The organism is Halobellus ruber (assembly GCF_014212355.1).
Classification (GTDB): Archaea; Halobacteriota; Halobacteria; order Halobacteriales; family Haloferacaceae; genus Haloquadratum; species Haloquadratum rubrum.
This window is the reverse complement of sequence record NZ_JACKXD010000001.1, coordinates 57672-111168: the sequence shown is the minus strand read 5'-3', so window position 1 is coordinate 111168 and position 53497 is coordinate 57672. Positions and strand designations below refer to the sequence as shown.

Sequence of the window (53497 nt, the reverse complement as noted above, 5' to 3'; positions counted from 1 at the left end):
TGATCGTCTCGGTCAGCGTACCGCTCCCGTCGCTGTCGGTACCGGTGATGTCGATATTCGCGTCGGTGTTACTATCGACCGATGGCGTGGTTATGTCCACGGTACCGCTGAGGTACACGGTCGAGGTCGACGGACTGGCAGTGACTTCGATCGAGTCCCCGTTGACCGACGCCTGGGCGACCTCCGCACCCGAGGCGTTTTCCATAATTGCGTCGGTCCCTTCAACAGTGAAATCCGAGGGCGTCGAGAGCGAGAGGGTCGTGTCGCCGGAAGTATTGACGTTTGTGAACGAGTAGTTGAACGAGAACGTTACTGTGCTCTCCTCGCTGGGGTCGGTCGGACTGATCGACGACTCCGCCGACACGTCGCTGTCGGTGATCCCGGCAGTCGACCCGGAGAACGCGACGCCTCCGACGACGACCGAGAGGACGATCAGCGCTGCGAGCGATACTGCGCGAAGCCGTGACGTGGAGCGTGTCATAGTTGAGGGCGGGGGTCAGTCGAGCGGGGAGTGTGTCGGTCACGGCGTAGGGCGCCCGGAGAGGGGGCGCCCGGAAGGATGGTGGCTCGCGCCACCGGGGTGTTCGCAGCCGCGAACCGACGGTCCAGTTGCCTCACACACGACACGGGGTCATATGTTTTGTGTGATCAGTATGGATCAGTGGTAGACTACCCTCAACCCGGCCGAGCACGGACGACTCCGGGCCTATCGTTCCGACGACGATATCAGTTTTGATACTTTACGCAGTAGCTTTAATTAGTGGTAGATGGATCTTACAAGTACACATCACGCGGATGGGTGGGGAGAAGGGGCGTCCTAACGGTGGCCGCCTTCCGTTCGTCCGTGTGACACTCCCAACGATGAATATCAAACAACTGTTCACAGACGATTCGGCAGTATCGCCGGTCATCGGGGTCATCCTGATGGTCGCGATTACGGTGATCCTCGCGGCCGTCATCGGCTCGTTCGTGCTCAACCTCGGCGGGTCGCTCCAGCAGAGCGCGCCGCAGGCGAGTTTCGGCTTCGACTACACGACTACCGCTGGAGACGATTACGTCGCGGTCACTCACGAATCAGGAGACACGATCGATGCCAACCGGCTGAACGTCACGTCGTCAGTTGCACTGACAGCAGGGTCGTCGTGGTCTGGCACGGTTGGAGCGGGCGATACAGCGAATTACACGTATAGTAGCAGTGACTGGAACGGCGAGACAGTCCGTGTCGTCTGGGAGTCCGAGACCGGCGAGAACTCCGCAACGCTGAGCACTTCGACGGCACCCTCATAAGCCAATGAACCTCAAACAACTGTTCACGGACGATTCGGCAGTATCGCCGGTCATCGGGGTCATCCTGATGGTCGCGATTACGGTGATCCTAGCGGCCGTTATCGGCTCGTTCGTGCTCAACCTCGGCGGGTCGCTCCAGCAGAACGCACCGCAGGCTAGCTTCGGGTTTGATTACAATACGTCCTCGAACAATACGACGATCACTCACCAAACGGGAGACTCAATTGAACCCGAACGGCTCACCACGACGGGGCTCAACAGCGGGTCGACTAATTGGACTGATGTGGGCGTAAGTAGTACTGTTTCGGCAGGAACAAGCGCTGAATTCAGTAATGGGGCGAACTGGAGCGGCGAGACCGTCCGCGTCGTTTGGGAATCCGAGACCGGTCAAGAGTCCGCGACGTTGAGTTCGTCGACGGCACCCACGGAGTAGTACTCCGCTGGGTCGGGGTCGACCGACGTTCGGTTCGCGCTATTTTTGAAACCAACGTAACAATAGTGTGAACGAGACGCAATAAGAGCTGATCGACGGCACACGCGACATCCGCCCGATCGTATCCGTCCGCCGGACCGCCTTACGTCCCGACGAGCCACGTGCCGACCGTCAACAGGACCGTTGCGCGAACGATCGGCGCCGGTTCGGTGTCCCGACCGCCTCAGGCGGGTCGGGCGTCGGTTCGCATCCCGGTGGCCGACTCCGGGACGTAGATGTTGGTCGAGATGGTCCCGGTCGCCCCCGGGCTCACGGATTTCAGCGACCCGGTCCAGGTCGATAGCGACTCCTCGCCGTCGTAGAACTCGACGATCACCTCGACGTCGGTCGCCTCACCCTCGTTGTGCACCGAGAGGTCGAAGACCGCGACGTCCCCGGCCAGGGCGTCGATCTCCCGTGGCTCGCCGGCCGCGTCGCGGCTGGTGACCTCCGTGACGGAGAGGTGGTCGGCGCTGTCCCCGATGTACCGGAACAGTCCGTCGCTGATCCGCTGGTAGGGTTCGTATTCGGGTTCGTCCTCGTCGAGGATCACGCTGATGGGGTTCAGGTCCGCCCGCAGGTCGCTCGCGATCGACATCCGGTTTTTGGGGTTCGTCTTCAGCCGCCGGTAGTCCTCGAGGAACGGCGTAAACTGGTCGGGAAGCTCCCCGTCGAAGTGCGCTTGGAGTTCCCCGAGTTCCTCGTCGAAGTTGATCATCGGCGGCAACGGCGCCGAAACCCGCGTTTCGGGAACCCAGGGCTTGCTCTTCCGGTCGGGGCCCGGAGCCGCCTGGGACGTCGAGTCGCTCGACTGGTCGAAGTAGTCCAGCGAGTCGAGCAGCGCAGCGAACCCGGCACTGACGACCGTGATAACGATCACGCCGGCGGTGAGCAGGTGCGACACCGGAGACGGCATCGTGAACTGGAACAGCGCGATGAACACGCACGTCACGCTCCCGATCGTGAGCAGGAACGACCCGAGGTTGGGATCCGGCCCGGTGATGAACTCGATCCCCTTGAGGAACGTCGGTCCGTCGGACGATCCGTCCGACTGCGACTGTGATTCGGGTTGCGTCACTGTGTCTCGGCGGCGGTCTGGATGTCCGACTGCTGTGCATCGATCGCCCGCCTGAGCACCTGTATCAGGTGCGAAACCCACAGCCCCGCGGTGAAGCCGAACAGGGTTCCGACAGTCGTGATCCGTATCAGGTCCGGAAACGGCGCGAACGCCGCGAGGATACAGAGCCCTCCGAAGATCACCATCATCACGTACTGGACCCGCGTGCCCCTGTTTGCGCGGCGTAGTTCATCAAGCATATACCGAACGGAGGTGTCCGCAAGTAATAAACCTGAATATACTCAGACCGGCGACGACTCGCCGGAGGTTCCAACCAGCCACGTCCCGGCAGTGAGAAGCAGCGCCGCCAAGACGAGCGCGTAGGTCGAAAACGTCGGGGCGTTCGGCAGCATAGCCGGCACCAGAAGCACCGTCCCAACGAGGATGAGTGCGAGGCCGGCGAGCACGCGGGTGTCGTCGAGTAAGCTCATATCTCCGGATTCACGCCGACGATTATGGACTTTCCGCTTCCAGTCGCATACGCCGCCGGGGACGGGGCTTAAACCGTCGCCGGCCGAGGAACGGATATGAACGCCGCCATCGTCACCGTCGGCAACGAGCTACTCGCGGGCGACATCGAGAACACGAACGCGACGTGGCTGGCCGAAGCGCTGACCGACCGCGGCGTCGACGTCGCGCGGATCGTCGTCGTCCCGGACGACGAGCAGGTGGTCGCGGCGCGGGTCGGCGCGTGGGCAGGGGAGTTCGACGCCGTCCTCGTGACGGGCGGACTCGGCGGGACCCCCGACGACGTGACGATGCCGGCCGTGGCCGCGGGAGTGGACCGGGAACTGGTGGTCAACCCCATCGCGGAACGCGACGTCCAGGAGAAGATCGACCGGATCTACGCGGAAAACCCCGACCTCGACTTCGAACTCCGCGCGGAGTGGTACGCGTCGATGCCCGCGGACGCGACGCCGATCCCCAACCCCGAGGGGCTCGCCCCGGGATGTGTGGCCGGGAACGTGTACGTCCTGCCGGGCATCCCCGAGGAGATGAAGGCCGTCTTCGACAACGTCGCCGCCGACTTCGGGGGTAGCGTGGTCACCCGGACGCTGTACTCGCCGGAGCCCGAGGGGGCCCTGGCGTCGCCGCTGGGGGAACTCACAGACCGGTACGCGGTCCGCGTCGGCAGCTACCCGAACCGCAGCGCCGACCGGACGCGGATCACGGTCACCGGCGACAGCGACGCCGTCGTCTCGGAGGCGGTGAGGTGGCTCCGGGAGCGGACGGACGTGGGGCTCGAGTCCGCGCCGGGGTCCGGACGACCAGACGGTGAGGGGACGGTCGGCGAGTCGGCCGAGTCCGGCTGAGGGGTGCCCTACCTGGGGTTCGGCAGGTCCGAGGAGTCGCCGAGCGACAGCGACGGGAGCGTACCCCGGGACTGGATGATGTTGAACGCCGTCACGAGGTCCGACCGGGAGATCAGCCCGACGATCTCGCCGCCGTCGTCGACGACCGGGAGCCGGCCGACCTTCTCCTCCTGCATCTGCTGGAGCGCAGTCATCGCGTCGGCGTCGGGCGAGATCGTCGAAAGCTCCGCGGACATCACGTCCTCGACGCGGTAGGCGTCGCGTTCGACCTCCTTGACCGATCGGGCGTCGTCGAGCGTCACCAGCCCGACCAGCCGGCCGTTCTGCATCACCGGGTAGCCGGTGTGGCGGTCGACGAACATCCGGTCCAGCAGTTCCGCGACGCTGGTGTCGGTGCGGACGGTGTCGAGCTTTTCCCGGGGAGTCATCACGTCGCGGACAGTCACGCCCTCGAAGGCCGCTTTCATCACCGTCTGCTGAGCCTCCGAGGACGCCCCGATGTAGATGAAAAAGGCCAGCGCGATGAGAAAGAGGTTGGTGAACAGCCCGAAGATCCCGAGCAGGAACGCGAATACCTTCCCGACCTCCGCGGCGATCTGCGTCGCCTGGGCGTGTGGGCGGGTGCGGGCCAGGAGCGCGCGGAGGACCCGCCCGCCGTCCATCGGGAACCCCGGCAGCATATTGAACGCCGCGAGCACGACGTTCGTCAACGCGAGGTAGCCAACGACGAACTTGACTGGATCGAGCGCCGTCGGAAGAACGAGAAAGCCGAGGTACGCGAGCGCCCCCAAAGCGAGGCTGACGATCGGCCCCGCGATCGCGATGGCGAGCTCCTGTTTCCAGTCTTCGGGCATCTCGGTGAACCGCGCCACGCCGCCGAACAGCCACAGCGTGATCGACTCGATCTCGTAGCCGTACCGCATCGCCACCAGCGAGTGGCCGAACTCGTGGAGCAGCACGCAGAAGAAGAGGCCGATGGCCGCGGCGGATCCCAGCACCCACTGCATCGATCCGCCCGTCAGCGGCCCCACGTCGATCGCGGAACCGAACAGGTCGTTGACGACCCCGGTCAACGACGCGACGTCGTTGCCGATGAGCCACGCGAAGAGGGGCAAAACGAGGAGAAAGGTGAGATCGAGCCTGATCGGGATCCCGAACGCGCTGCCGATGCGGATGCCACGCATACCGAGAGGTAGTCGACGGCGGGACTTAACTCCAATCACGCCCGACAGCGTCCGGATCTCCCGGCGTCGCCCACGACGGGTCGCGACGGGGTCCTCCGTTCCCGTACCCTTATATTGGATGCCGGGGCCACGCTCTCCGTGACGTGACAGTCACCCCGCGTCGGGCAGCGGTCGCTCGGCACGTCGGCGCGGGGGACGACGGCGTGCCGACTGTTCGCTATCGTGGCCCTGATACTGACTACGCTCGTCTCCGTCCGCCGAGCCCCGTCGATGGGGGGCGCTCGGCGGTGAAACGTGAGAGAACTCAGTATGAGACGAACGGCTGAAATACCTCCTCGACGTACTCGGAGTCGTGTCCAAACAGGTCGGCCGCGTCGACACGCTCTTTCTCCACGAGGCCGGCGACGACTTCCTCGTGGTCGTCCGCCGGGACGGCGAGCGCGTCCTCCGCGGGCGGCTGGAGCTGAAGGAGACCGGCGCCGGGCCACGCCCCGGGAAGTTCCGGATCACCCGCGGCTCGACCGAGGATCCCCGCGATCCGGACCAGTTCGTCGAGATCGCCCGGCGGGCCGCCCGCATTCGGATCTCAGAGCAGACCTCCAAGCGGCGGCGCGAGGAGCTACGCGAGATGCTCGACGGCTACCAGCTTGAGGCGCTCGTGGTCCGGACCTGCCGGTACTGCGCCGCCGACGGGCGGTACTCCCCGATCACCGAGGAGACAGCGATCGCGACCGACCGCGAGCACATCTGCCCCGACTGCGCGAAGCGGGAGTTAGAGCGGGAACTCGACCTCTCGGCGTCGGGGCGGCTGACCGGCGCGGCCCAGGACCGCCTGGAGGAACTCCTCCTCGAAACGCAGGACCTCGACCGCGTGACGAACCTGCTGGCCGGCGGGCTCGACCCCGAACTCACCAGGTTCGACACCGTCAGCGCCACCACCGACGAGGTCGACCCCGTTGAGACGTCGACGCTGGATCTCCATCCGGAGCTCCAGCGCCGGACCGAGGGGCGCTTCGAGACGCTGCTGCCGGTTCAGTCGCTCGCAGTCGACAACGGGCTGTTCGAGGAGCGCGACCAGCTCGTCGTGAGCGCGACCGCGACCGGCAAGACCCTCGTGGGTGAACTCGCCGGGGTCGACCGGGCGCTGAACGGCGACGGGAAGCTGCTGTTCCTGGTGCCCCTTGTCGCGCTCGCCAACCAGAAACACGAGGACTTCGAGGACCGCTACGGCGACGTGCTCGACGTGACCATCCGGGTCGGCGCCTCCCGCATCAACGACGACGGCAACCGGTTCGATCCCGGCGCCGACGTGGTGGTCGGGACCTACGAGGGGATCGATCACGCACTCCGGACCGGGAAGGAACTCGGCGACGTCGGGACGGTGGTCATCGACGAGATCCACACCCTGAAGGAGGAAGAGCGCGGCCACCGGCTCGACGGGCTCATCAGCCGGCTGAAGTACTACTGCGAGCAGCGGGCGGAGAGTCGGAGCAGCTACGACGGCGCACAGTACGTCTACCTCTCCGCGACCGTCGGCAACCCGGAGTCGCTGGCCGAGCGGCTTCGCGCGACGCTGATCGAGTTCGAGGAGCGGCCGGTCCCGATCGAGCGCCACGTCACCTTCGCCGACGGCCGGGAGAAGCCCGACATCATCAACAAGCTAGTCAGACGCGAGTTCGATTCCGAATCGTCGAAGGGGTACCGCGGCCAGACGATCGTCTTCACCAACTCCCGGCGGCGGTGCCACCAGATCGCCCGGAAGTTGGAGTACGACGCCGCCCCGTACCACGCCGGCCTCGATTACGGTCAGCGGAAGCGCGTCGAGCGTCAGTTCGGCGACCAGGACCTCGCGGCGGTCGTGACCACCGCCGCGCTTGCGGCCGGCGTCGACTTCCCCGCCTCGCAGGTGATCTTCGACTCGCTGGCGATGGGCATCGAGTGGCTGTCGGTCCAGGAGTTCGAGCAGATGCTCGGGCGGGCGGGCCGGCCGGACTACCACGACAAAGGGACCGTCTACCTGCTCGTCGAACCCGACTGCAGCTACCACAACTCGATGGAGATGACCGAAGACGAGGTGGCGTTCAAGCTCCTGAAAGGCGAGATGGAGGACGTGGTGACCCGGTACGACGAGACCGCCGCCGCCGAGGAGACGCTCGCGAACGTCGTCGTCGCCGGCAAGCGCGCAAAGCGGTTGAACGACCGGATGGTGGGTGAGGTACCGACGAAACACGCGATCGGGAAGCTGCTCCAGTGGGAGTTCATCGACGGCTTCGAACCCACGCCGCTGGGGGGCGCGGTCTGTCGGCACTTCCTCTCGCCGAGCGACGCGTTCCGGATCCTCGACTGCATCCGCTCGGGGACCGAGCCGTACGACCTGGTCGCCGAGATGGAACTGCAGGACGCCTTCTGAGGGCGCATCGATACGAGCGAAGCCCGACCGTCGCCGTCAAACCGTGTGCCAGCGCGTCGCCGTCGGCCGTTCGGGCGGCCACCGTCGACGGCGGGCCACGGCCGCCGGATCCCCCACCGTTTTGCATCGCCACGCCGACGCCCCGGTGTGGCACCGATACCGCCGGGGATCGCCGTCGTCTTCCTCGCAGTGCTGATCGCACTGGTGCTGTTCGTGACGGAGCCGGTCCCGGTCGACGTCACGGCCATCGGCGTGTTGGTTGCGCTACTCCTGGTCCAGCCGGCGTCGGTCGCGCTCGCGAACGCGGGCCTTGTCGCGGACCCGATCGTGCTCTTCGCGTCGTATCCGGCTGACGCGCTCTCGGGCTTTTCCAGCGAGGCGACGCTGACGGTACTCGCGGTGTTCATCCTCAGCGACGGAGTCCAGCGCACCGGCGTGATCCAGCGGGTCGGCGCGCGGATCGCGGAGTTCACCGGCGACAGCGGGACCCGGCAGCTGGGCGCGACGATCGGCGTCGTCGCCCCGATCCCGGGGTTCATCAACAACATCGCCGCGGTTGCGATCCTACTGCCGATGGTGACCGACCTGGCCCACCGCGGCGGGACGTCGCCGTCGAAGCTGCTGCTGCCGCTCTCCTACGCCTCGATGTTCGGTGGGATGCTCACCCTGATCGGGACCTCGACGAACGTCCTCGCCTCGGAGCTGTCGGGGCGGCTCATCGGCCGGACGTTCACGACGTTCGAGTTCACCCAGGTGGGGGTCGTCGTTTCCGTCGTCGGGACGGTCTACCTCCTCACGGTCGGTCAGTGACTGACGCCCGAGCGGATCGAACCGAGGGTCGACCTGACCGAGGAGTTCGGGATGGCGGAGTACCTGACCGAGGTCGTCGTCCGCGAGGACTCGTCGCTGGTCGGCCAGCAGGTCGGGCGGGCGCTCGTCGAGACCGACTTCGACGTCGACCTCGTGCAGTTGATCCGCAACGACCGGATCTTCCTCGAACCGCTGGGACCGAAGGAGATCCAGGCGGGCGACGTGTTCGCGATCCGGACCGACCGCGACACCCTCGTCGAACTCCTCGACGTCGAAGGGTTCGACATCGTGCCGACGGTCGTCGACGAGGCGGAACTCGAAACCGAGGGGGAACCCGACAGTCTGGTCGAACTGGTCGTGGCCCCGGCGTCGTCGCTGCTCGGGGAGTCGCTGGCCTCGTCGTCGTTCCGACAGCGGTACGACGCGACGGTGCTTGCGCTCCGGCGTGGCGACGAACTGATCCGCCGCCGGATGGACGACATCTCGCTCCGCGTCGGGGACACGCTGCTCGTCCAGACGACGGCCGAGAGCCTCGAACGGCTCGACGCCACGCGGGATCTGATCGTCGCCCGGGAGACCGACCGCCACGACTACCGGGGGGAGAAGACGCCCGTTGCGATCGGAATCGTCGTCGCGGTCGTGGGGTTGGCGGCGCTGGACAGCCTCCCGATCGTCGTGGCCGCGCTGGCCGGTGCGCTCGCGATGGTCGCGACGGGGTGTCTCCGCCCCACGGAACTCTACGAGTCGATACAGTGGGACGTGGTCTTCCTGCTCGCGGGGGTGATTCCGTTGGGGATCGCCCTGGAGTCGACCGGCGGCGCGTCGCTGCTGGCGTCGGTCGTGGTCGCGACGGGCGAGGTCCTGCCCCTGATCGGCGTGCTCGGGGCGTTCTACGCGCTCACCGCGGTCCTGACGAACGTGATCTCGAACAACGCCAGCGTGGTGCTGATGATCCCCGTCGCGGTCGAGGCCGCGGCGGCGCTCGGCGCGAACGCGTTCGCGTTCGTGCTTGCGGTGACGTTCGCGGCGTCGACGGCGTTTATCACACCCGTCGGGTACCAGACCAACCTGTTCGTCTACGGGCCGGGCGGGTATCGGTTCAGCGACTACCTCCGGGTCGGCGGGCCGCTGCAGTTGGTGTTCGCGGTCGTGACGACAGTCGGGATCGCCGCGATCCGGGGCGTGTAGCCGGCCGAGCGAAATCCTTTACTCGGTGTCCCCTCGATTAGCGGACGCGGGACCGTGGGTTAGCCTGGTATACTTCGGGCCTTGGGTGCCCGTGACCCCGGTTCGAATCCGGGCGGTCCCACTGCTTTGTGAGGAACGGACGTGACGAACCAGCAGTGACAACCCCCGGTTCGAACCAGGGAGCGACGCGAACGGAGTGAGCGGCGCGACCGTGGTTCGAATCCGGACGGTCCCATACCCGAGTGGCCGAGCGACGGCGAGGCCGGGGATTGTTTTCGCTCCGGCCGATAGCAACAGTATGACATCGCTCGACGAAACCGACATCGAGATCCTGCGGCTCCTCAGCCGCGACGCCCGGCGGACAAATGCCGACATCGCCGAACGAGTGGGACTGTCCGGGCCTGCGGTTGCCGACCGCATCAAACGGTTGCGGGAGGCGGGGATCATCAATCGCTTCACCGTGGACGTCGACCGGACGCAACTCGGGGCCGGCGTGCAGGTGTTCGTCCAGCTCGATCCGGGGGACTCGTTCGACCGGCTCCGGGACCGGCTTGACGACGCGGACACGGTCGAGCACGTGATGGTGACCGCCGAGGGAGAGCTCTGGTTCAACGCGCGGGTGGAACCGCACGGGGTGCACGGCTGGCTGCGTGACCTCGTCGGCCCGATCGACGCTGCGGAGTACACCGTCACCCTCGTGGACGAGATCGAGTGGCAGCCGTCGCTTGATGGCACCGAGTTCGCCCTCTCCTGTGCGGAGTGCGGAAACACCGTTGACGAGGAGGGGGAGTCCGAGCGCATCGACGACACGCTGTATCACTTCTGCTGTGCCACCTGCCGGGCGGCGTTCCGCGAGCGATTCGACCGGCTGTCGGACGGGGTCTAAACTGCTCCGGGCTCAGTCACGGACGCGGCGGGAGTTCGATCGAACTCCCGACGCCGACAGAGCGGAACGCGTCCGGGAGCCGCTCCGAAAGGATCCGCTCGGCCTCGAACCCAGTGCAGTGCGTCCCGGCGAACACGTCCAGCCGGCCGTCGAGCCAGTCCACCAGGTTGTGGACCTCCGCGGGCGTGCGGGCGACGAGGTGTGTTCCGCCGACGACGTACCGAACTGGCCGTCCGGTGACCGATTCGGCGTGTTCGATCGTGTTCCGCAGCCCCGCGTGACAGCAGCCGAGGACGAGCGCCGTCCCGTCGGCGGTCCGCACCGCGACTGACTGGTCGTCCGGCACCGAGTCCTCGACCAGCTCCCCGTCTGCTTCCCGGAGGTGGACAGGGTTGTCGGCGTGCGGTCGCGGGATCTCCCCGAGGGCGAACACGTCGTCGCACACCTCAACCGGATCGCGGTGTTCGACGACATCGGCACCGGTCTCGACTTCGGCCCGGGAGTACGGAACGCCGATGTGGATCGGATGTTCAAGTGTGCGGCCGTCCGCCGGCTCCTTGATGAATCGCGCGGTCCAGATACCGGGGTGACAGTAGACCGTCGGTGGATCGGACGGATTCAGGAACGCGTCGAGCCCTGCAGTGTGATCGTAGTGTGCGTGGCTCAACACGATGTTGTCGAAGTCGGAATCGAGACCGAGTGCTCGCGCGTTCCGGCGGGCAGCAGTCGACTGACCGGTGTCGAACAGCACCTCGCCGACGGCGGCGGCGAACCCCCACTCGCCGCGGAGGCCCTTTGGGATCCCGGTCGCGACGGTGTTGTCGGCCAGGACGGTGACTTTCATCGCCAGCCACCCCGCGACGTCGGGCGGGTTCCACGAGGACAGTACTGCGCCGGGGCGCCGTAACGGACGAAGGTGTTCGGAGGCGTGCGCATCGAATCACCCACCTCGAAGTACGGTAGCCCCGTTGATCGCGGTTTTCCCTAGAGATCCTAACCTGGATCGGCTCGAAGCTCGAAACCCGAACCGGAGCCGGCCGTCCGGAACGGTGAGCGGGGCCGAACACCCGACAGAATCGAACCTGTGTCGACTGCCGCGAGCGTCCCGACTGGCGGGAACGCCTCCCGGGAGCGGGGTTCCGGCCCGACGCACCATCGTCCGAGCGGGCTTCGGCCGCGGTTCGGAATCCGAACGGCCGCCGATATGAACCGGACGGCTCCCGCGAGGTCCGTTCGACGGCTGACCGGCAGGACGGTAGGCCGCCGCACGCCGACAGGTGTAAGTCGGCTCCGCCGGCCGGACTCAGTATGAGTGCCAAGGCCACGATCCGGGAGTACTACCGCACGCTCGAAGCCGGCGACCCGCTCGGCCCCTTTTTCGCCGCCGACGACGTCGTCAAGTTCGGGATCTCCGAGCGGCTCGTCGGGGGAAGCGAGGTCCGGCGCGGACTCGAAGAACAGACCGACCGGACCGCCGACTGGGCGGTCGACAGCCGCGCGCTCCGGGTGACGGACCGCGGGTGCCACGCGTGGTTCAGCGACAGCGTGGCGCTGTCGTGGCGGGACGTCGAAGCGGGCGTCGAGCACAGCTTCGAGACCCGGTGGAGCGGCACGCTCGAAGCCCGCGACGGCGAGTGGGTGTTCGTCGGGATGCACGTGAGCACCCCCCGGTCGTTCTGAGGGCGCTTCGGCCCGGTCGCCGGAGTTGATCCCGGGGACCACCACGGTTTTGCGACCTGCGACCCAGCCGTGGGTATGGCACGCACTGCCGTCATCGCGGGCGTCGGCCCCGGCCTCGGGGCGTCGCTCGCCCGGACGTTCGCCGCCGAAGGGTGTCAGGTCGCGCTGTTCGCGCGGTCGACCGAGTACATCGAGGACCTCGCGGCCGACCTTCCGGATCCGGGGGAGGGGCTCGCGGTCACGGTCGACCTCGCCGACGTCGACGCGATCCGGGCGGGTTTCGAGACGGTCCGCGAGGAGTTCGGCCCGGTCGACGTCCTCGTGAACCACGCCAGCGCCGCGTCGTGGACGGGTCTACTCGATTCGAGCGTCGAGGAGTTCGAGTCGGCGTGGGCGGTCAACGGCCGCGGGGCGTTCGTCTGCTCCCAGGAGGCCGTCGGGGATATGCTGGAGACCGGCGGCGGGACCGTTGTCTTCACCGGCGCGACCTCCGCGATCCGGAGCCTCGGGGGGACGATCGGGTTCGCGGCCGCGAAGTTCGCCGCACGGGGGATGGCGATGGATATAGCTCAGGAGTTCGGTCCGGAGGGGATCCACGTCGCCCACGTCGTGATCGACGGCCGGATCGACAGTCCTGAGCATCGAACCGAAGAGTCGGACCACGACCCCGACACGTTCCTCGACCCCGACCGGATGGCCGAGACCTACTGGCACTTGGTCGAACAGGACGACCCCAGCACCCAGCCGTTCGAGGTTCACATCACGAACGGGCCGCAGAACACCGAGTTCCTGTGAGCGGTGTCGGCCGGAACCCGGCCACGTCGCCTCACAGCTGCTCCGCCTTCCGGGCCTGTGCCGCCCGCTTTGTGGCCTGTTCGGCGCGGTTCCGGACGGCGTTGACGAACGGCTCCGGAACCTCCTCGCCGATCGCGTCGAGCCGCCGGATGACCCGTTCGATCCCCGCCTCAACGGCCCGAAGCTGTCGGTCCGCGTTGCCGCGGTTCCCGGCCCGGGCGCTTTCGGTCGCCCGCTCGGCGGCCTCGATCACGGCGTCGAGCGAGCGGACCAGCCCCCGGAGGCCGTTGGCCTTCCCCCGGAGGTCGCCGTCGTCGAGGATCGCCTGCGCCTGATCGCGGGTTTCGACCGCGATCTCGACGAGGAACGACGACAGCGACGCCGTCCCGGTTTCCGGGCGCTCGATGCGGATTGGGGGGCCGCCCGGCGGTCCGGTCCCGTCCTCGTCGTCGTCGGACCCGCCGCCCGGATCGGGGTTCACCCGGAACGCGCCCAACTCCCCGTCGGCGTCCCGCACCTCGGTCGTGTACGCGCCGCCGCGGTGGACGTAGACCGCGTCGGAGCCCTCGGTGGGGGCGTCGTAGAGCCGGCCGGCGAAGTCGTCCTCGACGGCGACCCCCGCGAGGTCGGTGTCGGTCCCCGCCGCGTCGACTTCGAGCTTCCGGGCGTTCTCCCGTGCGACAAGCGGGATCTCCGCGTCGACCCCGGCAGTGGTGACGCGTTCGGCGCGCCCGGCCGTCTCGGCGCCTTCGGCGTCGGCCGCCGTGTCGCCGTCCGCTCTCCCGACACCCAACCGCTCGCTGTAGGGGGCCTGTCCCGCGGCGTTGACCGTGAGCCGGTGCTCGCCCGCCGGGACGTCCCGGGCGGCGGCGACGCCCCGGAAGGTGGGCACCATCCGCGAGTCGCTCTCCAGGAGGGTGACCGCCTCGACGGTCGGGTCCCGCGTCGTCAGCCCCTCGCCGTCCGGGGCGTCGTCGGTCTCGACCGCCTCGCCGACGCCGGCGACGACGGTGTTGATCGGCGCGGCCGCCCCGATGGCGTCGTACCGTTCCGCGAGGGCCTCGCGGTGGTTCGGGTCGGTGATGTCCTCGGCCGGGTTGTCGTACCGGGACTGCTCCCAGGGCACCCCGGCGGTGGAGATATGCCCCGAGACCGCGTCCTCGGCGACCTCCGGGACCGCGAACTCGAAACTGAGCTGTGGTCCGGCGAAGTCGTCGATGTCTTCGAGGTCGCTCGTCGGCGCGAGGTCGTACGTGTACTCGGTTTCGGCGGTCTCGTCGCCGCCCGCGTCGCGGTCCTCGTGACGGAACACCACGCCGGTGGAGCGCTCGGGGAGGTCGGTCGGGGGCGTCGCGAGGTCGTCGAACGCCCGCACCGTGATCGAGCCGTCGATCAGCGACGACTCGTCGACGGCGGGCAGCCGCTCGTGGTCGTACACCGGCTGGCCTTCGTACTCGGGGACGACGTAGGGAAGTCGCCCGCCCTCGTCGCGGGGGAGCCCATACGCGAGCGGGAGCTCCGCGAGCGACTCGACGCCCTCGATGGCGGTGTTCGTGATGTCCGCGAGCAGGTTCGGCGCCCCGAGCCGCCGGAACTCGTCCGGTTCGTCGTTGATCGAGAGGGCACTGGAGTGTGAGCCCAGTTCCGAGAGGATCCGCGGCGCGGGGTCGGGCCGCGGGTCCAGGAACTCGTTGTTCGGCACTCGCGCCGAGTGGGAGCTTGCGACGTACAGTTGCGGCTCGCCGGTGTCGTCGTCGACGAACACGTGGAGCACCTCCCAGTCGTGCCAATGGAAGTTCGCGGTGAACTGGTCGAACGCCGCGTACAGCCAGAACTGGACGACCGACAGCGGCGAGTCCGCGTACTCGACGACGTTGTAGAAGACCGTCCGGTTCGGCGGCTCCCCGGCGTCGGCCAGCCGTTCGTGGTAGCCGTTCAGCGCGTCGAAGCCGTCGACGACGGTCTCGCCGTCCTGCTCGGTGGCGTACGGTCTGGGGTCGGTAGGGAACCACGGTTCGGCCGCGTCGTAGTACAGCGTCGGCGCAAACTGGGTAGCGAGTTCGTTCGCGCGGTCGGCGTCGACGGCGGTCGTGTCCGCGTCGGACTCGCGGTCAGTGAGCGACGAACAGCCGGCGAGACCGGCGGTCCCGGCGCCGGCCAGGGCCGTGAGAAGCGTTCGGCGGTCGAGGCCCCGAGACGAGTGGTCGGCCACACGTTACTTGTACGCCTCCCGGAGGAACACGAGCACGCCGCCCAGCATTGCCACATTGCCGAAGAAGGCCAGCCGCTCGCCGCTCTTCGATCCCGCCTCGGCGTTCCAGAAGTCGTGCATCGTCGGCGTCACGACCGCGAGGAAGGCGGCCGTCGCGCCGGTCGCGATCCGGGGGAACCGCCACAGCGCGACCCCGAGCCCGCCGACCAGCATCATCCCCGACGCGAACGGAGCCGCGAGGTCCGGCATCGGGACGCCGGCGGATTCGGCGTACTCGACCGTGTCCTCCATATCGCGGAAGTCCTCGGAGGCCTGCAGCGCGAGCCCCAGCCCGAGCAGCAGTCGCCCGAGCCGGGAGGGTGCGTCGCCGCCGTCGGTGGAGTCGTCGGTCATACGTCGGGCCTATCGGGGCGTAGGCATAAGCGTTCGGCACCACGGGGTTTCGCGGCCTCCACGCTCAGTCGGGTGCCGACCGCGCCGACCCGACAGCGTATTGCCGGTCGACGCCACACCGGATCGTATGGGCATCGAACCGGGCGACCGGGTCGCAATCGAGTACGTCGGACGCTTCGAGGACGGCACGGTGTTTGGGACCTCGAAGTACGCCGTCGCCGCCGACCACGGCCTCGCGGCGGCCGAGGACCGCGACCCAGACGACTACGGTCCCCTGACGTTCACCGTCGGCGCGGGCGAGGTGATCGAGGGGCTCGACGACGCCGTCCGCGGGATGGGGGTTGGTGAGGAAGCGACCGTGACGGTCCCCCCGGCGGCCGCCTACGGCGAGGTGCGCGACGAGCGGCTCCGGGAGTACGACCGGGAGACGTTCGAGGGGATGGTCGACGCCGAGGCCGAAGTCGGGCTCCACGTCCACGCACAGAACGGCCTCCACGGCGACGTGGTCGCGGTCCGCGAGGGGACGGTCGAAGTCGATTTCAACCACGAACTCGCCGGCAAAACGCTCATTTTCGAGATCGAGGTCGTCGACCGGCGGCCCGGCGACGACACAAGATAAAGACGATCGCCCTCGAATCGCCGATGACTGCCATCCGAACCTGCGGGACTCACGGCTACTTCGACGGCGACCGGTGCCCGGAGTGCGGCGACGCCGGGAAGCGGGTCCAATCGAGCGGTCGGCGTCGCCGGCTCTCGAAGTTCCTGAGCGGCCTGCTCAGGCATTTCCCCGACGAGTACGGGCTGGACCTCGGCACTCGCGGGTGGGCCGACCGCGGCGCGGTCGATGAGGCCGTCTCGGAGCGGTACGACTGGGCGGACGGGCGGGCGGTCGGGGCGGTTGTCGGGACCGACCCGAAGGGCCGCTTCGAGTACACCGGCGGCCGCATCCGTGCGGCGTACGGCCACTCGGTCGACGTCACGCTCGCAGACACCGACGAGCCGGTGCCGGACACCCTCTATCACGGGACTGCACCGTCGAACGTCGGGTCGATTCTCGATGGAGGACTCAGACCGATGGGCCGGCAGCTCGTCCACCTCTCGGCGTCGGTCGCCGACGCGCGTGAAGTCGGCGCCCGACACGCCGAGGACCCCGTCGTGCTCGTCGTCGACGCCGGGGCGATGCTGGCTGAGGGCCGGCCGGTTACGAGGCGGGGCGAGGCCGTATACACGACCGAGGCCGTCCCGCCACGGCACCTCCGCCGGCGGGAGTGACGCCGGCACAGACGGGCGTCGCCTCGTCGTCGTCGGGCTCTACAGTTCGGTCACCGTCGCCCCCGACGGCGAGTTCGTGACGGCCGCGATCCCGTCGGGGCGTTCGATCACGACGGCCTCGCCGCCGGGGACACCCAGGTTGTTTCGGATCACGTTCTCGCAGATCACGTTCCCGCGTCGCGTCGGGGACGCCTGTCGGGAGTGGCCGACGACCTGGGGCGGTGCGCCCCGCTTCATATGTTCGAGGTCCATCCACAGAAGCCCGGCCGACGGTCCCCGGCCGAACTGCCCGCCGAGGCCGAACACCAGGTCGTAGTCGGGCAGGATATCAAGTTGGTGCTCCCGGTAGCGCCCCTCCCGGAGCATCGTCACCAGCCGTCGGGCGGCGTCGCGCGCCTGCTCGTTTGCGGCGGCGACGTCGAACGGTTCGTTCGCGCCCGCGTGTGAATAGGTGTATTCGTATCCCTCGAAGGCGACCGGAAGCCGCGAGTCGGCGACGTGTTCGACGAACGACCGCCGGAGGTCGTCGTCCATCTCGATGCTGTACACGCCGGGCCACCGGAACCGGTCGGGGAACAGCACGGCCATCTCGTGGTTCCCCAGGTGGTAGCGGACGCGTCCGGGCGGCGCCTCGCTCGCGAGCCGCTCCAACAGCGCCAGACACGCACGGTTCCGGTCCCCGCGGTCGAGGAGGTCGCCGTTGACGAGCAGTACGTAGTCGTTGTCCGCCCAGTGGAGATGACCCTCGTCGTCGACCGTGACGACCGGCGGATACTCGTCAGTCTCGCCGACGGCCGTCAACGCATTCCGCGCCGCCTCCAGGTAGCCGTGAATGTCGCTGATGCTCACGATCGCCGGCAGCTCACCCCGCTGCTTGAACCACCCGATGCTGTCCGGGGCTGGGCCTGGGTCGAAGTCCATCCGTGGCCGCAACAACCGCTCGACGGGGGATCAAGCTTCCGCCGCCCCCAAGTTCGGGGCCGTCGTCCGGGCGTTGCTGACGACCCGATCGGGTCACTCGCGGATCTCGATCCGGTCGTCGGTCTTCGGCACGACACAGAGGAACGACCCCCGAGTGTCGCTGTCGTTTCGGTACCAGTGTTCGACGCCGGCGGGGACGAGGAGCGAATCGCCCGCCGAAACCGTGTACGTCTCCTCGCCGATGCCCACGACGTAGTCGCCCTCGACGACGAACTGCTCGTGTTCGACTTCGTTGGTGTGCCGCGGGACGCGGGCGCCCGGTTCCAAGACGAACCGACGCATATCGAAGTTCGGCGTCCCCTGGTCGTCGCCGAGTAGGACGCCCTTCCGGAGCCCGTCGGCGAGTTCGACCGACTCGTACTCGACGTCGGCCGCCCGGCGGAGGTGTGGAGTCGGATCGGATCCGATCATATCCAACTGTTTACGGGCAGCGACTTGGATCTGTTCCCGACGCCGGCGGCGGGTCAGAAGTCCCCGAGCGACAGCTGGTTTCGCCGGAGCGCGGTCGCGTCGTGGCCGGCCTCGGTGAGGTGGTCGGCCAGCGCCGCCGCCGACCCGTGCTGCGTGTACACCCGCTCGGGGTCGACCGCCGCAACCAGGTCGCGGAGTTCGGGGAAGTCACAGTGGTCCGACAGCGGGAACGTCTCGTCGAAGCCGCCCCGGAACTTGAACGAGTCGTCGACCGCCCACCCCGAAAAGCCCGCCGTCACCGCGCCCGCCTCGTCGGCGAGGTTCCCGACCCATTCGATCCGGCCGCTCGTCATCGGAAGCACCAGGGCGTCGCCGGCGTCGAGCGTGACTCCGTCGTGGGGCCGGGCGTCGAAGCTGACGTCGAGGTGGTCCTCGACGACCGCGTTCACCCGGCGGACGGCGTCGGTCGCGAGGATCCGGTCGCGGCCGGCGTCCTCGGCGAGCAGTTGGAGCTTCTGGGCGCGGCCGAGAGCGTACCCCAAGAGGAGGACCGGCGCCTCGGTGTCCGCCAGCCACGACCGGATCTCCGCGGCGACGGCGTCGTGGTCGGGGAAGGCGTAGCCCGGCTCGCCGTAGGTGGCCTCGACGACGAGCACGTCGGCCTCCGGCGGGTCGAACCCGTCGAGGTAGAACCGCGGGCGGGTGCAGACGTCGCCGGTGTAGAGGTACCGCGTTCCGTCGGGGTCGGTCACGAGCGCCGCCCGGGAGCCCGCGACGTGGCCCGCCGGCACCAGTTCGATCCGGTCGTCGGTCGTCCGGTGAAGCGGGGTGTCGCGGCGCGCGGTCGCGAGGTCGGCGGTGAGCTGCGAGCACACCGCCGTGGCCTCCCCCTCGGGGTAGTGGTCGCCGTGGGCGTGGGTGACGACGTTCACGTCCCCGTCGGGGTCGTCGGCGTCGCAGACGACCCGGGTGCCGTCGGAAAGGTGGATCTCGATCCCGTCGCGGTACTGGACCGTCACGCCCCGACGTTCGGGCTGTCGGGGTATGACGGTTGCGCCCGCCGGGTCGGGCCGGCGTCCGGCGCTACTGTCCCTCGTAGAGCGACTCGACCCGGCCGACGGAGTCTGCGTCGGTCGGCGCCACGTCCTCGCGAACACCCAGAAATCGAGGGAACCGGAGGGCGTAGCCGGAGCCGTACTCCGGGGACCGCTGGATCTCCTCGTACTCGACTTCGAGCACGACCTCCGGTCGGAGTTCCACGTCGCGGCCGTCGCGCGCGGTCACGAGGTCCTCCAGCCGGTCGGTCAGCGCCGCGAGCTCGTCGTCGGTGTAGCCGGTCGAGAGCCGCCCAACCTCCCGGAACGCGTCGGCGTCGGGGTCGTAACACCCCAGATACAGTCGGCCGAGCCACTCGCTGCGCCGCCCCTCGCTGTAGGTCGCGCGGGTGACGACCAGATCCAGCGGCTCCATCGTGGGTTTGACCTTCAGCAGCCGGCCGACCCGCCGCCCGGGCTGGTAGGTCGCCGCGGGGTTCTTTACCATCAGCCCCTCGTGGCCGGCGTCGAGCGCCTCGCGGTAGAACGACGCCGCAGCGTCGGGGTCGTCGACGGCGACCCGACGCGAGCGGGCGAGTTCCAGCCCGGCCCGCGGCTCGTCGGGGGCCGGCGTCACCGGGTCGACGACGTCGGAACACCGCTGCCGGCGGTCCGAGAGGGGCGACTCCAGCCGCGTCTCGTCGGTCGCCAGGCAGTCGAAGAGGTGGACCACGGCGGGGATCTCCCGGGCCAGCGCCTCGACGTCGGTCTCGCGTTTGATCCGTCGGGAGAGGGTCTGGAACGCCACCGGGTCGCGGGCGTCGGTCGCGACGGTCCCGGGGGCGTACCCCACGAGTTCGCCGTCGAGGATCGCGCGGTCGGCCTCGACCCCCGCCCGGACCGCGCTGACGACGTCCGGGAACTGATCGGTGACCTCCTCCAGCCGCCGGGTGAAAAGCCACACGTCGTCGCCGTCGACGTGGATCTGGATCCGGACGCCGTCGTACTTGTACTCACAGACCGCGGTGCCGTCGGCCGCGGCGTCGGCGACGGCACCGGCCGGCGACTCCGACTTCTCGGCGAGCATCACCTGGACTGGGCGGCCGGGTTCGACGTCGAGGGCGGCGAGCCCGTCGACCCCCGCCTCGCGGGCGGTCTCGGCGACGACGCGGAAGTCCGTCGTCACCTGGTAGGCACGCTCGACGGCGTCGACCGCGTCGGCGGAGCCGTCGAGAAACGCCACCGCGATCGCGTCGCGGATGGTGCCCTCGCCGACGCCGACGCGGAGGTGGCCGAGTGCCGTCCGCACGACGTACCGCGCCTCGTCGGGGTCGGCGTCGGCGAGCAGCCCGGCGACGGCGTCGACCTTCCGGTCCTGGCTGCCCGTGCCCTCGAAGTCGGCGAGGTCCCGGAGGGTGTCGTGGACGCGCTCGACGGTCAGCGGCTCCGAGAACAGGGTCTGCTGGCCGCCGTGTTCGGCCGCCCACGCCGCCGCGTCCCCGAGGTCGCCGGTCGCCTGCCATCGGTCGCGCACCGCAGACTCCGTCGCCCCGGTCGCGCGGCGGATCGCATCGAGAGTGAGGCTGGACGAGACCCCGAGTTCGGTCCGGTCGTACGCCGGGGAGAGCCGGCCGCGGGCGAGCGTGACGAGCCGGCCGAGCAGCGGCCCGGCATCGGCGAACACCTCGGCGAGGCAGTCGCGCTTCCCGTCGGTGGAGTCGGTGGCCGCGAGCCGGTCGTAGACGTCGACGAGGGCGGCGTACTCCATTACCGACGGATAGCGGCCCCCCGGGCAAAAGCCCACGGCCGGAGGACGAACCAACGTTTAATATTCGACCGTCGCTCGTTTAACATATGAGCGTCGTCAGCGTCTCGATGCCGGAGGAACTGGTCGACCGCATCGACCAGTTCGCGGAGGATCACGGCTACACCGGCCGGAGCGAAGTGCTCCGCGAAGCGAGCCGGAACCTGCTGGGCGAGTTCGAGGACAAGAAGCTCGAAGGCCGCGACCTGATGGGTGTCGTCACCGTGGTCTTCGACTACGAGACCACGAGCGTCGAGGAGAAGATGATGCATCTCCGCCACGAACACGAGGACATCGTCGCCTCGAACTTCCACAGCCACGTCGGCGGCCACCACTGTATGGAACTGTTCGTGTTGGAGGGGTCCTTGGAGGAGATCTCGACGTTCGTCGGGAAGATCCGGGCGACGAAAGACACCCTCACGATCGACTACTCGGTGCTGCCCGTCGACGACTTCGGCCCGTTGGCCGATATGGACTGATACTGTCGGCTATAAGTACGTGAAGAGTTTCCGCACCCCGGGGTACCGAAATCCGTCACGCGACCATAGCCGACAGTATGAGGCGTCGCCGTCTCGCCGACGCCGAACGTTCAAATACCGGAGCGGGACCATCCCTCCCGTGCCCGCTTCCGCCGACACGGTTCCGGTTTCGGACCTTGCCCGCGCGGCGTACTGCCCGCGACAGCTCTACTACGCCCGGCGCGACGACGATCGCGGCCCGCCGGAGTCCGTCGAGACCGTCAGGAGCCTCGCGTTCGAGTACGAAACGCTCCGGAAGGCCGCCGACAGCCGGCTTCGGGACCGCCCGATCGCGGTCCCGCCGGGGACGTTCCGGTCGAACCTCGACCGCGTGGCCGACCGCGACGTCTACGACCGGCTAGCTGACCCGGCTGGCCGCGACGTGCTCCTCCACGGCCGGGACTGCCGCGGGGTTGCACACAAACTGCTCGGCGCCGACGAGGGGCCGGGGGAGTCGTCGCCGATGCCGACGGTGATCTCCGCCGGCGAGCCGCCGCCACGTGGGGTGTGGGAGCCCCAACGCGTCCGGGCGGTCGGGCTGGCGTTGGCGCTCGCCTGGGAGCGCGGGCGGGAGATCCAGCGGGCGATCGTGGAGTACCCGCGGCACGGCGTCGTCCGGACGGTCCGGCTGACGACGCGGAACAAAAGCGCCTACCGCCGCACGCTGTGGACCGTCCGGTCGATGAGCGGGGTGCCGAGCCGGATCGACGACGAGTCGAAGTGCGACGCCTGCGAGTATCGGAAGCGCTGCGGGACGCGAACGCGCTCGCTGAAGACGATGCTCGGACTGGGCTGACCGCCGTCGAGGGCGTCCCCCAACCTCCCGCGGCGGCACCGACGCGGGCTATCCGTCCTCGACGACGGGCTCCGTCCCCGTCTCGTCGGCGAGCCACGCGACGATGGCGTCGGCCATCGCGCCGCGGCGGTGGACGACGTTCCGCTCGGGGTCGACGACCGTGCTCTCGGTCCCGGGTGTGGGTCCGGCGTCGACGACCGCGGCGACGGACTCCCGGAGCGCCGGGTCGAGGTCGTCGGGGTCCGTGACGCTCGGGGAGCCGCTCCGGTTCGCGCTCGTAGCGGTCACGGGGACCGCGGCTCGCTCGAACAGCGACAGCGCCGCCTCGTGGTCGGGAACGCGCACGCCGACCCGGTCGCGGCCGGCGGTGAGCAGGTCCGGCAGCGACGAATCGCGCTCGACGACGACGGTGACCGGGCCGGGGAGAAACGCCCGCATGAACCGGAGCGCGAGCCCGCTCGGTCCGGTGTGGCCCAGCGCGGCGTCGATGCTCGCGACGCCGAGCGACAGCGGCTTCGACCGGTCGCGACCTTTCAGCTCGAAGACGCGTTCGACGGCGTCGGGGTCGGTGGCGTCGGCGCCCAGCCCGTAGACCGTCTCCGTCGGGTACACGACGGCGCCGCCGTCACGGACGGCGGCCGCCGCCGCGCCGAGTTCGCGGTCGGACGGCCGTGTGTCCTCGGTCATCCGTCGGATAGAGGCGGTCGGCGGCCAAGAGCGTGGCGGCTCCGGGCCGGCGGCGTCGGCGCTACCGGATGGTCCAGCGGCGGCCGTCGCGTTCGATCAGGTCGCGGTCGGCGAGCCGTTCGAGCGCGGTCTCGACCCGATCGGGATCGGCGTTGATGTCGCCCGCGATGGCCCGGACGTCGCGGTTCCCCCGCGCGATCGCGGCGAGCACCTCCGCGTGGAACCGGCTGTCGGCCTCCGAGCCGAGCCGGTCGCTCAAGCTGTCGAGGACGTCGGTCACGCGCCCGTGGACCCACCGCTGTGCCAGGGAGAGTTCGCTCTCGACGTCCTCGAGGTAGGCGTACTCGCGGGCGAGGTCGGCGACGCCGTCGTCGGGATCCTCGACCGCGTCGTCGCTGCCGCTCGATCCCTCGGGTCGGGTGACGCCGGCGGGCTCGCCGTCGGTCCCGGCCCGGTCCTCGGGGTCGAACCCGACCTCGTGGTCGGCGGCGTCACCGTCGGTCCCGGCAGGGCCGTCGTCACGGTCGGCGGCGCCGGGAAGGTTCAACGAGATGTGCTGACACCGCCCGCGCATATCCAGGCTCCGGCTGGCGGGGTACGCGCTCTTCGCGCCGAACCGGTACGGCGAGACGCTGACCTCCAGTCGGAGGTTCCGCGCGATGTGGAAGTACTTCCGGCGCTGGTCGTCGGTCCGGCTCTCGATCAGCCCCGCGTCCTCGAGCCGCCTGAGGTGGTCGATGACGGCCTTGGGGCTGACCCCGAGGTACTCGCTGATCTCGGTGACGTAACAGGGTTTATGAGAGAGAAGCCGGAGGATGCGCCGCCGGTTCTCGTTCCCGAGAAGGTCCAGGAGTACCGCGGAGTCCATAACCGGAGGTAAACCGTTCAGCTATAAGATAGTACCGCATTCTTGCAGTATCGATATCGGCGTATTCTCGCTTCTCGAACCGTCTACCGGTCGAATACCCAGTACGCGTATCCGACGGTCAGAAACGAGAGGACGACCGTGATCCCCGCGAGCAGCGGCCCCGCCTCGTACCGCAGCGGCGGGTAGAGCCCCAGTCCGTAGTCGAAGGCGTCGTTGAGGAGGAGCAAGAGGAGCGCCGCCGCCAGCGCCCCGCGGGACGTACGACCGTAATAGGGGATGACGGCGGCGTGAAGCAGGAAGAACAGATGCGTGAGGAGGATGCCCCAGTACTCCCAGAGCAGGGTGGGGGTGAACCCGACGTAGAGGCCCGGGCGGAGATTGAGCGCGATGGCGGTCCAGACGCCGTATTTCACGAGCCACACGAACGCGAGGGTGTGGACGAGCGCGAGCAGCCGGTTCGAGGGGACCTCATCGAGCGACCGTCCCAGGTGTGGCAGCAGGGTCGCAACCGAGAGGGCCGCAAGCGCCAGCGCGGTCGGCGAATCGCCGAACAGCGGGTACGCAAGGGCACTGAGGTCCCGGAGCGAGGGGTCGGAGTGGACGTAGAAGCTGATGCCGACGAGAAACGCCGCGGCGTCGGCGACGAGCAGCCACCCCAGGCTTGCTGGGTTGCCGAGGTAGTACTGCACCCACCGCTTCGGGAACGGGCGCCTGAGGCGGGCCCGGAGGTCGGCGGCGTCGGCCATCGCCCCCATCGACGCCGGGGAGCCGAAAGAAGGTGTCGCGTCGGTACTGTGTGGTTGGGTGTGTCGTGGTAGGGAACGGTTCGTAGAAGACCTCGGAAGCCCCCGCGCTCTCGTCACCTGCGACTCGCTGTGCTCCTCGTCGCTCGCTTCGTCACCGGCGGCGAGCCGCCGGTTTCCAGCGAGACATCCGGTCTCGCACGGCTCGCTCCTGCGGTCCTTGCTCAGCCGTCTTCGTCGAGAGCGCGGCCCCTTCCAGTCCCACCCGATAGTGGATTCTCCATCAGCCGTCGCTCGTTCGGGCTCGTCGCCGTGGTGGTGACAGCGGGGTTTAGCCCACCACCCACCCCCAGAAACGAAGCCTATTCACCCCTCCTCGCCGTCGGACCGGGTATGCAGGTAGGGCTCGTCATCCTCGACGGGTGGGGTCTCGGCGACCACGACCGGCGGGACGCGGTGAAGGCGGCGTCGACGCCGAACGTCGAGTGGTTCGCCGACGCGGGGGCGTACGGCACCCTGGACGTCTCCGGCCGGCGCGTCGGCCTCCCCGAGGGACAGATGGGCAACAGCGAGGTCGGCCACCTCAACATCGGCGCGGGACGGGTCGTCACGCAGGCGTACACCCGGATCGAGGACGCCATCGCTGCGGGGGAGTTCCGGGACAACCCCGCGATCGAGTCGGCCTTCGACCACGTGGTCGGGACGGGCGGACGGGTCCACTGTATGGGGCTGCTCAGCGACGGCGGCGTCCACTCCGAGCAGGGCCACCTCCACGCGCTGATCGAGGCCGCGGCGGATTACGGCGTCGACGCCGTCACCCACGCGTTCACCGACGGCCGCGACACCGACCCCTACGCCGGCGAGGCGTACCTCACCCGACTCCGAGAGGTCGTCGACGAGCACGGAACCGGCGAGGTCGCGACCGTCTCCGGCCGGTACTACGCGATGGACCGGGATCGAAACTGGGAGCGGACCAAGCGCGCCTACGACGCCATCGTCGACCGCACCGCCGACCACGAGGCCGACACCGCAGTCGAGGCGGTCCGGGCCTCCTACGACCGCGGCGACACCGACGAGTTCGTCGAACCGACCCTGGTCCGGGACCGACCGGCGCTCGACGACGGCGACGCGGTGCTATTTTTCAATTTCCGCCCCGATCGGGCCCGCCAGTTGGTCCGGCTGCTCGCCGACATCGACCCCACGTGGCCGTTCGACACCGACCCGCCGGAGACGACGGTCGTGACGATGACCGAGTACGACGAGACGTTCGACCTCACGGTCGCGTTCCCGCCGGCGGAGCCCGCGGAGACCCTCGGGGAGGCGCTCGCGGCGGCCGGGGTGACACAGCTCCGGATCGCCGAATCGGAGAAGTACCCCCACGTCACCTACTTCCTCAACGGCGGCCGCGAGGTGGAGTTCGAGGGGGAGATCCGCCGGATCGTGGAGAGCCCGGACGTGCCGACGTACGACCGCCGGCCGGAGATGAGCGCGGCGGAGGTGACCGATACCGCGGTCGACCTGATCGACGCCGCGGATCCCGACGCGATGGTCCTCAACTACGCGAACCCGGATATGGTCGGCCACACCGGCGACTTCGAGGCGGCCGTGACCGCCGTCGAGACCGTCGACCGGGAGCTCGGCCGGCTGGTGCCCGCGGTCCAGGAAGCCGGCGGTCACGTGCTCGTGACCGCGGACCACGGCAACGCCGACGATATGGGCACGGCCGAGAAGCCGCACACCGCCCATACCACGAACCCGGTGCCGTTCATCTACCTGACGCCCGACGCCGACAGCGGCGGAAGACGTGTCCGCGACGGCGGCTCCCTCTGTGATGTCGCCCCGACGATGCTGGAACTGGTAGGTATTGAGGCGCCGGCGGCGATGACGGGCGGGTCGCTGGTGGAGTGAACACACCGTATTTCAGTTCTGATAGCCGGCCGCGAAGGTTTATTTCCCACAGTTTGGGTTGTCACACTATGGCGTACTACGACGAGGACCACCTTACGGCACAGTACGACGAAGAGCTGAACGCTGTCGTGATGGAGTGGCACGATTTCGCACAGGGGGCGGCGTTTCGGGAGGGGCTTGACGCCGGACTCGAACTCGTTCAGAGGGAAGGCGCCGAAAACTGGCTCGCGGATCTGCGCGAGATGGGAACCGTCTCCGACGACGACCAGGAGTGGTCGAACACCGACTGGTTCCCGCGGGCGGTCGAGACGAGTCTCGCTCAGATGGCGATCGTACAGCCGGAGAGCGTGATCGCGAACATGAGCGTCGAGAACATTATGCAGGAGGTCGGCGACGGGGCGCTGCGGACGCACTACTTCGATACTCGCTCGGAAGCCGTCCAGTGGCTCCGAAGCCGATCGGCGACGGTCTGATCGGGGGTTTCGTCGCTTCCCGCTCCGGCCTGTTTTTGCGGTGAGACAGCGGGCTGTCGTTGAGGGTCGGGAGGTACACGAGCGCACGGCGTGTGGTCCGCCGGTAGACTGGCAGGCGTGGACCGAACCCGAGCGCGCTCGACCGTCCCTCCCCCGTTCAACGGGTAGGGGAGGATTCGGATCCGCGCATCGGCGGCACCGCTCGCTGTCGCTCGCCGCGTCGATACGCGGTGGGCCGGCACGCGGGTTGTCGCCTCTACGGCATCCCTCCGTGGCCACCTGAAAACAGCGGCACAACAGACCAGAGCCACCCGAGGGTTTCCCACCGAAGACGGGTGAATACCACACGATTCAAGACTCGTCAGTGGCAACGCTCCACTGCGCCACGGTAGCCAAGTTCGGAAAAGGCGGAGCACTCAAGATGCTCTCCCATAGGGGTCCGCAGGTTCAAATCCTGTCCGTGGCAGTTCCTCGGTAGGACTGGGCCGATAGCATCAGCGATCGTGAGTGAAAACCTGAGGGATGGATCGAGGTAAGATCTCCAGCCTGCTCCGAGCGTCAGGATACGCACAGAGGACACGGGGTGACATCCCCTCGCGTCCGAACAATAATCCGTATGAGTCCACGTGGTGAGGCGGCTGCGTCACGAACCGCTGGAGGCGGACCCGGGTTTGAGGCCGTCGCCTTTTTCTATCGTAGCGTTTGCAACTGGTTGCACATCCGGTCGCACGCCGTCGTGCGATCGAGTGAGCGAAGACTTCCAAACGCTACTATGACTCGGCCACCCTCGCGCAGTATCGAGTTCGGTTTCGTCGCGATTGAAGCCACCGATCTTCCCCAGCCGTCAGCTACCCCAACTGCTCCCGAAGCCGCGCAGGGACTTCGAGCCAGAGGCCCACAGCAACGGCTGGAAGGACGACTGCAACGAGGACCAGAACGATCCCGCCGCCGACGGGCGTCACCAGAAGCAACCCCAGCAACAGCCCGACGATCGCGACGGCCACACCCCCGTGGGCGAGGACGTCGGCGACGCCGGCGGCGTAGTCGACGAGCGCGCCGGGGGACTCGCGGACGCCCGGATCCTGCGACATACCTCGGGGGACGGAACCCGGGCTCAAAGAACTGTCCACTCGGTCACCACTCGATCGGTTCCGTGTCCCGCCAGAACCGGCCGCTCGGCGACCCGGGTCGGAACCGACACAGCCACGTCGGGGTCTCGGCGCCGCGTTCCACCGACCGGTCGGCCTCCGCGCCGCCCATATCGGTCCGGACCCACCCCGGACAGGCCGAGTTCGCGAGCAGCCCGTCGTCGGCGTACTCCCCGTGGAGGTACGCCGTGAGCCCGTTCAGCCCGGTCTTCGACACGCGGTAGGCCGGCGACCCGCCGGACTGGCCCTCGCCGATCGCGCCCATCCCCGAGGAGACGTTGACGACGCGGCCGCCGTCGGTCCGGAGCAGTAGCGGGACGGTGTGCTTGCACACGAGCATCGGGCCGCGGAGGTTGGTCGCGAGCGTCCGGTCGATCGTCTCCACCGACTCGGAGACGATGTCGGACCCGAACTCCCCGATCCCGGCGTTGTTGACCACGACGTCCAGCCGGCCGGCGGACTGGAAGATCTCGTCGGCCGCCTGGGAGATCTCACCTTCCTGGGTCACGTCCACGAGGAGGTGCTCCCAGTCGTCGGGGACGTCGTGGGTCACAGAGCGGGTGGCGGCGAAGACGGTCGCACCCAGATCGTGGAGGTTCGACGCAACCGCCCGGCCGATACCGCGGTTCGCGCCGGTGACGAGGGCGACCTGTCCGTCGAGCGAGTCGTAGAGCGCCGGCGTAGCGTCCGTCATCGTCACCGGGGAGGAGCCGGACCGGCAAGGGGGTTCCGACCGCCGTCGGAAGCGTCTTTCCGGTTACTCCTCGAAGTCCCGCCGCATCGCGATCTCGAACCACGGACACAGCCGGAGCTGCCGGTACCACGAGGGGTTCTCGTGAAGGTGCTCGTAGTCGGCCCACAGCAGCCCTGCGATCTCCGACTCGTCGGGGTCGAGTGAAGCGTCTTCGAGCGTGACCTTCAGCACCGAACAGACCTCCCACTCCAGGCCGGCGTTCTCGTAGTACCGTTTGTACTCGAACTTGTCAGTCACCCGGAGGTCAGAATACTGGTCCGGGGTGATCCCGAGTTCGTCGTCGAGGCGTTCGCGGGTCGCCTCGAGTTGTGACTGGCCCTCGGCGGGGTGGGAGGCGACGGTGCCGTCCCAGAAGGTGTCCCAGAGCCGCTTTTCGGGCGACCGCTGGCCCAGCAGGATGTGGCCCTCGGCGTCGAAGACGAGACACGTGAACGCGCGGTGGCGGGTCCCCGCGCCCGTGTGGGCGTCGAGTCGGTTCACGAGCCCCGTGCGTTCGTCGTCGGCGTCGACAGCGATCACGTCCTGGCCGGCGTTCTCGTGGACCGGCTCCGCGTCGGCTCCGGCAGCCCCCCCGGCGTCGTCGCGTTGGTCTGTACTCATACCCGGAATCTCGGGCAGGAGGCTCAAGGAGTCTTCGGTGCGCGACGGTCGCGGACCCGTCGATCGCCGGAGCCCGACGCTCAGGGGTCGAACCGAACCGCGTCGGTCGCGTCGTCGAGTCGCTCGCGCCACCCGGTCTTCGAATCGAGCGTCGCGAACGCCTCCCGTTCCGGGCGGCCGCCGCACCGATCGACCACGTCGGCGAGCCACCGGAGCCGCGCGAGGAGGTCGTCGGTGTCGTACGCGGGAACATCGAGCCGCGAGGCCGCCACGGTGGCCTCGATCACGGCCGCGAACCCCCGGTTGATCCGGGGGACGACCGGGTCGACGACGGCCGCCTCGACGGGGCGGAGCTCCCACTCCTCCCACCGCGTCCCGCCGTCCTCGCCGGAACCGACCCGCTCGGCCCGCACCTCGACCCACGCGTGGGCCTCGGGGAGGACCGGTTCGTCGACCTCGTGGATCGTGAGCGCGGCAGCGACGAACGTCCGCGGGTCGGAGACGAACTGGATCACGCCGCCGCCCTGCCGGTGGAAGTTCCGCCGCGTCCGGGTGTTCCCCCACGTGGTTGCGGTGACCGGCTCAGCCGGCGTCGCCCCCACAGACCCGTCCGGCGCCTGCAACCCGAGCGCGGCCAGGTTCCACCGGTCGTTCGGCCCCAGCGTCGTCACCACCGATTCGGTGACCCCACGCAGGGCGAGCGGCCAGCCGTCGACCCGGTCGGCGTCGGCCGGGTCGGTCACGGGGTCGTAGTCCTCGGCGCCGTCCGCCCGGGGAGGCGTCTCATCGCCGCTCACACCGACACCCCGCGTTCGAGCGCGACGAAGGCCGCCGCGGTGACCAGATCGGCGGTCGCCCCGGGGTTGATCCCGCGGTCGAGCAGGTCGGAATCGAGCGCGGCGACGGCGTCGGGGTCGCCGCGCGCTGCTGCCGCACGCTCGCGGACCTCCGTGGCGACGTCGGCGCCGTGGGTCGTCCGAACGTGGGTGTCCGCCTCGGCCGCGAGGCGGTCGAGGAACGCCCGCGCGACCCGGTCCGTGAGGGGGCCGTCGTCGTCGACGATCCCCGCCGCGGTTTCGAACGTCCGCCGGAAGCCGGTCGTCCATTCGGTCGCGTTACTGTCCGCGGCGCTCCCGGAGAGCACGTCGTAGAGGGTGAGTCCCCTGGCTTTCAGGCGCGGAATCGCTGCGGCCCCGCGCCGCACGTCCAGCTCGCCCATCCCTGCCGGTGGCTCCGCGACCGCGACGTCGACGTGCTCGAACGCGCGGTAGAACGCCGCCGCGTCGGCGACGGTCGTCGACTCCGCGATCGCGGCGGCGCCATCGGGCGACAGCGCCCGATCCGCCGCGGCCGCGGTGCGAACGAGCGGCACCACGAGCAGGAGGCTCCCGAACTGGGTGTTCGTGCCGGCTCCCCGGGCCATCCCCGCGACCGCGCGCTCGAAGGCGCCCCCGACGGGGTCGGCGGCGGCCGCGTCGCGGAGTCCCGCACCCGCCCCGACGCCGCCGGCGAGGAAGTGGCCGAGCCGGAGGCTCGAGTGGTCGTGGTCGCGATCGACGTTCCCCGGCTTCGGTGCCGCCGCGACGTCCGCGAGCAGTGCTACCTGGGCGTGCTCCGCGGGCCCCCACTCGGCGTCGGGGTCGGTACCGGGGGTCACGACACGTCCGCCTCCAGACATATCCCGGTGGCGTCTGCGGTCCCGCCGTCCCACTGCTCGACGGCGCGGCGGACCCGCCGTCGGACCGCCGGATCGGTGCTCGGCCGGCCGATGCTGACGGCGTCAGCGCCGTACCCCAGGTACTCGGCGACGCTCTCCGGACCGCGGACCTCGTTGTTGGCGATCACGAAAAGCGACGGCGCCGCCTCGGCGACCTCGCGGACCACCGGCTCCGAATCCATCGCGTCGATGTGGATCGCCTCGGCGCCGGCGTCCGCGACCGCGCGGGCGACGCCGGGGAGGTCGACGCCCGACACCCCTGCGCGGACCTTCACGCCGGGCGCCGCGCCGGCGTCGCTCGCGGCCGCAACGAACGTACGGAGTCGGTCGGTGTCCCGGAGCAGCGCCTCGCCGCAGCCTACCGCACACATCTCTGCCTGCCGGCAGTGGGCGTTGATCTCCAGGATCGCATCGTGGGCCGCACAGACGCTCGCGACCTCTGCGACCGGGGCGGCGGCGGCGGCGCGGACGTTCACGCCGGGTCTGATCGGGGCGTCCGCGAGCGCGTCGAGTTGCGCCGCCACGAACGCGACCGGGTCGGGCGGCAGGAACTCCTCGCGGTCGCGGGCGACGAGGTCCCGGGCGGCCTCGCGGGTCGGCTCGTCGAGGGCGATCCCGCCGAGGAACGCCGCGCCGGCGTGGTCGGCGCCGGCTCGGGCCCACGCGGCGTCGGCCGCGCCGCTGAGGCTCGCGAGGGCCACTCGCGGCGCGAACACCTACGACGCACCTCCCGTCACCGACGCCGTCCGGAGCCGCCGGCCCCGCATCTACGCCACCTCCGACAGGGCGTCGGCCACCGCGCGGGCGACGCGCTCGGCGTCCTCGGCCCCGTCGATCCGGGTGTCGGTCCTGGTCACGGGCCGATCCAGGTCGGTCGGGTCGTCGTCGTCGAGGACGAACGCGTCGGCGAAGGGGTACGCGGCCGCGACGCCCGCGGTCGAGGCCTCGTAGCCGACGCCGCGCATCAGCGCGGGTGCGGGCCCGGAGAACACCGTCCCGCCGACGAACGGCGAGACCGCGACCACCGGCGTCGATTCGAGCGCCGCTTCGATCCCGTCCATCGCGAGCATCGGCCCGATGCTCGTGACCGGGTTGGACGGGCCGACGACGACGGGGTCGGCGAGCGCCTCGTCGGCCTCCGGGGTCGGCGCCGCGCTCTCGGCGCCGCGGAACTCGACGTCCCGGACCGGGGGGTCACCGCGGCGGTGGACCCAGTACTCCTGGAAGTGCATCGCCCCCTCGTCGGTGTGGACGATCGTCGCCACGGGATCGTCGCTCATCGGCAGGAGGTCGATCTCCAGCCCGAAGGCGTCCGCCAGGAGCCGCGTCACCTCGGTCAACGACCGCCCCTCGTCGAGCAGCGAGGTCCGGGTGAGGTGGACCGCGCGGTCGCGGTCGCCGATCCGCATAAACTCCGCGACGCCGGAGAACCGGCGCCAGCGTGCGATGTCGCGGCCGGCGGTCTGGGCGTCGGAATCGAGATACCGCGGGCCGGGATCGAGCCCCGCCGCGTCCGCGAGCCGCCCCAGTTCGGTGTGTGTCGCGGCGGTGTCGCCGTCGATTCCCCACCAGGTGTCGGTGTCGAGAACGCCGCCGCCGTGAAACAGGACGGTGTCGACGTCCGGACACACGAGGTGGCCGCCGAGTTCGACGTCGTCGCCGGTGTTCGCCACCACCGTCGTCGCCGACGGGTCGAACACCCTGTCTGCGCCGTCAAGCAGCTTCGGGGTGCCGGTCCCACCGGCGAGGAACGTGACCATACCCTGGGTTGGGCCGACGGCGGTTTGAACGTTGCTTCGGCGGCAGCGGGTTGTGCGGTCGTCGTACCCACAGACGCGCTCAGCGGAGCCAGCGGGCTGTAGTCGAAGGGGAAGCCCCAAACGTCGCTCTCCCGTATGGGTGCGTAATGAGCGACACAACGGACACGGACGCGGGACCGAAAATATCGGTTGCGGTTGTCGACGAGACACACGCAAACGAGATCCCTGACAACATCGACTCGGACCTGTATACGACGACGAGACCGGAGTCGTCGTTGGTCGAGTTCGCGGCCGACCCGGAGGGTGAACTCGCGGACGCACTGCGACGGAACGGGTTCGACCTGTAGAGCTATCGTAGCGTTTGCAACTGGTTGCACATCCGATCGCACGCCGTCGTGCGATCGAGTGAGCGAAGACTTGCAAACGCTACTGTAACGACGCGGTTCCTACTCCCCGACGTGGCCGTTTGCGAGTTCGTCGGCGACGACATCCGGCGTCAGGAGGTCGGGGTCGATCGCGAGATCGGCCTGGCCGCGCGCGAACTCCGGAAGGGAGTCCCGCGAGTAGGTCACGATCCGGACCTCGGTGTTCGCCTCCTTCGCAACCGGGATCGCGGAGGCGTCGTCCATCTCCGTGAGCACGAGGGTGTGGGCCTCGGCGAGGCCGGCGGCGTCCAGCGACTCGCGGGTGGCGATCCCCTCAACACGGACGACGTCGGCGCCGAGCGCCTCCAGGGCGCCCGTGAGCCCGTCGTCGTCGGGACCGGCGAGGATGATCATCGAACTCACTCGTACTCGATGGTCGCGGGCGGTTTGTGCGTCACGTCGTAGACCACGCGGGCGACGTTGTCGTTCTCGCCGGTGATCCGCGACTGGATGCGCTGGAGGGTCTCCCACGGGAGCTCCTGGGCGCGGGCGGTCATCCCGTCGCGGGACTCGACCGACCGGACCGACACGACCCACCCGTGGACGCGGTTGTCACCCTTCACCCCCGTCGCCTTGCCGACGACCGCGGCGAACGCCTGCCAGGGGTCGTGTGCTTCGGTCTCCTCCTCGACGACGTGACACGCCTCGCGGGCGACCGCGACCTTCTCTCTGGTGGCCTCGCCGAGCACCCGGATCGCCAGCCCCGGGCCGGGGAACGGCATCCGTTCCTCGGTGACCGCGCCGAGTTCGAGTTCGCGGGCGACCGTCCGGACCTCGTCCTTGTAGAGGTCCCGGACCGGCTCGACGATCCCCTCGAAGTCGACGGCCTCGGGCAGGCCGCCGACGTTGTGGTGGGATTTGATGTTGCCCTCCGACTCGATCCGGTCGGGGTAGATCGTGCCCTGGACGAGGTACTCTGCGTTTGCTGATCGCGCCTCCTGCTCGAACTCCCGAATGAACTGCTCGCCGATGGCGTGGCGCTTGCCCTCGGGGTCGGTGATCCCGGCGAGGGAATCGAGGAAGCGGTCCTGTGCCTCCACGATCCGCAGCGAGTCCATATACGAGAAGGTCTCCCGTATCTGCTCGGTCTCGCCTTTCCGCATCAGCCCGGTGTCGACGTAGACGGGCGTCAGCCGGTCGCCGATCGCGCGGTACGCCAGGGCCGCAGCGACCGAGGAGTCGACGCCGCCCGACAGCGCGATGACGGCGTCGGCGTCGCCGATCTCGGCTTCGATCTCCGCGACGGCGTCTTCGATGAACGGCTCGACGTCGACCATCAGGCCTGCACCTCCGTTTCGTCGGCGAGCTCACGCGCGTCCAACTCTCCGGCGACGGCCTCCAGAAACCCAACGAACGGCGGGCTCGCGCGGTCCGGTCGCGACCGGAACTCGGGGTGGAACTGCGTGCCGAGGAAGAACGGGTGATCGTCGCGTTCGAGGATCTCCATCCGGTTGTTCGCGGTGCCGGAGAAGGCGAGCGCGCCGCGCTCTAACTCCTCGATGTACTCGGGGTTGACCTCGTAGCGGTGGCGGTGGCGCTCGGTACAGACGGTGTCGCCGTAGACCCGCTCGGCGAGCGACCCCGGTTCGATGTCGGTGTCGTGGGCGCCGAGCCGCATCGTCCCGCCCATGTCCTCGACCTCGTACTGCTCGGGGAGGATGTCGATGACGGGGTGGGCGGTGTCGGGGTCGTGTTCCGCGGAGTGGGCGGCCGCCAGTCCGAGGACGTTCCGGGCGTGTTCGACCACCGCCATCTGGAAGCCGAGACACAGCCCCAGGAAGGGGACGTCGTTCTCGCGGCAGTACTCGACGGCCTTGAGTTTCCCCTCGATCCCGCGGGTCCCGAACCCGCCGGGGACGACGACGCCGTCGGCCTGCTTCAATCGGTTTTCGTGCCGGTCGAGCATCTCGTCGGAGTCGACCCACTGGACGTTCACCTCGGTCCGGCGCTCGATCCCGGCGTGTTTCAGCGCCTCGTGGACCGACATATACGCGTCTTCGAGGTCGTACTTCCCGACGAGGGCGACGTCGACCTCCGCGGTCCGGTCGCGGGTCACGAGCTCGCGCCACCGGTTGTCGCGTTCCGCAGGGGGCTTGGCCTCCGAGGCGAGGTCGAGCCGCTCCATCACGTACTCGTCTAACCCCTCGGATTCGACCACGAGCGGGACGTGGTAGACGTCCTCGACGTCGGGGTTCGAGAAGACCGCCTCGGTGGGGACGTCGCAGAACAGCGCGATCTTCTCCTTGGTCTTCGGTTCGAGTTCGTCCTCACACCGCCCGACGAGGATGTCGGGCTGGAGTCCGATCGACCGGAGCTCCTTCACGGAGTGTTGGGTGGGTTTTGTCTTCTGTTCGCCGTTCTGGGAGTAGGGGACGAGCGTGACGTGGGTGAAGAGGATGTCGCGGTCGTCCTCCTCGTGGGCGAACTGCCGGAGGGCTTCGAGGTAGGGCATCCCCTCGATGTCGCCGACGGTACCGCCGACCTCGACGATGCAGACGTCGGTGCCGACCGCGGCCTCCCGGATCCGCCGCTTGATGTCGTCGGTGATGTGCGGGATGATCTGGACCGTCTGGCCCAGGTAGTCGCCGGCGCGTTCCTTCTCGATGACGTGCTGGTAGGTCTTGCCGGTGGTGACGTTGTGATCGGAGGTCATATCCACCCCGAGGAACCGCTCGTAGTTCCCCAGATCGAGGTCGACCTCGCCCCCGTCTTTCAACACGTAGACCTCCCCGTGCTGGTAGGGGTTCATCGTCCCGGCGTCGACGTTGAGGTACGGGTCGATCTTGACCGCGGTCACGTCGAACCCCGCGTTCGCCAGGAGACGGCCGGTGCTGGCGGCTGTGATCCCTTTGCCCAGCCCGGACATCACCCCACCCGTTACGAAGATGAATTTCCGACCCAACGAGGGGTCGTACCCGGTTTCGGGTTCCTTCGGCATACCGAGAATGCGCGAGGCCGCATCAAAACGGTTTCGGAGGGTATGCGCGGACCACTTTGCCGGATGTAAAATCAGTACAGAAATGCATATTGAGACCTCGGAAGCCCCCGCGCCCCTTCCATTCCCGCCCGGGTGGATGTGCGGTCGGCCATCGCGTGTCCGACGGTCGCCGTCGGCGTCGTGGGCCCTCTTTCAGTCGCTCGCGACGCCCTCGACCGGCGAGGATTCGCGGGCGACGACCTCGTCGGCGACCAGGTCGACCCGCTCGACGCCCGGGATTTCGAGCACGAGATCCGGGCCGAACGCCGACGCCGGGGTCTGATAGCCCTCGGGCGCGTCGCCGTCGAGCACCTTCCCCGCGATCAGGGTCGCCGCGTCGGCGGTGAAGCGGTAGGTCTCCGGCGTCCGAAGCCGCGAGACCAGCCGGTCGTCGGCGGTTCGGACCTCCCCCCAGACGCGCGCCCCGCCGGCGGCCCGCGTCGCCGGGTCGGGCCCGTCGACGTACCGGTCGATCAGCCACGACAGGCCGCGCTGGACGGCGTCGACGTCGAGGACGCTGTCGAGATACGGCGCCAGCGCCACCGCAGTCCGTCCGGCGCGGGGCAGCGCGAGGTAGACGTCGACGTTCGGGATCCCGGTGGTGTGGTAGGCCGTCGAGACATCGCCCCACGGGATCGAGACGGCACGCCGGAGCCCCTCGCCGAAGTCGACCACGCGGGTCCGCGCGCCGACCGGTTCCGCCCGGAGGACGCCGTCGCGGCGGACCGCACCGCCCGAGCCGGCGTCCGAGAGGACCGTCTTCAACGTGCCGGGGGAGACGCCGCCGTCGGCGTCGAGCGCGAGCGAGAGGTGGGTCGCTCCGGGGAGTCGATCGTGGAGGTGTGTAGCTAAACAGTCTGTCGGGACCACGTCGAAGCCGACGCCCGGGAGGAGCGTCACCCCCGCCCCGGCGGCGTCGGGACCGCGACGGCGGATCCGCTCGAACACCGGGAGTTCGCCGGTGATGTCCAGATAGTGGGTCCCGGTGTCGATGCAGGCGCCGACCATCGCGTCGGCGGTCTCGGCGAACGGCCCGGCGCAGTTGAGCACGGCGTCGACGTCGCCGAGGTGGTCGTCGGCGTCGGCAACCGGGAACGACCGCCCCCGGAGGTCGTTTGCGGTCGCGACCCCGCGGGTCTTCCGGGCGTCGCGGCCGGCCACGATCGGGTCGTAGCCGCGGTCGATCGCCGACTCGACGACGAGTCGGCCGGTGTAGCCGTACGCGCCGTACACGAGGAGCCGCGGAGCGTCGGGGTCGGGCATACCTGGCGGTTGGATCGGGACTGACAAAGTCACGTCGGCGCGGGGGCACGGACGCCGACGGGGGTCGGGTGGCGCACCGACACCGAAACTGTCGACCCCGTAGGGTGTGAGGCTCCCGTATGGAGTTTCCACCCATCGGACTCGGGACGTACGATATGACCGACCCGGGGACGTGCGCCGACGCCGTCGCCACCGCGGTCGATCTCGGGTACGACCACGTCGACACAGCCCAGAGCTACGGGAACGAAGCGTTCGTCGCCGACGGGTTGGCCGCCGCCGACCGCGACGCCGCGGGGGTGTTCGTCGCGACCAAGCTCGAACCCGACAATCTGGGGTACGACGACGTGCGTTCGACCGCCCGCGAGAGCGCCGACCGGCTCGGCGTCGACTCCCTGGACCTCCTGTACGTCCACTGGCCGCTGGACGCATACGACCCCGAGGCGACGCTGCCCGCGCTCGACGACGCCGTCGCGGCGGGCACCGTCGACCGGATCGGTCTGAGCAACTTCCGGCCCGATCAGCTCCGGGACGCGACCGACCGGCTGGAGACGCCCGTTACGGCCCACCAAGTCGAGATGCACCCGCTTTTGCCCCAGCCCGAACTCCACGACCTCGCGGTCGAGGGCGGCCACGAGCTGGTCGCGTACTGTCCGATCGCCCGTAACAGGGTGGGCGAAATCGACCGGATCGTCGAGGTCGCCGACAAGCACGACGCGACGCCGGCCCAGGTGTCGCTGGCGTGGCTCGATGCGAAGGAGCGCGTCACCCCGATCCCGAAGTCGGCGTCGCAAGCGCACATTCGGGAGAACCTCGCCGCCCCGGATCTCGAACTCGACGACGAGGACGTCGCCACGATCGACGCGATCGAGCGGCGACACCGCATCGTCGACTTCGACGCCGCGCCCTGGAATCGGGCGTAGGACCCGCCGGGCGGGACGGGCTACCCGGACAGCGCCCGTCGGGCCCGCCGGAGCGTCTCCTCCATCCGCTCGTTGCCGTCGACCTCCGCGAGCGTCTCGGCGGCCTCCAGCGTCCGGACGGCGTTGTCGAGGAAGGAGAGCACGTCGCCGGGGTAGGCGTACAGCATATACTCGTCGCTCATCACGTCGACAATGGCGTCGGGGCCGAGTCCCTGCGCGCGGAGCTCCAGGAGATAGCGGACGAACTGCCGTTCGGGGTAGCCGGTGTAGAGGTCGTCGGGGTTCTCGGGGTCGAGGAAGTCCTCCGCGAAATCCAGGAGGCGGTCGCGGGTGGCGTCGTCGAGTTTCGCCAGCCCCTCCCCGGAGTAGAGCACGTCCATCGTCGCCCCTTTGAACGCCCCCTTGGGAATGGAGGTGTCCAGCTGGGAGACGATCTGCCGGTGGTTCTTCAGGTAGATCTTGTCCGTGATGGCCACGGTTGAGCGTGATTAGTGGGTCGCGGGCAAAAGCGTCCCGATGCGGTCGGCGTGTGGATTGATTCGACTCTCGTCGGCTTCCTCCCACGACTGAAGTCGTGGGCTTCCGCCTTGCATCTGTGTGACCCCGGCGCACTCCACCCCGGAGTCGTAACGTATTTGCCTCGGACGGGGGTACTGACTGGTGCGTGTCCGGGTTAGGGTAGTGGACCATCCTTCAGCCTTGTGGAGGCTGAGACGCGGGTTCGATTCTCGCACCCGGACCTTTTCACGACGACCGGAGGGAGGAGTGGAAAAGCCGGAAGGCGGGAATCGAAGCAGGGAGTAGCCGAACCCGAGAGGCTGCGAACGAGGTTCGATTCTCGCACCCGGACCCTCTCCGCGAGGAACGAAGTGACGAGCGGGAAGTCCGCACTCGGGATTGAACCGCGCGAGACGAGCGTCGGCGAGTCTCGCAATCGGATTCGATTCTCGCACCCGGGCGTACTGAAGACAACGACGGACTCGCCAGCACCCACCCCGTCATCATAATGATTTATTATTATGTATCCGTTGTGTTCGATCGTGATCGCAGATGACCGTGAATTCGATCACGCCCGACCTGATGGTCGAGGACATCGAAGAGACAGTCGCGTGGTACGAGTCGGTACTCGACGCCGAGGTCGTCGCGACGCTACCGGCGGAAGCCGCCTCCGGGTACTTCTGGGCACAGGTGTCGATCGACGGGATCCAGTTGATGTTGCAGGAGCGTGACTCCCTCGAAGAGAAACTCCCGGTGTTGGAAGGGGAGTCGACCGGCGGCACGGTGCCGCTCTACATCGACGTCGACGACGCCGAGCGGCGACACGCAGCGCTCGAAGAGAGCGACGTGAACGTCGTCAAACAGCCACACGAGACGGAGTTCGGGTGGCGGCAGTTCGCAGTGACCGACCCCAACGGCTACGTCCTGTGGTTCGGGGAGAAACTCGAAACCGAACGCACCGAGAACATCGGCCACTACGAGCGGACGTACTACCGACACCAGATCGACGAGTCGAGCCGGGAGTCCGCCGAGCATCGTCCGCGGCGCGCCGCCGGGGGCGAACACTGGGGCTGAAGTGGTAGCCGGGAGGAGCGGCGGCGAGGCCACGCGGGCCCTCAAGAGGCCTCACCCCGGGTGACCCGTCCTGTCGCCCGCAACCGGCCTTCAGGTATTGTGTTCGAAACCCGCTACACCCACGTCGCCAGCGACTTAGAGGAGTCGGTCGCGTTCTACGAGTCGGTGTTCGGGAGAGAGCGGATCCCGACGCCGGCGCTCGGGGAGTACATCAGGTGGTTGGCCTGCGGCGATCGCCAGCGCCGCCTCGTCGGGAGCGACGCCGAGCCGCCGGTGTACGTGCCCCCGTCCGGGGCCGTACAGCTGTACGTCCGCGACCCCGGCGGCAACCGCGTCGAGGTGAACGCCCCCGACGCCGACGCCTTCGGCGGCTCGATCGTGTGGAGCCTGATCGACCGACGTCGAGTGGCCCGAGGCCGGCGAGGCGCCGGTCTATCTGTCCGGCTGATACTGTTGGCTATAAGTACGTGAAGATTTTCGACACCCCGAGGTGTCGAAATCCGTCACGGGACTATAGCCGACAGTATAAGTCCGACCGGTCCAACGCGGACACGTATGACCGAGTCGGAACCCTCACGGTTCCTGTCCGCAGCGGCGGTGATCGCGCTCCTCGGCTGCGTCCTCGCGGCGGCGACGCCGCCGGCGACGGGTGCCTCGACCGCGTTCACCGGGAGCATCGTGACCAGCGGCGTCCTCGGGATCGTGTTCGCGGCCCGGAACCTCCAGCTACTCTCCGGCCGCGGCCGGGTCAGCCTCCCCGCGGCGACGCTCACGCTGATCTTCGGGGTGTGGTTTATGTTCGCGCCGCTGCTGTACGACGTCGGGTTCCTGGCGACGGGCGGCGTCCAGCTGGCGGGGACGCTGATCGCGACGTTCGCGGCGTACGTCGCCGTCGCCGGGCTGGCCGGCGGGGAGTGACGCGACCCTGCGACCGGCGCCCACAGCGCGGGCAGCAGCGGCTGTGCGCTTCTCTCGCCCGGAGGACGGGCCTACCGGCCCCAGGCGAAGCGGCTGACGATCCGGTTCACGCGGGCGGAGACCCGTCCGAACCACGCCTCCGGCGAGGCGCGTTCGAGTTGGCGCTCCTCGACCTCGATCCGGTCGTCCCCGAACGGATCCTCCCGCGTCGCGTTCTCGTCGTCGACGGCGTCGACCACGACCGTCATCGAACACCGGCCGCAGGCCTCGGTATCTTTCGCCATTATTGTTCGTTCTAATTACGGCCCGCGGCTAAAATCTATCGGGGGCGTGCGCACGCTGCGGCCGCGGGACCCGTCACCGACGCGCTTATGCGGCCGCTGGTGTTTCCTCCGCGTATGCGACGCCGAGGCACGGGATCGACGGTGACACCGGTCGACGCCACCGAGCCGCGATGAGCGAGCGGACCGAGTCGAACCCGGGGGAGACCCCGGGGTACGACGACGCCGACTGGGAGGATCCCGCCGGCGTCGACGCGGTCCCGAAGTCGGAGCTCCCCGACGAGATCGTCGAGACCGTCCCCGACTGGACCGACGACCCGTACCTCGACCGGGTGAGCGACCGGCTGATGTACAACTACAACTTAGAGCGGGCCCACCGGCTCCGGGGGACGACCTGGGACCTCTACGGCGAGATGCGCGTGTTGAACCAGAAGCAGTTCTTCCACCCTGCGCTCTCCTACGCCGACCACGAATCGGAGGAGTACCTCTTCGCCCGGCGGGTCGAGCGCCCCACCGTCCGCGAACTCGAACGCCTGGTGGAACTGGGCCACGACCTCGCCGACGAGCGGGTCACCGGCAACGAGGAACACTACCGGACGGACTTCACGTTCGTCCTCGTCGCCGACGAACTCCCCGAGGACGTCCGCGAGTTCGTCGACGGGCAGCGCGAACGGACGCTCCTGAAGTACGGCTACTACGGCCACTACGAGGTCAACCTCGGGGTCGTCGTCCCCGACGCGCGGGAGATGGTCGCCGGCGAGGCCGCGGACGTGATGGAGGCGTTCCGGCTGTGGGAGGACGTCACCGAACCCGACGAGGGCTTTCTCTCGCGGTTCGCCAAACGCTTTTGGCGCTGACGGGCGAGCGGGCGGCCGTGGGACTGACACGCCGCGGGATTCTCGCCACAAGCACCGTCGCCCTGGCAGGCTGCAGCCTCCTCCCCGAGGAGGACGAACCGATCGAGGCGAGCGCGTCGACCCCGGCGACGCTCCCGGAGGGGGCGGGGTACAGCGAGGTCGCCGCCGAGGAGACGACGATCGAGACGACGGTCAGGGTCGATCTTACGGGCGACGTCGAGCTCAGTAGCACCCAGGCCGTCGTCGCGACCGTGTTTCGGCGCGTCTACGAGGCCGACGAGGGGCGTCGGTTCGGGCTGGTGACCGCGCCGGCGGTGGAAATCTTCGAGAACCCCGAGGTGATCCGCGATCCCGTTGGGGCGCTCGGAAACGCCCGCGTGGTGGAGGTGGCAACCGGTCTGAGCGTCGAGAGCGTCGGCTCTCCCACCGAATCGGGATCGGTGACGCTGCTCGGAACCGACGCGACGCTTTCGACCGCGGCAGCGACGACCGCAGACGGCGACGTGTCGACGGCGTGGGCGCGGGTCCGCGCCGGCGAGGATTCGGTGACTGCGGTAGCGACCGGCAGTAACGGCCCCTTCGACGCGGTCACGCGCGAAACGTAGCGCCGCCGCTGGCGGGCGCGAAAACACCCGAAAAGCCGCTCGGGTGCTCAGTCGTCGCTGGGCTCCGCCGGGGCCGGACCGCCGGTGTCCCGGACGGTGCTGATGTTGTCGTAGCCCTTCTTCACCAGCGCCAACGCGAGGCTGATGAGGACGATCGCCAGGATCATCTGGACGACCGACGACGCCAGCGCCGCGCCGTCGCTGGCGCCGCCCTGGATGATGTTCTGATACAGGTTCGTGTAGAACGCGAGCCACGCCAGTCCGATCACCGTGATGGTGGTCATGATCGCCATCGGGACGCCGGTGGAGTACAGCTGCTTGCTGTCGTCCCAGTTGGCGATCCAGACCGTCGCGGTCAAAAGCGCCAGCGCCGCAAGCAGCTGGTTAGCGCCGCCGAACAGCGCCCACAGCGTGAGCCACTCGCCGGAGATGACCATCAGGTACGCCGGGATGGCCTGCACCAGCGGATTGGTGTAGCGGCCGCGACCCAGACTGCCGAGCGTCGAACGCAGGCCGTTGCCGACCTCCTCGAACCCGCTTGCGGTCTTGCCGGCCTCGATGCCGACGATCTCCTCCATCATGTACCGGCCGAGTCGGACGGCCGTGTCAGTCGACGTGAGCAGGAAGCTCACGAGCACCAGCGCCATGAACGGCGCGCCGAACGACTGCGGCAGGCCGAGGCTGGTGAGGATGATCCCGCCGCCGGTCGCGAAGTTCGGCAGGGCGGCGCCGATCCCGCCCGCGGGGTCGGCGAAGCCGGCGACCGCGAGCGTGATCAGCGCGACGGAGGCCAGAAGCCCCTCGCCGAGCATCCCGCCGTAGCCGATGAGGCGGGCGTCGGTCTCCTTGTCCAACTGCTTTGCCGTCGTCCCCGAGGAGACAAGCGAGTGGAACCCGCTGATCGTCCCGCAGGCGATGGTGATGAAAAGCAGCGGGAACAGCGGCGCCAGTCCCGCGGCCTCGACGCCCCAGAAGCCGTTGAACGCGCCGAGGGAGCTGTCGATGACGAGCGGCTGGGTCGCGGTGCCGAGCAGGGTGCCCACGATGACCGCAAGGAGCGTCCCGCCGACCCCCGTGTACAGGAGGAACGACGAGAGGTAGTCACGCGGCTGCAGCAGCACCCAGACCGGAAGGGCGCTTGCGATGCCGGCGTAGATCATCACGATCGGAACCCACGCCGCCCGGTTGGGGTTCATCGCGACCGCCGAGGAGCCGGGCACCCACGATCCGCTGCCGAGGCCGAGCACGTTCGCGAGCACGACCGTGCCCGCCGGGTAGCTGGCGTCGCCGACCGCCGGGAAGATCGCGATCGGGTTCTGGATCCCGACCCAGACGCCCGCGAAGACGCCCGCGACGAACACGATCGTTCCCGGGATGAACGGGCCGTTGAACTGGTAGAGGTACACCCCGAACGCGAGCGCCAGGACGATGTAAACGAAGCTCGCGGTCGACACCTGCGGGAACGCGTCGAACACGATCGCGACCACGAGGGCGAACACCGCCACCACGAGGATGATCGTGAGGAACGCGAACCACAGCAGCATGTTCTTGCCGCCCTCCCCGACGTACTCGCCGATGATGTACCCGATCGACTTCCCCTCGTGGCGGAGCGACCCCGAAAGCGACACGAAGTCGTGGACGCTTCCCATAAGCGGGTTGCCGACCGCGATCCACAGCAGCGCCGGCACCCACCCCCACACCGCGCCGGCCGTGATCGGGCCGACGATCGGGGCGCCGCCCGCGATCGAGGAGTAGTGGTGCCCGAGCAGGACGGGCTTTTTCGACGGGACGTACTCCTGTCCGTCCTCGTATTTGTGGGCCGGCGTTTCGGCCTCCTCGTCGAGTTCGAGGAACTGCGCCAGGTACCTCGAGTACCCCACATAACCGATTGTGAACGTTGCCAGTACCGCCGCTACGAGCCAGATGACTTGTACCATTAGTACGATCCCACAGACTTACATTATTCATCACCAACTTATTTGTTGCGTTTGGTGCGAGTAATTAGCCCCGTAGCGTTTCAACACGGGCGTTAGCGGCCGGTTCGGTTGTGCAATCAAAACGGGCAACCGGAAGCGCGGTCGAGAGACAGCCGCGGGCCGACCGGACGGCTCGCTCGTGCGGCGGCCACGCACACCGAGCGACGGCCGGGACCGGGCCGTCCCGCCGGACGTTACCCGACGAACGTCGGCGCCTCGGCCGCGGTCTCGACGTCGAGTTCGTCGGCGACATCGTCGAGCAGCGACCCCTTGACTTCCGCCGTTCGGCTCTCGATCTCGGCGACCAACGGCGGGTCGAGGGTCTCCCGGACCTCCGCGAGCCGCTCTGTCTCGGTGTTCACTCGATCGCGGAGGTATCGCGCCCCGCGGCCGTCCTCGTCGTCGTCGGGTTCGGGGGTGAGCTTGTTCGCGACCAGCCCCCGGACCGCGAGGTCGTTGTCGGCCATCTCCCCGATCGCCCGGCGGGTCTCGTTGACCGACAGCTGATCGGGGTTGAGCACGAAGAAGAACGCCGCGTCCGACCGCAACGCCCCGCCGGCGAACTCGAAGAACTCCTTGCGCTCCCGGAGCCGATTGAGCACGGGATCGCCGTCCATCACCCGCCGGGGTTCGTTGTTGCCGATCGCGGCCTTCTCGAAGAGGTCGATGCTCTTCTCGCGTTTGTGCATCAGCCGGTCGATCCACCCTTCGAGGAACTCCGGGAGTCCGAGGAGCCGGAGCGTGCTGCCCGTCGGCGAGGTGTCGAACACGACGCGGTCGTAGGGGTCCGACTCCCGCATCACGTCCACGAACCGGTCGAACAGCGCCGACTCGTAGGCCCCGGGGGTCTGGTGGGCCATCTCCAGTTGCTGGGTGATCTCGTTGACCATCGCCGCCGACACCTGATCCGAGAGGCTCTGTCGGATGCCGTTCAGGTGCCGTTGAACCTCCGTGTCGGGGTCGATCTCCATCGCCGAGAGCCCGTCGACGCCGTCGACCGGCTGCGGATCGTCGCCGAAGGACTGCTCGAACACGTCCGACACCGAGTGGGCCGGGTCCGTCGAGACGACCAGCGTATCGAGCCCCGACCGGGCCGACTTCACGCCGTAGGCGCAGGAAACGGTGGTCTTGCCGACCCCGCCTTTGCCGCCGAAGAAGACGAACGGTTCCATCAGAAGTGGTACTGCTGGCCCTTGCGTTCGAGGTACGTCCCGCGGTCCCACAGGCGCCGCTCCCACGCCTCGAACTCGTCTTCGAGGAACGGGAGCAGTTCGGCGGTGTAGTAGGAGACCGGCGAAGGGATGCCGAAGGCGTCGGGGAAACACGCCAGGATGAACGCGTCCTCGACGTCCTCGGCTTCCTTCTCGATTTTCTCGTACGCCGGGTGGGTCACCAGCCCGTGGTAGAGGCCCCTGGCCCACTCCCGGACGATCCGGCGGAAGCGCTCGATGCGGTCGGAGAGATCCATCGTGGTGCGTGCCTGCGAGGGACACGAGGAAAAACCTGTCGCGGATGGGTGCGAGCCGAAACGGCCGGTATCGAGGGTTCAAGTTCCGGGACCCCAATCGTAGGGGTATGAGCGACACGATTCCGGTGACGATCATCTCCGGCAGCTTAGGCGCCGGCAAGACGACGCTTCTCAACCACATCCTGGCCGACGCCGACGACCGCGACATCGCCGTCCTCGTCAACGATATGGGCACAGTCAACGTCGACGCCGACCTCGTCGCCTCCGACTCCGAGTTGGACGTCGCGGGCGGCGTGACCGAACTCTCGAACGGCTGCATCTGCTGTGAACTCCAGGACGACCTGGAGACGGCGGTGGTCAGGCTCGCGCAGAACCGCGAGTTCGACGCCTTAGTCGTGGAGTCGTCGGGCATCTCCGAACCCGGGCCGGTCGCGCGACTGTTCACCACCGAGTCGCGGGCGGCGGCGCTGTACCGCGTCGATTCGCTCGTGACCGTCCTCGATACCCGGCAGTTCCTGGACGCCTTCTCCGGCGGCGAGCCCGAACGGCGCGGCGAGGACGGCGACCGACCCCTCTCGGATCTGCTGGTCGAGCAGGCCGAACTCGCGAACGTCGTGCTCCTGAACAAGGCGGACCTCTGTACGGACGCCGAACTCGACGAGGCCGAGGAGTTGATCGCGGCGCTGCAGCCCGACGCCGAGACCATCCGGACGGAGTTCTCGGCGGTCCCGCACGACCGGCTGTTCGACCGGGGGCTGTTCGACCCCGATCACATCAAGGACCTCCCCGGGTGGAAGCGGGCGCTTTCGGGCGCCGGCCACGGCCACGACGACCACCACCACCCCGACGAGGTCTACGGCGTCACCTCCTTCACCTACCGCCGACGCCGGCCGTTCCACCCCGAGCGGGTCGCCGAGATCCTCCGGGCGCTCCCGACGGGAGTGGTCCGCTCGAAGGGCACCCTCTGGGTCGCGGGCTCGGAGCTCCGGGTCGTGCTCGGGCAGGCCGGCCCGTCGGTCCACATCGAGGCCGTGGGCCCCTGGATCGCGAGCCTCCCGGAGGTCGAGCAGGACCTCTACCGGTCGAACCGCCCGGACCTCGAGTGGGACGACACCCACGGCGACCGACGGACCGAGTTGGTTTTCATCGGCACCGATTACGACGAGGCGTCGCTCCGTGCGTCGCTCGACGACGCCCTCGTCACCGACGACGAGTGGGACCGCGTCGGCGACCTCTCGGGCCCGTTCCCGGCCGAGCAGGGATCGGAAGCGGTTCTCAGGGAGCCGTAGTTACTGATATTGCCGATTCGAGAGCCGGTCGCCGCACGCTTAGACGGGTTTCAGATACACGGTGGCTGATCGAAGTCCACCGTTGGGTGGGAGTCCCGCGAGCGGAGCGAGCGGGACGTTGATGAACGCGGAGCGTCCATCGGGACTGGAAGGGGCCGCGCTCTCGATGACGGCGGCCGGCAAGGACCGCAAGAGTGAGCGAAGCGAACGACGAGGACCGCAGCGAGGCCCCCGAATCGAGAGCGCGGGGGCTTCCGAGGTCTGCCCCGGAATATTCACAGTAGTACCACTCTCGACCAAACAGCTCCCCGCATCCGATTCAACAGGCGCAGTCGCGACCGGTCGCCCGCTCGAACCGCATCTCCTCGCCGCAGTCCGGACACACCGGGTCGCCGTCGAGGTCGACGTCGCGGATCCGGTTGTCGCAGTCGTCACACCAGTACGCGCCCTTCGATCCGTCGTCCGGCGTGGATTTGGCCGACGGGCCGCCCGCCAAGGCGTCCTTGACCGTGTCCATTAGACTCATACGATCGTTTAGGGAAGATCGTGTTGTAACCGTATCGTGCGTATGTGTCGCGGTCGCACAACCGGAGCGTCGCGCTCGGACGGTGTTTCACGCGACCGAGTCGGCGAGTTCCGCGACCGCCCGGCGGAGCTCCCCGCGACGCTTCCACGCCGCGATCCGGTCGGCAAAGGGCAGCGGGAGGTTGAGCGAGACGGTCGACCGCATCGTGATCCGCGAGCCGTTCCGCTCGGGGTCGACCTCGACTGCCGTTTCGAGGTGGTCGAACGGGCCGACCTCGCCCTCCGCGGTGTACGCCAGCCCGGTCTCGCGCTCCTCGAAACGCAGGAGGACCGTCACCCCGGGCGCGGAGGCGACGATCGCGGTGCCGTCCCCGTCCTCGCGGCTCCCCGCGACGTCGAAGGTCCCCTCGGCGGCGACGATCGCCGCCGGCGAGAGGGCGCGGTGGACGGCCGGGGGACGCGCCAGCACGAACTCGGAGGCCTCGACCTCGCGCATACCCCTCCTCCGTGGCGGGGCTACAAAATCACACCGCCAGCGGAGCCGTCAACGCGAGCAGGGCGAGTCCGAACGCGACCCCGAGATAGACCAGCCGCTGGAACCGTACCTCCGGGGGGATCGTCACCCACGCGGGCGGCGCGACCCACACGAGGCGGTGGAACGCCACGGCGGCGATGGCCGCGGTCGCCCCCGCGGAGACCGCGAGCCCCCGGGCGACCGGAACCCCGTAGGCGAGCCCGTACAGCGGGCCGACCGAAATCGTCAACATCCCGAAAATTCCGGTCGAGACCAGAAACGGCACCGCATCGACCGGCTCCCCGTCGCGGTTCCGGACCTCCATACCCCACGTTGCGGCCGCGTCGCAAAGAGCTAAGGGGGTCACTCCCCCTTCGGGAGGTATGAGCGACGACGGCTTCGAGGCGGGCGCAAGCGGGTCCCAGGGGGATCCGCGGGTGCTCATCGCGATGAACATCGTGCTCTCAACCGGGTTCGCGGTCACCATCGTGTGGGGGTTGGACGTCCTCGGCGCCGCCGACCTGACGCTCATCAACGTCGCGACGGGCGCGATACTCCTGTTTGCGCTGACGTACGTCATCACGCTCCAGTAGCCCGATCAGGATTCCTCCCGGCGGACCGCAGGTATTTCTTCGCGGCCGCGAAAGCGGGGGTATGGCGATCGACCTCCGGAGCGACACGGTGACGCAGCCCTCCGAGCGGATGCGCACGGCCGCCGCCGAGGCGGCGGTCGGCGACGACGTCTACGGCGAGGACCCGACAGTGAACGACCTCGAAGCCGCCGCTGCCGACCGCGTCGGGACCGAGGACGCCCTCTACGTCCCGACCGGAACGATGGGCAACCAGATCGCGGCGCGGGTCCACACCGACCGCGGGCAGGAAGTCGTCCTCGACCGCGAAGCCCACATCTACCAGTGGGAGCTCGCCGGGCTGGCCCAACTTTCGGGGGTCCAGCCACGGACCGTCGACGCCGACGACGCCGTGCCGACCCCCGAGCAGATCCACGGCGCGTACGTCAAGGAGTCGCTGCACCGACCCGGCACCGGGCTGGTGACGCTCGAAAACACCCACAACGCCCGGGGCGGCGTCGCCGTCCCGCCCGAACCGATCTCGGCGGCCGCCGAGGCCGCACACGATCACGACCTGCCGGTCCACCTCGACGGCGCGCGGCTGTTCAACGCGTGTGTCGCCCTCGACGTCGACCCCGCGCGGATGGTCCGGGACGTCGATTCGGTGCTGTTCTGCCTCTCGAAGGGGTTGGGCGCGCCCGTCGGGTCGATGCTCGCGGGGGATGCAAAGTTCATCGCGGCCGCACGCCGGATCCGGAAGCTGTTCGGCGGCGGGATGCGACAGGCGGGGCTGGTCGCGGCGCCGGGACTGCTCGCCTTCGAGAACGTCGAGCGGCTCGCGACCGACCACGACAACGCCGCCCGCCTCGCGGCCGGGCTGGGCGCGATCGACGGCCTCCGGGTGCCGGAGCCCGACACCAACATCGTCCGGGTGTACACCGACGACCTCGCCGACGCCGAGACGTTCGTCGAGGCCTGCGAGGCCGCGGGCGTCCGCGGCGGGGTCCACGGCCCCCATCTCACCCGGTTCTGTACGCACCTCGACGTCGACCGCGACGACGTCGAAACGGCGATCGACCGGGTCGCCGGCGTCGTGGCGTCGCTGTAGGAAAGAGAGGACAGCAGTTCGGACGCTCGGGCAGCTACGTCTCGGGCTCGATAACGACGTACTGGACCCGTTCGTCAGCCTCCTTGAGGCGAGTCTCGGCCGCGGTGATCGCGTCGTCCAACTCCTCGGTCGTGAACTCGGGGTCGAGGCTCACGTCGGCCGTCACCAGCGCCTCCTGCGGCCCGACGAACACCGTCCGGAAGGTATCGACGTGGACGACGCCCGAACTCGCCCGAATCACGTCCCGGAGATCAGCCTCAACGTCCTTCGGTAGGCTCTCACCCAGCAGTAATCGCTTATTTTCCCACGCGAGCGCGAGCGCGAAGCCCATAAGCAGCAGTCCGATGAGGAGTGCGGCCACGGCGTCGTACACCTCGTTGCCGGTCGCCTTCGAGAGGAGGATTCCCACGAGCGCCAGCCCCGCACCCAGGAGCGCGATGGTGTCCTCGGTGAATGCCGTCAGGCTCGTTACGTCGCTGGTCTTCCGGAAAGCCTCCCCGAGGCCGCTCCACCCGAACTGGTCGATCTGGCTGCGGATCTCGGCGTTCGCCTTCCTCAGGGCGTAGCTCTCGAACGCGATCGCGCCGAAGAGCACGGCGACGTTGACGTACCACGACGGGAACGTCGCGCCAGCGACGGAGACCGTACCGGCGGTCCCGTGGCCGCCGTGGACGATCGCGTCGTAGCCGTGTTTGACCGACTCCCATCCGGCGATCCCGAACAGCAGGACGGCCACCAGGAAGGAGTAAAAGAACTGCGCCTTCCCGTACCCGAACGGGTGTCGGCGGCTCGACTGCTTCTCGCTGTACCGGATCCCGACGAGGAGGAACACCTGGTTTCCGGTGTCGGAGACCGAGTGGTACGTCTCCGACAGCATCGAAGGGCTGCCGGTGAGGAGGAACCCGCCGAACTTCAGGATCGCGATGGCGCCGTTCGCGAAAAGCGCCGCGAGGACGACCCCTTTGCTTCCGGCCATACTGGCACAGTCGCCCGACGGGAGTATATGGGTTGGCACCGCCGGAGAGCCGGGCGTCGGGTCCGCGCGCCGCGGTCCGACGGCCGTCGACGCGTCGGGTGCTTCTTGTTCCCGGCCGTCGTACCGTCGGCTATGCTCACCGTCGTCTCCGACACCCACAGCACCGACGGCCACCGACTGTCGGGGCGGACCCTCGAGGCGGTCCGGGACGCCGAAGTCGCCGTCCACGCGGGCGACTTTATGCGCGAGTCCGTCCTCGACGACTTCGAGCGCGAGGCCGACCGGCTGCTCGGCGTCGCCGGCAACAACGACGACGCCGGGATCCGGCGGCGGCTCCCGGAGGCCCGAACCCTCACCTTCGAGGGGTTCACCGTCGCGGTGACCCACACCCGCCGGGGCGGCCCGACCGCGCTGTCGCTTTTCGGCCGGGAACGCGACGCCGACGTGGTGCTGTTCGGCCACAGCCACCGCCCGACGTACGACCCCAGCGGGGCAGTGCCCCTCGTCAACCCCGGGAGCCACGCACAGCCGCGGGGGAACCGCGCCGCACACGCGGAGTTCGAGGCCCGCGGGGACGCCCTCGCGGGACGGCTGGTCACGGTCGACGGCGACGTCTTCGAGGAGTTCACGATCGAACGGACCGCGTGAGGGCCGCCATTCGGGACGGGCCGGGGGAGCCAGCGGGGGCGTGTAGCGCGGCTCACGAACGGCGGAAAGGAGAGGGAGCTTCGGGTCGTTGCCGCCGGAACTCCGGGTAGGCGGTCGCGGGGGGTGGGGCGGGGGTGAGGCGCCGCGACCGCCGCGTGGGTCCGTACAGGAGCCGGGGAGGCGGACGGATGGTGGAGAGCCGAAGCGGCAACGACCCTGCGCCAAAGCGTAGGCGCGCCTGAATAAAATAGCCGGCGTAGACTCAAACCGGGATTTCAGCTACCGTCCGAAGCGCCCGCGGGGTCGGCTACCGCACCCGGAGCGCGGTGACGAACAGTAGCGCGAGCACCCCGCCCAGGAAGAAGAGGGCGCCGGGGGGGAGACCGGAGATCACGCCCGCGAGCGGCTCCGAGCCGCCGCCACTCGCGGCGGTCGTCTCCACCGCCGTCCCCGCCAGGTCGGCGGCGGTCTCGGTCGAGGTCGGCTCCGGTTGCGGCGTCGCGGCGGGCTCCTCCGTCGGGGCCGGCGTCCCGGTCGCCTCCGCGATCCGCACGCCGCCGTCGTCCCCAGCCGTCTGCGTCGGCGTCGGTTCGGATGTCGGCGCCGCAGTCGCGCTGTCGTTCGCCGCGATGCCGCCGGCGCCTCCCCCGTCCGCGTCGGCCTGCTCCGCGGTCGCCGCGGGCGCGGCCCCGGTCCGCGCGAGGCGGTCGACGACGACGCTGCCGAGCGCGACCGCGCCGATCCCGCCGAGCAGCTGTGTGAGCGCCGACTGGAGCCCGGTCGCTTCCTCGTCGGGGCCAGCGACGACGACCAGCGCCCCATCCGAGGGCGCGTACACGGTCATCTCGCGTCCCTTCTCGGAGTAGGCGGTACCGGCCGCCTCGATCAGGCCCGCGGTTTCGAGCCGATCGAGGTGGTACTGGGCGTTCTGGATCGAGGTGTCGATTCGGTCGGCGACGTCGGAGGGCGCCCCGGGTTCGTCGTGCAGCGTCGCGAGCACGTCCCGTGCGGTCTCCGAGGAGATCGCCGCGAGCAGGTCGTCTACCTCGTCGCTGTCGAGGCCGACGACGCGTGGGTCCTTGTCGTCGTCGGAGATATCGGGCCGGGAGGGCAGGAGGTCGGCCATACTGCCGCGACTGTTTTCACGCGGTTCACATGAGTCTTCCGCCACGTACGCCGCGGTTGCGCTTTGTCGAGCGGCGGCGGATGGGGGGCCCACCGTCGGGCAGCCGAAAGGTTTCGCAGGTTCCCACGTCGCCGTATGTAACGGTACTGTCCGGATGTGCACCTGTTTCCTCGGAGGGCGAAACGCATTTACAGGCGCCGGGGAAAGCGGGGGCTATGCTCGCCCGTCAGCCGGGGGACCTCGGACGCGTCCGGGCCGT

The 53497-nt window shown here is 68.9% G+C and carries 61 protein-coding genes, 3 tRNA genes and 1 pseudogene (2 of these 65 only partly in view); 29 read left to right on the top strand and 36 right to left on the bottom strand.

Annotated elements, in window-relative coordinates; all coding sequences use genetic code 11:
- On the bottom strand, positions 1-481 hold the 5' end (the start) of the coding sequence (locus H5V44_RS00565; RefSeq protein ID WP_185191196.1) for a DUF7827 domain-containing protein. Its footprint begins 3122 nt before the window's first position; the window shows 481 of its 3603 coding nt (coding positions 1-481); its start codon is at positions 479-481; its stop codon lies off the left edge, out of view.
- A 380-nt stretch (positions 482-861) separates the two neighbouring features.
- Here H5V44_RS00565 and H5V44_RS00560 point away from each other — a divergent pair, with 380 nt between their 5' ends.
- Together H5V44_RS00560 and H5V44_RS00555 are read left to right on the top strand one after the other, a co-directional pair.
- A complete protein-coding gene (locus H5V44_RS00560; protein ID WP_185191195.1) occupies positions 862-1287 on the top strand; it encodes a type IV pilin in 426 nt (141 codons plus the stop codon).
- Positions 1288-1291: 4 nt separating this feature from the next.
- The gene (locus H5V44_RS00555) at positions 1292-1720 is read left to right on the top strand and encodes a type IV pilin (protein WP_185191194.1); all 429 of its coding nucleotides are present in this window, start codon (positions 1292-1294) and stop codon (positions 1718-1720) included.
- Positions 1721-1943: 223 nt separating this feature from the next.
- Here H5V44_RS00555 and H5V44_RS17200 read toward each other — a convergent pair whose 3' ends face one another.
- From H5V44_RS17200 to H5V44_RS00540, 3 genes are read right to left on the bottom strand one after another with little or no spacing between them, the layout of a single operon-like run.
- Complete coding sequence (locus tag H5V44_RS17200; protein ID WP_221625513.1) at positions 1944-2837, bottom strand: hypothetical protein; 894 nt, start codon at positions 2835-2837, stop codon at positions 1944-1946.
- Positions 2834-3076 (bottom strand): hypothetical protein, encoded by a 243-nt coding sequence (locus H5V44_RS00545; RefSeq protein ID WP_185191193.1) that lies wholly within the window; start codon positions 3074-3076, stop codon positions 2834-2836. The genes H5V44_RS17200 and H5V44_RS00545 overlap by 4 nt, the downstream gene beginning before the upstream one ends.
- A 42-nt stretch (positions 3077-3118) precedes the next feature.
- Positions 3119-3307, bottom strand: a complete 189-nt coding sequence (locus H5V44_RS00540; protein WP_185191192.1) for a hypothetical protein — start codon at positions 3305-3307, stop codon at positions 3119-3121.
- Positions 3308-3403: 96 nt separating this feature from the next.
- Here H5V44_RS00540 and H5V44_RS00535 point away from each other — a divergent pair, with 96 nt between their 5' ends.
- Positions 3404-4189, top strand: coding sequence for a competence/damage-inducible protein A (locus tag H5V44_RS00535; RefSeq protein ID WP_185191191.1), 786 nt, complete (start codon positions 3404-3406; stop codon positions 4187-4189).
- Positions 4190-4197: 8 nt separating this feature from the next.
- Here the strand turns inward: H5V44_RS00535 and H5V44_RS00530 are convergent, their stop codons facing one another.
- Positions 4198-5373, bottom strand: a complete 1176-nt coding sequence (locus H5V44_RS00530; protein ID WP_185191190.1) for a CBS domain-containing protein — start codon at positions 5371-5373, stop codon at positions 4198-4200.
- Positions 5374-5725: 352 nt separating this feature from the next.
- Between H5V44_RS00530 and H5V44_RS00525 the strand changes: the two genes are divergently transcribed.
- The 4 genes and pseudogenes from H5V44_RS00525 to H5V44_RS00510 all read left to right on the top strand — a co-directional run bounded on the left by H5V44_RS00525 (position 5726) and on the right by H5V44_RS00510 (position 10667).
- Complete coding sequence (locus H5V44_RS00525; RefSeq protein WP_185191189.1) at positions 5726-7783, top strand: DEAD/DEAH box helicase; 2058 nt, start codon at positions 5726-5728, stop codon at positions 7781-7783.
- Positions 7784-7951: 168 nt separating this feature from the next.
- Positions 7952-9781, top strand: a pseudogene (locus H5V44_RS00520) (SLC13 family permease).
- Between the two features lie 48 nt (positions 9782-9829).
- Positions 9830-9902, top strand: a tRNA-Pro gene (locus H5V44_RS00515).
- Between the two features lie 177 nt (positions 9903-10079).
- Positions 10080-10667 (top strand): winged helix-turn-helix transcriptional regulator, encoded by a 588-nt coding sequence (locus tag H5V44_RS00510; protein ID WP_185191188.1) that lies wholly within the window; start codon positions 10080-10082, stop codon positions 10665-10667.
- Between the two features lie 16 nt (positions 10668-10683).
- Here the strand turns inward: H5V44_RS00510 and H5V44_RS00505 are convergent, their stop codons facing one another.
- Entirely contained in the window at positions 10684-11511 is an 828-nt protein-coding gene (locus H5V44_RS00505) for an MBL fold metallo-hydrolase (RefSeq protein WP_185191187.1), read from the bottom strand.
- A 464-nt stretch (positions 11512-11975) separates the two neighbouring features.
- Here H5V44_RS00505 and H5V44_RS00500 point away from each other — a divergent pair, with 464 nt between their 5' ends.
- Positions 11976-12347 carry a nuclear transport factor 2 family protein gene (locus H5V44_RS00500; RefSeq protein WP_185191186.1) on the top strand — a complete coding sequence of 124 codons (372 nt, stop codon included), beginning with the start codon at positions 11976-11978 and terminating at the stop codon, positions 12345-12347.
- Positions 12348-12422: 75 nt separating this feature from the next.
- A complete protein-coding gene (locus tag H5V44_RS00495; protein ID WP_185191185.1) occupies positions 12423-13142 on the top strand; it encodes an SDR family NAD(P)-dependent oxidoreductase in 720 nt (239 codons plus the stop codon).
- 31 nt (positions 13143-13173) lie between these two features.
- Here the strand turns inward: H5V44_RS00495 and H5V44_RS00490 are convergent, their stop codons facing one another.
- Positions 13174-15354: a hypothetical protein gene (locus H5V44_RS00490; RefSeq protein ID WP_185191184.1), complete on the bottom strand. Its 2181-nt coding sequence runs from the start codon at positions 15352-15354 to the stop codon at positions 13174-13176.
- A gap of 3 nt (positions 15355-15357) precedes the next feature.
- Positions 15358-15747, bottom strand: a complete 390-nt coding sequence (locus tag H5V44_RS00485; protein WP_185191183.1) for a DoxX family protein — start codon at positions 15745-15747, stop codon at positions 15358-15360.
- 127 nt (positions 15748-15874) lie between these two features.
- Here H5V44_RS00485 and H5V44_RS00480 point away from each other — a divergent pair, with 127 nt between their 5' ends.
- Both H5V44_RS00480 and H5V44_RS00475 read left to right on the top strand, forming a co-directional pair.
- Positions 15875-16366: an FKBP-type peptidyl-prolyl cis-trans isomerase gene (locus H5V44_RS00480; RefSeq protein ID WP_185191182.1), complete on the top strand. Its 492-nt coding sequence runs from the start codon at positions 15875-15877 to the stop codon at positions 16364-16366.
- A 23-nt stretch (positions 16367-16389) separates the two neighbouring features.
- Positions 16390-17019, top strand: a complete 630-nt coding sequence (locus H5V44_RS00475; RefSeq protein WP_185191181.1) for an RNA 2'-phosphotransferase — start codon at positions 16390-16392, stop codon at positions 17017-17019.
- A gap of 39 nt (positions 17020-17058) precedes the next feature.
- Here the strand turns inward: H5V44_RS00475 and H5V44_RS00470 are convergent, their stop codons facing one another.
- From H5V44_RS00470 to H5V44_RS00455, 4 genes are all read right to left on the bottom strand, one after another.
- Complete coding sequence (locus H5V44_RS00470) at positions 17059-17940, bottom strand: metallophosphoesterase (RefSeq protein WP_185191180.1); 882 nt, start codon at positions 17938-17940, stop codon at positions 17059-17061.
- 93 nt (positions 17941-18033) lie between these two features.
- Entirely contained in the window at positions 18034-18411 is a 378-nt protein-coding gene (locus tag H5V44_RS00465; RefSeq protein ID WP_185191179.1) for a cupin domain-containing protein, read from the bottom strand.
- 53 nt (positions 18412-18464) lie between these two features.
- On the bottom strand, positions 18465-19430 hold the full coding sequence (locus H5V44_RS00460; RefSeq protein WP_185191178.1) for an MBL fold metallo-hydrolase RNA specificity domain-containing protein: 966 nt from the start codon (positions 19428-19430) through the stop codon (positions 18465-18467).
- A gap of 64 nt (positions 19431-19494) precedes the next feature.
- A complete protein-coding gene (locus H5V44_RS00455; RefSeq protein ID WP_185191177.1) occupies positions 19495-21213 on the bottom strand; it encodes an ATP-dependent DNA ligase in 1719 nt (572 codons plus the stop codon).
- Positions 21214-21299: 86 nt separating this feature from the next.
- Between H5V44_RS00455 and H5V44_RS00450 the strand changes: the two genes are divergently transcribed.
- Positions 21300-21728, top strand: coding sequence for a CopG family ribbon-helix-helix protein (locus H5V44_RS00450; protein ID WP_185191176.1), 429 nt, complete (start codon positions 21300-21302; stop codon positions 21726-21728).
- A gap of 139 nt (positions 21729-21867) precedes the next feature.
- Entirely contained in the window at positions 21868-22563 is a 696-nt protein-coding gene (locus H5V44_RS00445; protein WP_185191175.1) for a Dna2/Cas4 domain-containing protein, read from the top strand.
- Positions 22564-22611: 48 nt separating this feature from the next.
- On the opposite strand, the gene H5V44_RS00440 is transcribed toward H5V44_RS00445, so the two are convergent.
- From H5V44_RS00440 to H5V44_RS00430, 3 genes are all read right to left on the bottom strand, one after another.
- Positions 22612-23250: an L-threonylcarbamoyladenylate synthase gene (locus H5V44_RS00440; protein ID WP_185191174.1), complete on the bottom strand. Its 639-nt coding sequence runs from the start codon at positions 23248-23250 to the stop codon at positions 22612-22614.
- 61 nt (positions 23251-23311) lie between these two features.
- Positions 23312-24118, bottom strand: a complete 807-nt coding sequence (locus H5V44_RS00435; RefSeq protein ID WP_185191173.1) for an ArsR/SmtB family transcription factor — start codon at positions 24116-24118, stop codon at positions 23312-23314.
- Positions 24119-24201: 83 nt separating this feature from the next.
- Positions 24202-24864: a DUF1405 domain-containing protein gene (locus tag H5V44_RS00430; protein ID WP_394354499.1), complete on the bottom strand. Its 663-nt coding sequence runs from the start codon at positions 24862-24864 to the stop codon at positions 24202-24204.
- A 390-nt stretch (positions 24865-25254) separates the two neighbouring features.
- On the opposite strand from H5V44_RS00430, the gene gpmI reads away from it, so the two are divergent.
- The 3 genes from gpmI (at position 25255) to H5V44_RS00415 (ending at position 27708) form a co-directional block, all read left to right on the top strand.
- Complete coding sequence (gene gpmI / locus H5V44_RS00425) at positions 25255-26769, top strand: 2,3-bisphosphoglycerate-independent phosphoglycerate mutase (protein WP_185191171.1); 1515 nt, start codon at positions 25255-25257, stop codon at positions 26767-26769.
- 68 nt (positions 26770-26837) lie between these two features.
- On the top strand, positions 26838-27242 hold the full coding sequence (locus tag H5V44_RS00420; protein WP_185191170.1) for an STAS/SEC14 domain-containing protein: 405 nt from the start codon (positions 26838-26840) through the stop codon (positions 27240-27242).
- Positions 27243-27624: 382 nt separating this feature from the next.
- Positions 27625-27708: transfer RNA gene (locus H5V44_RS00415), tRNA-Leu, on the top strand.
- Between the two features lie 382 nt (positions 27709-28090).
- Here the strand turns inward: H5V44_RS00415 and H5V44_RS00410 are convergent.
- From H5V44_RS00410 to cofD, 7 genes are all read right to left on the bottom strand, one after another.
- A complete protein-coding gene (locus H5V44_RS00410; RefSeq protein WP_185191169.1) occupies positions 28091-28333 on the bottom strand; it encodes a hypothetical protein in 243 nt (80 codons plus the stop codon).
- Positions 28334-28376: 43 nt separating this feature from the next.
- Entirely contained in the window at positions 28377-29084 is a 708-nt protein-coding gene (locus tag H5V44_RS00405) for an SDR family NAD(P)-dependent oxidoreductase (protein ID WP_185191168.1), read from the bottom strand.
- Between the two features lie 63 nt (positions 29085-29147).
- Positions 29148-29744, bottom strand: coding sequence for an NUDIX hydrolase (locus H5V44_RS00400; RefSeq protein ID WP_185191167.1), 597 nt, complete (start codon positions 29742-29744; stop codon positions 29148-29150).
- Between the two features lie 80 nt (positions 29745-29824).
- Positions 29825-30541 (bottom strand): DUF447 domain-containing protein, encoded by a 717-nt coding sequence (locus H5V44_RS17195; RefSeq protein ID WP_394354498.1) that lies wholly within the window; start codon positions 30539-30541, stop codon positions 29825-29827.
- Positions 30538-31422 (bottom strand): triphosphoribosyl-dephospho-CoA synthase, encoded by an 885-nt coding sequence (locus H5V44_RS17190; RefSeq protein WP_221625512.1) that lies wholly within the window; start codon positions 31420-31422, stop codon positions 30538-30540. Before H5V44_RS17190 ends, H5V44_RS17195 begins: the two co-directional genes overlap by 4 nt.
- On the bottom strand, positions 31398-32177 hold the full coding sequence (locus H5V44_RS00390) for a tRNA-dihydrouridine synthase (RefSeq protein ID WP_185191165.1): 780 nt from the start codon (positions 32175-32177) through the stop codon (positions 31398-31400). The genes H5V44_RS17190 and H5V44_RS00390 overlap by 25 nt, the downstream gene beginning before the upstream one ends.
- Positions 32178-32228: 51 nt before the next feature.
- On the bottom strand, positions 32229-33221 hold the full coding sequence (gene cofD / locus H5V44_RS00385) for a 2-phospho-L-lactate transferase (RefSeq protein WP_185191164.1): 993 nt from the start codon (positions 33219-33221) through the stop codon (positions 32229-32231).
- Between the two features lie 146 nt (positions 33222-33367).
- Between cofD and H5V44_RS00380 the strand changes: the two genes are divergently transcribed.
- On the top strand, positions 33368-33568 hold the full coding sequence (locus H5V44_RS00380; protein WP_185191163.1) for a hypothetical protein: 201 nt from the start codon (positions 33368-33370) through the stop codon (positions 33566-33568).
- A gap of 99 nt (positions 33569-33667) precedes the next feature.
- On the opposite strand, the gene H5V44_RS00375 is transcribed toward H5V44_RS00380, so the two are convergent.
- The 4 genes from H5V44_RS00375 to H5V44_RS00360 form a co-directional block, all read right to left on the bottom strand.
- Positions 33668-34000, bottom strand: coding sequence for a DUF7126 family protein (locus H5V44_RS00375; protein ID WP_185191162.1), 333 nt, complete (start codon positions 33998-34000; stop codon positions 33668-33670).
- A 5-nt stretch (positions 34001-34005) separates the two neighbouring features.
- Positions 34006-34923, bottom strand: coding sequence for a glutamine-hydrolyzing GMP synthase (gene guaA, locus H5V44_RS00370; protein WP_185191161.1), 918 nt, complete (start codon positions 34921-34923; stop codon positions 34006-34008).
- The gene (locus H5V44_RS00365) at positions 34923-36584 is read right to left on the bottom strand and encodes a CTP synthase (protein ID WP_185191160.1); all 1662 of its coding nucleotides are present in this window, start codon (positions 36582-36584) and stop codon (positions 34923-34925) included. The genes guaA and H5V44_RS00365 overlap by 1 nt, the downstream gene beginning before the upstream one ends.
- A 192-nt stretch (positions 36585-36776) precedes the next feature.
- Positions 36777-37886: a saccharopine dehydrogenase family protein gene (locus tag H5V44_RS00360; RefSeq protein ID WP_185191159.1), complete on the bottom strand. Its 1110-nt coding sequence runs from the start codon at positions 37884-37886 to the stop codon at positions 36777-36779.
- 119 nt (positions 37887-38005) lie between these two features.
- Between H5V44_RS00360 and H5V44_RS00355 the strand changes: the two genes are divergently transcribed.
- Positions 38006-38806, top strand: a complete 801-nt coding sequence (locus H5V44_RS00355) for an aldo/keto reductase (protein WP_185191158.1) — start codon at positions 38006-38008, stop codon at positions 38804-38806.
- 20 nt (positions 38807-38826) lie between these two features.
- On the opposite strand, the gene H5V44_RS00350 is transcribed toward H5V44_RS00355, so the two are convergent.
- Positions 38827-39282: a DUF5814 domain-containing protein gene (locus H5V44_RS00350; protein ID WP_185191157.1), complete on the bottom strand. Its 456-nt coding sequence runs from the start codon at positions 39280-39282 to the stop codon at positions 38827-38829.
- 191 nt (positions 39283-39473) lie between these two features.
- Between H5V44_RS00350 and H5V44_RS00345 the strand changes: the two genes are divergently transcribed.
- The 4 genes from H5V44_RS00345 (at position 39474) to H5V44_RS00330 (ending at position 41296) form a co-directional block, all read left to right on the top strand.
- Positions 39474-39546, top strand: a tRNA-His gene (locus H5V44_RS00345).
- 310 nt (positions 39547-39856) lie between these two features.
- Positions 39857-40378 carry a VOC family protein gene (locus H5V44_RS00340; RefSeq protein ID WP_185191156.1) on the top strand — a complete coding sequence of 174 codons (522 nt, stop codon included), beginning with the start codon at positions 39857-39859 and terminating at the stop codon, positions 40376-40378.
- Between the two features lie 99 nt (positions 40379-40477).
- Entirely contained in the window at positions 40478-40849 is a 372-nt protein-coding gene (locus tag H5V44_RS00335) for a VOC family protein (RefSeq protein WP_221625511.1), read from the top strand.
- Between the two features lie 84 nt (positions 40850-40933).
- The gene (locus H5V44_RS00330) at positions 40934-41296 is read left to right on the top strand and encodes a hypothetical protein (RefSeq protein ID WP_185191155.1); all 363 of its coding nucleotides are present in this window, start codon (positions 40934-40936) and stop codon (positions 41294-41296) included.
- Positions 41297-41367: 71 nt separating this feature from the next.
- On the opposite strand, the gene H5V44_RS00325 is transcribed toward H5V44_RS00330, so the two are convergent.
- Positions 41368-41580 carry a hypothetical protein gene (locus H5V44_RS00325; protein WP_185191154.1) on the bottom strand — a complete coding sequence of 71 codons (213 nt, stop codon included), beginning with the start codon at positions 41578-41580 and terminating at the stop codon, positions 41368-41370.
- 170 nt (positions 41581-41750) lie between these two features.
- On the opposite strand from H5V44_RS00325, the gene H5V44_RS00320 reads away from it, so the two are divergent.
- Both H5V44_RS00320 and H5V44_RS00315 read left to right on the top strand, forming a co-directional pair.
- On the top strand, positions 41751-42434 hold the full coding sequence (locus tag H5V44_RS00320; RefSeq protein ID WP_185191153.1) for a hypothetical protein: 684 nt from the start codon (positions 41751-41753) through the stop codon (positions 42432-42434).
- A gap of 17 nt (positions 42435-42451) precedes the next feature.
- Entirely contained in the window at positions 42452-43039 is a 588-nt protein-coding gene (locus H5V44_RS00315; protein ID WP_185191152.1) for a hypothetical protein, read from the top strand.
- Between the two features lie 47 nt (positions 43040-43086).
- Here H5V44_RS00315 and H5V44_RS00310 read toward each other — a convergent pair whose 3' ends face one another.
- The 3 genes from H5V44_RS00310 to H5V44_RS00300 all read right to left on the bottom strand — a co-directional run bounded on the left by H5V44_RS00310 (position 43087) and on the right by H5V44_RS00300 (position 46483).
- Entirely contained in the window at positions 43087-44976 is a 1890-nt protein-coding gene (locus H5V44_RS00310; protein WP_185191151.1) for a carbon starvation CstA family protein, read from the bottom strand.
- A gap of 233 nt (positions 44977-45209) precedes the next feature.
- Positions 45210-46187 (bottom strand): ArsA family ATPase, encoded by a 978-nt coding sequence (locus tag H5V44_RS00305; RefSeq protein WP_185191150.1) that lies wholly within the window; start codon positions 46185-46187, stop codon positions 45210-45212.
- Positions 46187-46483, bottom strand: coding sequence for a hypothetical protein (locus tag H5V44_RS00300; protein WP_185191149.1), 297 nt, complete (start codon positions 46481-46483; stop codon positions 46187-46189). Before H5V44_RS00300 ends, H5V44_RS00305 begins: the two co-directional genes overlap by 1 nt.
- A 107-nt stretch (positions 46484-46590) precedes the next feature.
- Here H5V44_RS00300 and H5V44_RS00295 point away from each other — a divergent pair, with 107 nt between their 5' ends.
- On the top strand, positions 46591-47772 hold the full coding sequence (locus tag H5V44_RS00295) for a CobW family GTP-binding protein (protein ID WP_185191148.1): 1182 nt from the start codon (positions 46591-46593) through the stop codon (positions 47770-47772).
- A gap of 319 nt (positions 47773-48091) precedes the next feature.
- Here H5V44_RS00295 and H5V44_RS00290 read toward each other — a convergent pair whose 3' ends face one another.
- The 3 genes from H5V44_RS00290 to H5V44_RS00280 all read right to left on the bottom strand — a co-directional run bounded on the left by H5V44_RS00290 (position 48092) and on the right by H5V44_RS00280 (position 49136).
- Positions 48092-48298, bottom strand: coding sequence for a hypothetical protein (locus tag H5V44_RS00290; RefSeq protein WP_185191147.1), 207 nt, complete (start codon positions 48296-48298; stop codon positions 48092-48094).
- 87 nt (positions 48299-48385) lie between these two features.
- Entirely contained in the window at positions 48386-48793 is a 408-nt protein-coding gene (locus tag H5V44_RS00285; RefSeq protein WP_185191146.1) for an SRPBCC family protein, read from the bottom strand.
- A gap of 28 nt (positions 48794-48821) precedes the next feature.
- Positions 48822-49136, bottom strand: a complete 315-nt coding sequence (locus H5V44_RS00280) for a hypothetical protein (RefSeq protein WP_185191145.1) — start codon at positions 49134-49136, stop codon at positions 48822-48824.
- Between the two features lie 58 nt (positions 49137-49194).
- Between H5V44_RS00280 and H5V44_RS00275 the strand changes: the two genes are divergently transcribed.
- Together H5V44_RS00275 and H5V44_RS00270 are read left to right on the top strand one after the other, a co-directional pair.
- Positions 49195-49404 (top strand): hypothetical protein, encoded by a 210-nt coding sequence (locus H5V44_RS00275; protein WP_185191144.1) that lies wholly within the window; start codon positions 49195-49197, stop codon positions 49402-49404.
- A 61-nt stretch (positions 49405-49465) separates the two neighbouring features.
- Entirely contained in the window at positions 49466-50488 is a 1023-nt protein-coding gene (locus tag H5V44_RS00270; protein WP_185191143.1) for a threonine aldolase family protein, read from the top strand.
- Positions 50489-50522: 34 nt separating this feature from the next.
- Here H5V44_RS00270 and H5V44_RS00265 read toward each other — a convergent pair whose 3' ends face one another.
- Positions 50523-51464 carry a cation diffusion facilitator family transporter gene (locus tag H5V44_RS00265; protein ID WP_185191142.1) on the bottom strand — a complete coding sequence of 314 codons (942 nt, stop codon included), beginning with the start codon at positions 51462-51464 and terminating at the stop codon, positions 50523-50525.
- Positions 51465-51596: 132 nt separating this feature from the next.
- Between H5V44_RS00265 and H5V44_RS00260 the strand changes: the two genes are divergently transcribed.
- Positions 51597-52112, top strand: coding sequence for a metallophosphoesterase (locus H5V44_RS00260; RefSeq protein ID WP_185191141.1), 516 nt, complete (start codon positions 51597-51599; stop codon positions 52110-52112).
- A gap of 307 nt (positions 52113-52419) precedes the next feature.
- Here H5V44_RS00260 and H5V44_RS00255 read toward each other — a convergent pair whose 3' ends face one another.
- Positions 52420-53238 (bottom strand): winged helix-turn-helix domain-containing protein, encoded by an 819-nt coding sequence (locus H5V44_RS00255; RefSeq protein WP_185191140.1) that lies wholly within the window; start codon positions 53236-53238, stop codon positions 52420-52422.
- A gap of 215 nt (positions 53239-53453) precedes the next feature.
- On the opposite strand from H5V44_RS00255, the gene H5V44_RS00250 reads away from it, so the two are divergent.
- Positions 53454-53497, top strand: the start of a protein-coding gene (locus H5V44_RS00250; RefSeq protein ID WP_185192039.1) for a DUF7859 family protein. The gene runs 178 nt beyond the window's last position; the window shows 44 of its 222 coding nt (coding positions 1-44); its start codon is at positions 53454-53456; its stop codon lies beyond the right edge, outside the window.

What these genes read in the sequence shown, in the direction of transcription:
- guaA (WP_185191161.1), bottom strand. Translation starts at nt 34,923, where the DNA reads ATGGTCGACGTCGAGCCGTTCATCGAAGACGCCGTCGCGGAGATCGAA.
- H5V44_RS00310 (WP_185191151.1), bottom strand. Translation starts at nt 44,976, where the DNA reads ATGGTACAAGTCATCTGGCTCGTAGCGGCGGTACTGGCAACGTTCACA.
- H5V44_RS00265 (WP_185191142.1), bottom strand. Translation starts at nt 51,464, where the DNA reads ATGGCCGGAAGCAAAGGGGTCGTCCTCGCGGCGCTTTTCGCGAACGGC.
- H5V44_RS00380 (WP_185191163.1), top strand. Translation starts at nt 33,368, where the DNA reads ATGAGCGACACAACGGACACGGACGCGGGACCGAAAATATCGGTTGCG.
- H5V44_RS00305 (WP_185191150.1), bottom strand. Translation starts at nt 46,187, where the DNA reads ATGGAACCGTTCGTCTTCTTCGGCGGCAAAGGCGGGGTCGGCAAGACC.
- H5V44_RS17190 (WP_221625512.1), bottom strand. Translation starts at nt 31,422, where the DNA reads ATGTCTGGAGGCGGACGTGTCGTGACCCCCGGTACCGACCCCGACGCC.
- H5V44_RS00440 (WP_185191174.1), bottom strand. Translation starts at nt 23,250, where the DNA reads ATGACCGAGGACACACGGCCGTCCGACCGCGAACTCGGCGCGGCGGCG.
- H5V44_RS00470 (WP_185191180.1), bottom strand. Translation starts at nt 17,940, where the DNA reads ATGGACTTCGACCCAGGCCCAGCCCCGGACAGCATCGGGTGGTTCAAG.
- H5V44_RS00355 (WP_185191158.1), top strand. Translation starts at nt 38,006, where the DNA reads ATGGAGTTTCCACCCATCGGACTCGGGACGTACGATATGACCGACCCG.
- H5V44_RS00325 (WP_185191154.1), bottom strand. Translation starts at nt 41,580, where the DNA reads ATGGCGAAAGATACCGAGGCCTGCGGCCGGTGTTCGATGACGGTCGTG.
- H5V44_RS00365 (WP_185191160.1), bottom strand. Translation starts at nt 36,584, where the DNA reads ATGCCGAAGGAACCCGAAACCGGGTACGACCCCTCGTTGGGTCGGAAA.
- H5V44_RS00360 (WP_185191159.1), bottom strand. Translation starts at nt 37,886, where the DNA reads ATGCCCGACCCCGACGCTCCGCGGCTCCTCGTGTACGGCGCGTACGGC.
- H5V44_RS00540 (WP_185191192.1), bottom strand. Translation starts at nt 3,307, where the DNA reads ATGAGCTTACTCGACGACACCCGCGTGCTCGCCGGCCTCGCACTCATC.
- H5V44_RS00485 (WP_185191183.1), bottom strand. Translation starts at nt 15,747, where the DNA reads ATGACCGACGACTCCACCGACGGCGGCGACGCACCCTCCCGGCTCGGG.
- H5V44_RS00285 (WP_185191146.1), bottom strand. Translation starts at nt 48,793, where the DNA reads ATGCGCGAGGTCGAGGCCTCCGAGTTCGTGCTGGCGCGTCCCCCGGCC.
- H5V44_RS00475 (WP_185191181.1), top strand. Translation starts at nt 16,390, where the DNA reads ATGACTGCCATCCGAACCTGCGGGACTCACGGCTACTTCGACGGCGAC.
- H5V44_RS00340 (WP_185191156.1), top strand. Translation starts at nt 39,857, where the DNA reads ATGACCGTGAATTCGATCACGCCCGACCTGATGGTCGAGGACATCGAA.
- H5V44_RS00465 (WP_185191179.1), bottom strand. Translation starts at nt 18,411, where the DNA reads ATGATCGGATCCGATCCGACTCCACACCTCCGCCGGGCGGCCGACGTC.
- H5V44_RS00420 (WP_185191170.1), top strand. Translation starts at nt 26,838, where the DNA reads ATGGCGTACTACGACGAGGACCACCTTACGGCACAGTACGACGAAGAG.
- H5V44_RS00435 (WP_185191173.1), bottom strand. Translation starts at nt 24,118, where the DNA reads ATGGACTCCGCGGTACTCCTGGACCTTCTCGGGAACGAGAACCGGCGG.
- H5V44_RS00555 (WP_185191194.1), top strand. Translation starts at nt 1,292, where the DNA reads ATGAACCTCAAACAACTGTTCACGGACGATTCGGCAGTATCGCCGGTC.
- H5V44_RS00400 (WP_185191167.1), bottom strand. Translation starts at nt 29,744, where the DNA reads ATGAGTACAGACCAACGCGACGACGCCGGGGGGGCTGCCGGAGCCGAC.
- H5V44_RS00260 (WP_185191141.1), top strand. Translation starts at nt 51,597, where the DNA reads ATGCTCACCGTCGTCTCCGACACCCACAGCACCGACGGCCACCGACTG.
- H5V44_RS00480 (WP_185191182.1), top strand. Translation starts at nt 15,875, where the DNA reads ATGGGCATCGAACCGGGCGACCGGGTCGCAATCGAGTACGTCGGACGC.
- cofD (WP_185191164.1), bottom strand. Translation starts at nt 33,221, where the DNA reads ATGGTCACGTTCCTCGCCGGTGGGACCGGCACCCCGAAGCTGCTTGAC.
- H5V44_RS00455 (WP_185191177.1), bottom strand. Translation starts at nt 21,213, where the DNA reads ATGGAGTACGCCGCCCTCGTCGACGTCTACGACCGGCTCGCGGCCACC.
- H5V44_RS00255 (WP_185191140.1), bottom strand. Translation starts at nt 53,238, where the DNA reads ATGGCCGACCTCCTGCCCTCCCGGCCCGATATCTCCGACGACGACAAG.
- H5V44_RS00295 (WP_185191148.1), top strand. Translation starts at nt 46,591, where the DNA reads ATGAGCGACACGATTCCGGTGACGATCATCTCCGGCAGCTTAGGCGCC.
- H5V44_RS00510 (WP_185191188.1), top strand. Translation starts at nt 10,080, where the DNA reads ATGACATCGCTCGACGAAACCGACATCGAGATCCTGCGGCTCCTCAGC.
- H5V44_RS00410 (WP_185191169.1), bottom strand. Translation starts at nt 28,333, where the DNA reads ATGTCGCAGGATCCGGGCGTCCGCGAGTCCCCCGGCGCGCTCGTCGAC.
- H5V44_RS00545 (WP_185191193.1), bottom strand. Translation starts at nt 3,076, where the DNA reads ATGCTTGATGAACTACGCCGCGCAAACAGGGGCACGCGGGTCCAGTAC.
- H5V44_RS00320 (WP_185191153.1), top strand. Translation starts at nt 41,751, where the DNA reads ATGAGCGAGCGGACCGAGTCGAACCCGGGGGAGACCCCGGGGTACGAC.
- H5V44_RS00290 (WP_185191147.1), bottom strand. Translation starts at nt 48,298, where the DNA reads ATGAGTCTAATGGACACGGTCAAGGACGCCTTGGCGGGCGGCCCGTCG.
- H5V44_RS00495 (WP_185191185.1), top strand. Translation starts at nt 12,423, where the DNA reads ATGGCACGCACTGCCGTCATCGCGGGCGTCGGCCCCGGCCTCGGGGCG.
- H5V44_RS00280 (WP_185191145.1), bottom strand. Translation starts at nt 49,136, where the DNA reads ATGGAGGTCCGGAACCGCGACGGGGAGCCGGTCGATGCGGTGCCGTTT.
- H5V44_RS00275 (WP_185191144.1), top strand. Translation starts at nt 49,195, where the DNA reads ATGAGCGACGACGGCTTCGAGGCGGGCGCAAGCGGGTCCCAGGGGGAT.
- H5V44_RS00450 (WP_185191176.1), top strand. Translation starts at nt 21,300, where the DNA reads ATGAGCGTCGTCAGCGTCTCGATGCCGGAGGAACTGGTCGACCGCATC.
- H5V44_RS00375 (WP_185191162.1), bottom strand. Translation starts at nt 34,000, where the DNA reads ATGATCATCCTCGCCGGTCCCGACGACGACGGGCTCACGGGCGCCCTG.
- H5V44_RS00530 (WP_185191190.1), bottom strand. Translation starts at nt 5,373, where the DNA reads ATGCGTGGCATCCGCATCGGCAGCGCGTTCGGGATCCCGATCAGGCTC.
- H5V44_RS00505 (WP_185191187.1), bottom strand. Translation starts at nt 11,511, where the DNA reads ATGAAAGTCACCGTCCTGGCCGACAACACCGTCGCGACCGGGATCCCA.
- H5V44_RS00500 (WP_185191186.1), top strand. Translation starts at nt 11,976, where the DNA reads ATGAGTGCCAAGGCCACGATCCGGGAGTACTACCGCACGCTCGAAGCC.
- H5V44_RS00270 (WP_185191143.1), top strand. Translation starts at nt 49,466, where the DNA reads ATGGCGATCGACCTCCGGAGCGACACGGTGACGCAGCCCTCCGAGCGG.
- H5V44_RS00300 (WP_185191149.1), bottom strand. Translation starts at nt 46,483, where the DNA reads ATGGATCTCTCCGACCGCATCGAGCGCTTCCGCCGGATCGTCCGGGAG.
- H5V44_RS00405 (WP_185191168.1), bottom strand. Translation starts at nt 29,084, where the DNA reads ATGACGGACGCTACGCCGGCGCTCTACGACTCGCTCGACGGACAGGTC.
- H5V44_RS00330 (WP_185191155.1), top strand. Translation starts at nt 40,934, where the DNA reads ATGACCGAGTCGGAACCCTCACGGTTCCTGTCCGCAGCGGCGGTGATC.
- H5V44_RS00430 (WP_394354499.1), bottom strand. Translation starts at nt 24,864, where the DNA reads ATGGCCGACGCCGCCGACCTCCGGGCCCGCCTCAGGCGCCCGTTCCCG.
- H5V44_RS00535 (WP_185191191.1), top strand. Translation starts at nt 3,404, where the DNA reads ATGAACGCCGCCATCGTCACCGTCGGCAACGAGCTACTCGCGGGCGAC.
- H5V44_RS00560 (WP_185191195.1), top strand. Translation starts at nt 862, where the DNA reads ATGAATATCAAACAACTGTTCACAGACGATTCGGCAGTATCGCCGGTC.
- gpmI (WP_185191171.1), top strand. Translation starts at nt 25,255, where the DNA reads ATGCAGGTAGGGCTCGTCATCCTCGACGGGTGGGGTCTCGGCGACCAC.